This window comes from Stenotrophomonas sp. STEN054 (assembly GCF_056854535.1).
This window is the reverse complement of record NZ_JBXFWG010000023.1, coordinates 1-57,671: the sequence shown is the minus strand read 5'-3', so window position 1 is coordinate 57,671 and position 57,671 is coordinate 1. Positions and strand designations below refer to the sequence as shown.

Below are 57,671 nucleotides of genomic sequence, written 5' to 3'. Positions count from 1 at the left end.
AGCAGCACCGCCCTGACCACCGCGGGCCAGCACCCGGGGGCTGGCAGGCGGCCAGACAGGATTTGATCCGGATCAAAGCGTTAGCGCGGCGTGAGGCCGAGACTGGCCACATCCACCCCGCAACGAGAACACCCCCATGCGCAAGACCTCCCCCCTGCTCCTGGCCGCCCTGGCCGCCGCCGTCTCGCTGGCCGCCGCCCCGGCCATGGCCCAGTCAAAGGGCGACTGGACCATCTCGGCCGGCGTCCACCAGGTCGCCCCGAAGTCCAACAACGGCTCGTTGGCCGGTGGCACCCTGAAGGTGGACGTCGACAGTGACATCAAGCCGACCATCACCGGCGAATATTTCATTGCGGACAATCTGGGCATTGAAGTGCTGGCCGCCCTGCCGTTCAAGCACGACATCAGCATCGACGGGCTGGGCCGGGTCGGCAGCACCAAGCACCTGCCGCCGGTGGTCAGCCTGCAGTACCACTTCAACAGCGCGGGCAAGGTTTCGCCTTTCATCGGCGCCGGCCTGAACTACACCACCTTCTTCAGTGAGGACACCACCGGCGCACTGGCCGGCAGCAAGCTGAAGCTGCAGGATTCCTGGGGCCTGGCCGCGCATGCCGGCATGGACTTCGCCATTGGCGACAAGGGTGCCCTGCGCGTGGACCTGCGCTGGATCGACATCGACAGCAAGGTGAAGCTCAATGGCGAGAAGATCGGCACGGTGAACATCGATCCGCTCGCCTACGGCGTGTCTTACGTTTTCAAGTTCTGAGGCACCCGCAACCCTCGCAGCATGTTGCCCCGGTGTGTGTGCCGGGGCCTTTTTTCTCCCTCGCCGCGGTCATTGAAAGCCTCCACGCAGGGCGTGGAGCTACGGGTCTGCGGCAACTTCTACCCGGTTGCGGCCGGCTGCCTTGGCCCGGTACAGCGCCTTGTCGGCACGCTGCAACGCCTGCTCCAGCGTGTCGCCACCCTGGTCATGCCAGCGTGCCACGCCGATGCTCACACTCACCACGGGCGCTGCATCAGAAGCCACGTGCGTGATCGCCAGCGCCTGCACCTGCTGCCGCATCTGCTCGAACGGCGCCGTTTCCGGTTCACCCGGCGTCCAGTAACCCAGCGCTACGAATTCCTCGCCGCCATAGCGCGCCACCACCGAGCCGGTGCCCTGCAGCTGCGCAGCCAGGGTGAGGGCGACCGCATGCAGGACCGTGTCGCCCGCCGGATGACCGTGGTGATCGTTGTAACGCTTGAAATAGTCGATATCGATCATCGCGATCCGCAGCGCGCCGGGTGCGTGGGGCGTTTTCAGATAGCCCTGGAAGATCTCGCGGGCGCGGCGGGCAAAGGCCCGGCGATTGAGCAGACCGGTCAGCGCGTCATGGTTGGCCATGGCATCCAGCTGACGCTCGGCCCGCCAGGTGGCCCGCGCCTGTCGTTCGGAAATGTAGCTGCCCACAATGCCCGCCGTGTTGCTTGCAAGCACGAACATCACCCCCTGCAGCGCCCCTTGCCAGCCCAGGCTGAACTCGGCCAGGGCGAAGGCCGCGCTGACCACGGAGCCAGCCACCGCCGCGACCGCGAAGCGCAGGCCGCACAGGAAATAGTTGAGCAACAGGAACAGGCTGATCCCTTCGTACGGATAGTTCACCCCCGCGCGATGGGCGGTCCAGATCATCATGACCAGCGCCAGGCCTGCCACCAGCACGACGCAGGCCCCCAGCGTCTGCAGGCGACGGCGGAAGACCGGCACGAAGGTCAGCATCACCCCCATCAGCAGCGCCGGCAGCAGCAGGCCGGCGCGCCACCGGAATACGGCGGCATTCACGTCGGGTGGAAGCCAGCTACGGTCCAGCACGGCAAAAACCAGCGCCAGCAACGCCGCCAGGATGCAGGCGCAGCGCATGCGCCACAGCACCTGTGCGTTGAAGCTATCGGCAAAGTCCTGGTCGGCGGTGGCAGCCGCTTCGGCACGGCTGTTTTCAATGATCATCCATCCCTCCCCCTCAATCGGCCCCCACCCTACCCCGTCCACTGTCAATGCCGGATGGCGACTGGCCCCATCCCGTCAATCCAGTCCCTGCGCCTCCCGCTAGAATGGCCCCATGAAAGCCCTGCACTCCCTGATCCTCGCTGCCGCCCTCGCGCTGGCCCTGCTGACCCTGTCCGCCCCCGCCCATGCCTGGGGCGCGCAAGGCCATCGCCTGGTGGCCGAAGTTGCCGATACCCGTCTCAACCCGGCTGCGCGTGCCGAGGTCGACCACCTGCTGGCCACCGAGCCCGGCGCCACCCTGGCCAGCATCGCGCCGTGGGCCGACCAGCTGCGCGCCAAGGACCCCGGCCTGGGCCGTCGCTCCGCCGGCTGGCACTACGTCAACATCGCCGAGGACGGCTGCCAGTACGAGCCGGCCAAGCATTGCAAGAACGGTAACTGCATCGTCGAAGCACTGAAGGCGCAGAGCGCCATTCTCGGCGACCACAGCCTGACCGACGGCGAGCGTCTGCAGGCGCTGAAGTTCGTCGTGCACATGGTCGGTGACGTGCACCAGCCGATGCATGCCGGCTATGGCCACGACAAGGGCGGCAACGACTTCCAGCTGCAGTTCGGCAACCGCGGTACCAACCTGCATTCGCTGTGGGACAGCGGCATGCTCAACACCCGCAAGCTGGATGACGCCGGCTACCTGCCGGTGCTGCGCGCGTTGCCGGCGCCGAAGCTGGCCCGCCAGTCCAACCCGCAGCGCGACCCGCAGCGCTGGGCCGAAGCCAGCTGCCGCATCTCGGTGCAGCCGGGCGTGTACCCGGCCACGCACAGGATCGGCGATGAATACACCGAACGCTACCGCCCGGTGGCCGAAGCACAGCTGCGGCTGGCCGGCGAAAATCTGGCACAGCTGCTGAACCGCGTGCTCGGCACGCGCTGAGGAGGTTCCGATGTCGGCCCAGGTCAAATCCTTCTTCCACCGCGACAGCAATACCTTCAGCTACCTGGTCTTCGACCCGGACAGCGGTGAAGCGGCGCTGATCGACCCGGTCCTGGATTACGACCCGGACACCGACGCCAGCAGCGACGCGCCGGTGCGCCCGCTGCTGGAGGCCATCGAGCAGCAGGGCCTGCGCCTGCGCTGGCTGCTGGAAACCCACGCCCATGCCGACCACGTGTCGGCCGGGCGACGGCTGAAACAGCGCTTCCCGCAGGCGACCCTGGCCATCGGCGAGGGCATCCGCGATGTGCAGGCCACCTTCGCACCGCGCTACGGCCTGGAGCTGTCGGCGCAGGACGCACACTTCGACCATCTGTTCACCGACGGCGAAACCTTCGCGCTGGGCCAGTTGCTGGGCCGCATCATCGCCGTGCCCGGCCACACCAGCGACAGCATCGCCTACCTCATCGGCGATGCGCTGTTTACCGGCGACTCGCTGTTCATGCCCGATGGCGGCACCGCCCGCTGCGATTTCCCGGGCGGTGATGCCGCGCAGCTGTACCGCTCCATCCAGCGCCTGCTTGCCCTTCCCGATGCCACCCGCGTGTTCGTCTGCCACGACTACGGCCCGGGTGGCCGCGCGTTCGCCAACCAGACCACCATCGGCGAGCAGCGCGCGCACAACATCCACGTGCACGACGGCGTGGATGAAGCGGCATTCGTTAGCGTGCGCGAAGCGCGTGATGCCACCTTGGCCGAGCCGAAGCTGATGCGGCCGGCGGTGAAGGCCAACATCGTTGGCGGTGCCTGACGACCGTCCCGCCCTGTGTCCTCCGCCGGGCATGGCCCGGCGCTACCGGCCCTGCGTGCGTACCACGTGCTGGCCCTTCACGAAGGTGAACGCGTACTGCAGGGTGACCGCCACCGGTTCGATGCGGTCCGCGCCCTCGCAGCCACGGTCATCAGGCATCTTGCCCGGTGCGAAGTGGCAGACCGCTGCGGACGAGTACAGCCACTGCGCGACCGCGGCCTGCGCAGCCTGCAGCAGCGGCCCGTTCTCCGCCGCCAGGCCGGCGCTGCATTCACTGCGGTCGGTCAGCGGCTGGCTGCGTTCAACCCGCCCCTGCGCGTCGACCACCACCTGCAGGCAGATGGTGGTCGGTGCCAGCGAGGTGCGTGGGTCGTTCCCGCCCACCACCGGGTCGGGTGCGGTATGCAGCTGCGGCATCCGATAGCCCTCGCTGGCCGCCAGCGTGTAAGGCTGGATCTGCCCGCTACCGTCCCCATCCGCCGTGCGCAGGCGCTGGTGGCCGACGTTCTCGCTGCGGGTGTCGACCGTGGTCACGCGCTCCCGGGTGGCGCAGCCTGCCAGCAGCACCGCTGCAATACACAGCGGTGCGCCCTTCATCGCAGCCGTCACTGCGCCTGGCCGCCTGCAGATTCGGTGTTGTCCATGGCGAAGGTGATCGGGACGCGCAGCTTGCCGGCCACCGGCTTTCCATTTTTCATCGCCGGCGTATAGGTCCATTTACGCGCCGCTGCAATCGAGGCGGCTTCAAACACGCCGGGGTTGGTCGCACTTTCCACCTGCACATCGGTGACGGTGCCCTTGGCATCGACGGACACGATCAGCTTCACCACACCGGTCTGGCCCTTCTCGAAAGCCTCGGCCGGATAGCTGGGCGGTGACATCTTCTGTGCCTGGATCGGGCTGTCCAGGCCGGCCTTGGCGGCATCCGCCGCGGCGTACTGGTACGGCTCGGCGCTGACCGACGGCGTGCCCTTCACCGCACCCTGGCTGGCCCAGGCCAACGCAGCAACACCCATGCACAACCCCATCAGCAACACCTGGCCGGACACCTTCGGCAATGCCTTCCGCTTCGACTGCTTCAACATGGCGATACGCTCCTTCAACACGGGTTGGCTGCGCCAATGACATGCCATCGGTGCAACCGGGCGGACCAGCTGCGCCTTCAACAGCGTGCTGGCATAAAGACGGCGCTGCGTCGGCTGCGCGGCAACGGTGCGCGCATCGCAGGCCAGTTCCTGGTCGCGCAGGAAGCGGCGCGCGGCCCAGGGCAACAACGGGTGGAACCAGAACACGGAACGTGCCAGCAGCAATGCGCCATTGGCCCAGTGGTCGCCATTGCGGCGGTGGCTGCGTTCGTGGCGCAGGATCAGCGCCTGTTCGTCGGCATCGAACTGCTGGTCGAAGTGCGGGCCGACCACGATGCGCGGCTGCCACAGGCCGACCAGCGCGGGCAGGCCGGGGTCGGCGCTGGCCTTCCAGCTGCCATCGCCGCGCGCCTGCAGCGTGCCCAGTGCGCGCTCGAAGCGGCGTTGCGCGCGCAGTTCGCGCGCCAGGTGCAGGCCGGCGCCCAGCCCCCAGACCAGGGCCAGCAGCCACGGCCACATCGGCAGCTGCGCGGTGACACCTTCAACGGTGCCCGGCACCACCTTCAGCGGCAGCGTGGGCACATGCTGCAGCACCGGCAATGCCCGCAAGGCCGGCAGGGGCAGCAGCAGGGCCACCAGCAGCAGCGGCAGCAGCCACCAGCTGCGATAGGCCAGTTCCGCGCCGCCCAGCTTCACCAGCAGTGGCCGCGCGGCCGCCAGCAGCAGCACGCCCAGCGCCAGCCACAGGCTGGCCTGCCACAGTCCATCGAGCAGCTCATTCATCGTCCATCTCCTGGATCAGCTTCTTCAGTTCGGCAATGTCCTGCGCCGTCAGTTGCCCACGCTCGCTGAAGTGCGCCACCAGCGGCGCCACCCGGCCATCGAACACGCGGCCGATGAAGTCCTGGCTCTGCGTTTCCACCCAGGCCTGGCGCTGCAGCAGCGGCTGGTACAGGTAGCGGCGGCCATCGCGCTCTGCGGCGATCGCGCCCTTGGTCAGCAGGCGGTTGAGCAGGGTCTTGATGGTCGGCTCGGCCCATTCACGGTGGGCCAGTGCGGCCACCACCTCATCGGCACTGCGCGGCGCCTGCTGCCACAGCACCTCCATCACGACGGCTTCGGCTTCGCTGATCGGGGTCATGGTTTACATCCGTAATCGACAACCAGATTACGCGCGTAATCGAACGGGATGTCAAGCCCTCGACTGCCGGTTCATCCGGCCTGCCCCAGCATCGGCCCCTCTGCCCACGGAGCCCGCATGAAGCCGCTGCGCAAACGGGATTACCCGGTAGACCAGGCCCGGCGTTTCCTCGAGCCGGGCCCCATCGTACTGGTCAGCACGGCGGCCCACGGCCAACGCAACCTGATGACACTGGGCTGGCACATGGTGATGGGCTTCTCGCCCTCGCTGCTGGCCACCTACATCTGGAACGAGAACCACAGCTTTGCCCTGGCCCGTGACAGCCGGCAGTGCGTGATCAACGTGCCGGGCGTGGAGCTGCTGGACACCGTGGTGGACATCGGCAACTGCAGCGGCCGCGAGGTGGACAAGTTCGCGCGGTTTGGCCTGGATGCAGCGCCCGCCCGCGACGTCGCCGCACCGCTGGTCGGCCAATGCCATTCCAGCTTCGAGTGCCGGCTGCACGACGACAGCCAGGTGCAGGCCAACAACCTTTTCATCTGGGAAATCGTGCGCGCCCACGTCGCACCGCGACCGAAGCTGCCACGCACGTTCCACTACCGGGGCGATGGCCGGTTCATGGTTTCAGGGCAGGAAATCTCGCGTCGACGGCGGTTCAAGCCCGACATGCTGTAATGCCAGCACTCCCCTTGCCGCAGGACCGCCACGCATGACCGAACACCTGACCGACCTCGACGCCGCCGTTGACTGGCTGTTCGCGCGCGTGGACGGGCCGCTGCGGGTGGGGGCACCGCTGGCACTGGGCAAGCCGCACCGGCTGCTCAATGCGTTGTATGCGCGGGTGGAAGGGGATGCGTCGCGGCAGCTGCAGCTGTACACCGCACTGTCGCTGAACCCGCCCAAGGCACGCGGCGATGGCCTGGAGGCGCGCTTCATGGCGCCGTTCGTGCAGCGCCATTTCGGCGAGGATTTCCCGCGCCTGGCCTATGCCGATGCGGTCGCCCGCGATGCGCTGCCGCCGCATGTGGAGGTGGAGGAGTTCTACATGCAGTCCGGCGCACTGCTCGGTTCGCGGCAGGCGCAATCCAGCTATACCAGCCTGAATTACACGCACGCCGCCGACGCCGTGGCGCAGCGCGCACCGCAGGTGATCGTGCAGAAAGTAGCGATGCGCCCGGACGACCGCCGGCTTTCGCTGTCGTGCAACAACGACATCACCCAGGACACCCTGGATGCGATGGCCGCGCGTGGCCTGCCGCGCCCGCTGCTGGTGGCCGAGATCGACCCGCAGCTGCCCTACCTGGGCGGCACGGCCACGGTGGATGTGTCCTTCTTCGATCTGGTGATCACCCCGCCGCCGCCGTACCCGGCGCTGTTCGGCCTGCCGCGGCAGCCAGTGGCCGATGCGGACTACGCCATCGGCCTGTATGCGAGCACTCTGGTGCGCGACGGCGGCACGCTGCAGATCGGCATCGGTACGCTGGCCGATGCGCTCAGCCATGCGCTTGTGCTGCGCCATACCGACAACGCGCGCTACCGCCGCGTTTTGAATGCGCTGGATCCGCAGCTGGCCAGCCATCCGCTGGTGGAGGAAATCGGCGGCCTCGATCCGTTCGAGGTCGGTCTGTACGGTTGCAGCGAAATGCTCAACGAAGGCTTCCGCCGGCTGGTGCAGACCGGCGTCATCCGGCGCAAGGTGCACGACGATCTGGCGCTGATGCAGCGCATCGAGAACGGCAGCACGCTGTCCATCGACCACGCCACGCTGGAGGCAGAAGGCGAATACCTGCACGGCGCGTTCTACCTGGGTTCGCCCGAGTTCTACGAATGGCTGCGCACCCTGCCCGACGACGAGCGCAGCGCCATCGGCATGCGCCGCATCAGCGAGATCAACCAGCTGTACGGCGGCAACGAGACGCTGGAGCGCCTGCAGCGCCGGCATGCGCGCTTCTTCAATTCCTGCATGATGGCCACCGCGCTGGGTGCGGCGGTGTCCGATGCGCTGGACGACGGCCGCGTGGTGTCCGGCGTGGGCGGGCAGTACAACTTCGTGGCGATGGCGCATGCGCTGCCGGAAGCGCGCAGTGTGCTGATGTTCCGTGCCGCGCGCGACGACAAGGGCCAGCGTGCATCGAACGTGCGCTGGAACTACGGGCACACCACCATTCCGCGCCACCTGCGTGACATCTACCTCAACGAGTACGGCATTGCCGATCTGCGCGCGTTGACCGACGACGACTGCGTGCAGGCGATGACCGCGATCACCGAGGCACCGTTCCAGGCCGGCCTGCTGCAGCAGGCCTATGCATCGCGCAAGCTGCGCACCGGGCGACATCCCGATCCGCAGCGCGAACAGCGCAACACACCGCAGGCGCTGGCGGCGGCGCTGGCACCGTTCCGTGCCGATGGCACCCTGCCCGACTATCCGCTGGGCAGCGATTTCAACGAGATCGAGCAGGTGCTGGTGAAGGCACTGGGCTGGCTGAAGGCAAACACGCAGACGCGCGGCGAAAAGCTGCGCACGCTGTGGGCCGCGGTGCGCCAGCCCGCCGGCGATGGCGACGCGGTGTACCTGCAGCGCATGGGCCTGCAGGCACCGAAGGATCTCGGCGAGCGCGTCAACGCGCGCCTGCTTCGCCTGGCCCTCGCCCGCACCGCGTAAGCAGGGGTAGCGCCGGGCCATGCCCGGCGAATGGGGCGGCAGCGCTGACGCGGTATCCTGTGGCGATGAAAGACGATTCCCGTTTCCTGCATGAACTGCAGCAGCGCCAGGCTGCAGGCGAAGACCTGCGTTACCTCTGCTTCTGGGGCCACCAGCCGCCGCGCAGCGGCGTGTCCGCCTTCTGCTTCAGCCAGTGGTATGACGCCGGCTTCGACATCGATGGCGTGCACTACCGCACCGCCGAGCACTACATGATGGCCGGCAAAGCGCGCCTGTTCGGTGCCAACGAGCTGCTTGGGAAAATCATCGCCAGCGCCACGCCGGACAAGGCCAAGGCACTAGGCCGCCAGATCGAAGGCTTCGACGAAGCTCGCTGGGTACAGGCGCGCTACCAGCTGGTGGTGGACGGCAACAAGGCCAAGTTCGCCCAGAACCCGGAACTGGGGGCGTTCCTGCGCGCAACCGAAGGCTGGGTGCTGGTCGAAGCCAGCCCGGTGGATTTCATCTGGGGCATCGGCCTGGCCAAGGACCACGCGGACGCGCACAACCGGCGCAGTGGCGTGGGCTGAACCTGCTGGGGTTTGCACTGATGGACGTGCGCGCGGCGATGTAGCGGGCATCCACGCGTGGCGTGGATCTACTGCGGGCAGTTCAGAACATCGGCCAGGTACAGGCGCTTGATCGGGGGATGCTCCCGGTGTTCTGCCTGCCATAAATCATAGGCTGCCTGCATCGCCAACCACATTCGCGCGTTTCCCAGACCTGCCAGTTCCAGCCGGTACGCCAGTTCCGCAGAAACGCCTGCATGCCCGTTAATGATCGTCGACAGCTGTCCGCGGGAGTACCCCAGATGCTGCGCAAGCGCGCTGATGGACATGTTGATCGCAGGCAGGATGTCCTCGCGCAGCGACTGCCCCGGATGAGGCGGGTCATGCATCGGCATCGCAGGTGCTCCTAGTGGTAATCAAGGTAATCGACCAATTCAACATCGAGCCCCCGGAAGCGGAAGACCAGGCGCCAGCTCGCCGAAACGCTCACGGACCAATAGCCTTTGTAGTTTCCTTGCAATGGGTGCAGACGATTGCCTGGTAATCCCATATCGCCGGGGAGATTGGCTTGATCAAGCTGATGGAGCAGACGTCGCAGGCGGCCGACATGGTCCGCGCGGACACCTGACACGTCACCCCGGTCATAGAGTGCTCTCAGCCCCTTATGCCGGAAGCTGACGATCACGCCTGCCAACTGTAAGGCATCACCTTACATCCTGCAATTTGGATATGCGTCCTGTGCACGATCCCTCCTTCACCCGAACTGGGTTTGCCCGGCGAATGCCACGTAGGTCGTTGTTTTCGCAGAAAGCGCAGTACAGGCGGAAGAGGCCAACACGACATCATCGGTTCGCCGATGAGTCATTCCGGGAAAAGCAGTATTCCCACCCGGAAACGAGAAAGGCCGGCTTGCGCCGGCCTTTCCCTTTCCTGCTTTGCGCGGCTGCTTACAGCGCCTTGGCGGCGGCCACCACGTGGTCGGTGGTTATGCCGAAGTGCTTGTACAGCTTGTCCGCCGGGGCCGAGGCACCGAAGGTGTCGATACCGATCACCGCGCCGTCCAGGCCGACGAACTGGCGCCAGAACCCAGTGACGCCGGCTTCGATCGCCACGCGCTTGCGCACGGCGTTGGGCAGCACCGATTCACGGTAGGCCGCATCCTGGCGCAGGAACACGTCGGTGGACGGGATGGAGACCACGCGGGTCTTCAGGCCGGCGGCATCCAGCTGGGCCTTGGCTTCGGTGGCCAGCGAGACTTCCGAACCGGTGGCGATCAGGATCACGTCCGGGGTGCCGTCGGCATCGGCCAGCACGTAGCCACCGCGCTCGATCTGCGCGATCTGCTCGGCGCTGCGCGGCTGGTGCGGCAGGTTCTGGCGGCTGAACACCAGGCAGCTCGGGCCGTCCTGGCGGGTGATCGCGGCCTTCCAGCTCACCGCCGACTCGACGGCATCGCACGGGCGCCACACATCGTTGTTCGGGATGTAGCGCAGCGAGGCCAGGTGCTCCACCGGCTGGTGGGTCGGGCCGTCTTCGCCCAGGCCGATCGAGTCGTGGGTGTAGACGTGGATGGCGTGGGCCGGGATCAGCGCGCTCATGCGTACGCCGTTGCGGGCGTAATCGCTGAACACCAGGAAGGTGGCGTCGAACGGAATGAAACCACCGTGCAGGGCCAGGCCGTTGGCAATGGCGGTCATGCCGAACTCGCGCACGCCGTAGTACACGTAGTTGGCGTTGGCGTCATCGCTGGCGACCGACGTGCTGCCCTTCCACAGGGTCAGGTTCGAATGCGCCAGGTCAGCCGAGCCGCCGACGATTTCCGGCAGCAGCGGTGCAAAGGCTTCGATGGCCAGCTGCGAGGCCTTGCGCGAAGCGATCGTCGGGCCTTCAGCGGCCACCTTGGCGATGTAGGCATCGGCCTGGGCGACGAAGTCGGCCGGCAGCTCGCCATGCGAACGACGGGTCAGCTCGGCGGCTTCGGCCGGGTACTGCGCGGCGTACTTGTCGAACTGCTGCTCCCACTCGGCCTGGCGCAGGGTGCCAGTACCGCCGGCGCGCCAGCCGGCGTAGATCTCTTCCGGAATCTCGAACGGGCCGTAGTTCCAGTCCAGCGCCTTGCGGGTGGCGGCCAGCTCGTCCTTGCCCAGCGCGGCGCCGTGGCTCGATTCCTTGCCGGCCTTGTTCGGCGAACCGAAGCCGATGGTGGTGCGGCAGCAGATCAGGGTCGGCCTGTCGCTCTGCGACAGCGCGGCCTCGATGCCGGCCTTGATGCTTTCCGGGTCGTGGCCGTCGACATCGCGCACCACGTTCCAGCCATAGGCTTCGAAACGCTCGGGGGTGTTGTCGGTGAACCAGCCCGCGACGTTGCCGTCGATGGAGATGTGGTTGTTGTCCCAGAAGCAGACCAGCTTGTGCAGGCCCCAGGTGCCGGCCAGCGAAGCGGCTTCATGCGACACGCCTTCCATCAGGCAGCCATCGCCCATGAACACCCAGGTGCGGTGGTCGACGATTTCCAGCTCCGGGCGGTTGAAGCGCTGTGCCAGCAGCTTCTCGGCCAGGGCGAAGCCCACGGCATTGGCGAAACCCTGGCCCAGCGGGCCGGTGGTGGTTTCCACGCCCGGGGTCTCGTGGTATTCCGGGTGGCCGGCGGTGTGGCTGCCCAGCTGGCGGAACTGCTTGAGCTGCTCGATCGGCAGGTCGTAGCCGCTCAGGTGCAGCAGCGCGTACTGCAGCATCGAGCCGTGGCCGTTGGACAGCACGAAGCGGTCGCGGTTGAACCACTGCGGGTTGTTCGGATTGTGCCGGAGATAGTCGTTCCAGAGCACTTCGGCGATATCGGCCATGCCCATGGGCATGCCGGGGTGGCCGGAATTTGCGGTTTCAACCGCATCAGCGGCAAGGAAGCGGATGGCGTTGGCCAACTGGCGACGGGTAGGCTGCGTCATGGTTCTGTCGGAATCGGGAGGCGGCCGCGAAACTGCGGGCGCGCCATTGTCCCACAGACGCCCGGCAGGGTCAGGTCAACGGCGCCCGAAAACGAGACAGGGTCGGAGCCGTTTCCTGGCGGAAAGGAATCCGACCCCGTTCAGGGTTTGCCGGCCAGCGGCCGGCACTACCGGTCAGTTGTCCAGACGCGCCGCGGCGGCGGCCGCCTCGGCCGGGGTGTCCGCAGCCTCGCCCTTGGCCACCAGGGTGGTCAGGGCCAAATCACCGGTCACGTTCAGCGCGGTCCGGCACATGTCCAGGAAGTGATTCACGCCCAGGATCAGGCCGATGCCCAGCGGGTTCACGCCGACCATGGCGCAGATCATCGCCACCACCGGCAGCGAGCCCGACGGCACGCCGGCGGTACCGATGCCACCCAGGATGCAGACCGCCATCACCATGACCTGCTGGCCGATCGACAGGTCCACGCCGAAGAACTGGGCCAGGAAGATCACCGTCACGCCCTCGAACAGCGCGGTGCCGTTCTGGTTGGCAGTGGCGCCCACGGTCAGCACGAAACGCGACACGCGCTGCGGCAGGCCCATCTGATCGGCCACGCGCAGCGCGGTCGGCAGGGTGGCGTTGCTGGAGGCGGTGGAGAAGGCCATCACCGTCGCTTCCTGGGTGTCGCGGAAGAACGACAGCGGCGAACGGCCCGACAGCCACACGGCGGCGCCGTAGGTCACGACCATGTGCAGGCCCAGCGCCAGCACCACCACGCCCACATAGGCGCCGAGGCGGAGGATCAGCTCGAAGCCGAACAGCGCGGCCAGGTTGAACATGAAGCAGGCCACCGCGTACGGGGCCAGGCGGATGACCAGGTTGATAAGGGTCATCGAGATTTCGAACACGCCTTCGATGGCGCGACGCAGCGGGGCGACCTTCGCTTCGTCGGTCAGCACCATGCCGATGCCGAACATCAGCGCGAAGAACATCAGCGACAGGATCGCGCCGTTGTCCGATGCCGCCTGCAGCACGTTGCTCGGCACGATCGACAGCAGCATGTCCATGCCCTTGGGCGTGCCATGGATGCCGGCGACGATCTCCTTGCTGCGCTCGGCATTCTCCGACAGCATCAGCGCGGCCGTCTGCGGGTCGACGCCGGCGCCCGGCTTGAGCACGTTGACCAGCACCAGGCCGATGCCCACGGCAATGCCGGACAACAGAATGGTGTAGGCCAGGGTCTTCCAGCCGATGCGGCCGAGGGCGCGGATATCGCCCATCTCGGACACGCCCATGATCAGCGCCGAGAAGATCAGCGGCACGATCAGCATGAAGATCAGGTTGAGGAACAGGCCCGACGCCGGCGTGGTGATGTAGTCCATGACCCACTTGGCACCGGCCTGCACACCATCGACGCTGCCGCCCAGGGCATGCACGGTAAGTCCCAGAACCAAGCCGATCGCAAAGCCGATGCCCATCTTCCAGTGCAGGGGCAACTTCTTCCTGTCGGCAGCAGCTGCTGTCATACGCGGCATTCCTCGAAAAATGAATCTACTCTAACAAAGCGCGCAAGCCGCGCCGGTTCAGGGTCGCTGCGTGGGGTACAGCGGCGCCAGCCCAGTGTCCACGGCTTTCTGCGGCGCCGACCAGTGCGGTCCGTCACGGAAGCACTCGCGCAGGCGCGCACGCAGCACCGACGCTTCACCCTGCCCGCCCCAGCGCGCGGCCTGCAGGTCCAGCAGCACCTGGCGCTGGGCCGGATCGGCCAGGCGCTCGATCACCTGCTCCAGGCGTTCCACCCCGGCCATCGCACACAACTGCGCCTGCACCTGGTCGAATCCCTCGCCATCGAGTGCGCGGCGCAGCGCGGCCACGCTGCCACGCGATGTGCCGCCGTGGCGGGTGCCTGCGGTGATCGGTGCGTCGGCAGACGCTGCACGACGGCCACGGCGCCAGCCCCAGGCCAGGGTCAGCAGCCACAGCACGGCCAGGCCCACGGCGGCCGCGATCCAGGGCCACGGGCGCGCAACGGCCGCGCCGAGCGCCACTGCGGTCGCTGCGTCCGGCTGCGCGTCGTCGCCCGGCAGCGCAGCCTGGGTATCGAGGGGCTGGGGCGCCGGGGTGCCGCTGCGTCCGGCGGCCACCGTCAGGGTCAGGTCCGGCAGCGTGGCCTGCTCGGCGTTGCCGCTGTCCACGTTCCACCAGGTCACCTTCGGCCCCGGCACCACCAGCGTGCCGGCCTGGCGCGGCACGATCGAATAGCGACGGGTGATCTTCAGGCGCGGCGTGCTGCCGCTGAACGTCTCATCGTACTGGGCCGGTTCGGCAAAGACCTGCCCGGCATCGCCCACGTCGGGCACCGGCAGGTCAGTGAACTGGGCGCGGGTCGCGCCGTTGGCCACGGCCTCGACCACCACGGTGGCCGCCTCGCCGGCACGCGCACCATTCGGCGCCGTGGTGTAGCGCAGCTGCAGGCCGTGCAGCGGCAACCAGGGCTGCGGTGCCTGCGCCGGCTGCGCGCGCACCTGCAGGGTGCGCTCGGGGGCGACGGCATTCATGCGCCCGTCGCCACCCGCGCCGAAGAAATCATCGAAGAAGCCACCGGCCGTGCGCCCGTTGAAGCGTGCACCAGGAAGCCGCAATGGCCCGCTGCGTTCGGGAATCAGCAGGAAGCGGCGCTCCACCACGTTGTAGCGGCGGCCATTGATCTGGCGCACGTCAGTGCGGTCCTCGCCTACCCGCTGCAGCGAAGCACCCTCGGGCGTATCCAGCACCAGCTCGCCCGAGGCCAGCTGCGAGGCGAAGTACAGGCGCACCACCACGCCCACGCTCTGCTGCACGTAAGGCTGCGCGTCGTCTACTTCAGTCTCGACGAAGGCGGCGGCATTGCTCTGTGCGGTGGGCACCGTGCCGGTGCCCACCTGCAGCTGCAGCGGCTCGGTGCGCTGGCGGCCGACCTGCAGCGAGGGCACCAGCAGGGTGCCGCTGCGGCGCGGGGTCAGCGTCACCGAGTACACGTTGCGCTGCTGCATGCTGCCGTTGCTCCACTGCACCTGGCGGCTGCTGCCCTGCGCGCCGAGCACGAAGTCTGCATTCAACGGCGCGTAGTCCGGACTGCCCTGGTCGGTTTCCACCTGCAGGGTGACCGGTTCGCCCAGGGTGGTGCTGGCCGGGTCGAGCCACGCGCGCGTCTGCGCCAGCGCGGCCGACGGCAGCCACACCAGCAGCATCGCCAGCAGCACCGTCACCTGGAATGTCCTGCGCGGCACGCCGATCATCGCCCTTCCCTCTTTCTACGTTCGTTTTCCAGCTGGAACTTGGTGCGCAGCAACGCGCCCGGGTCATCGGGCACGCGGCGCATCCACGCCTCCACCGCCTGCTGTTCCTCACGCTGCTGCGGCGTGCGGCCGTCGCCACGCGTGGCCGGCTTGCCCTGCTCGCCAGGCCTGGATTGCTGCATGGCCTGCTGCATGCGCTGGCGCTGTTCGGCGTCGGCCTGCGCCTGTGCCTTCGCATCGGCGGCCTGCGGACCGGCATTCTGGCCGTCCTTCGTGTCGCCGGGCTTGCCCTGCTGCCGAGGCTGTTGATCCCCCTGCCCCTGCTTAGGATCCTGCTGGCCCTGTTGCCCCTGCTGACCCGGCTGCTGTTCCTGCTTCGGCTGCTGCGGCGGCTGGCCCTGCCCCTTGTCCTGGTTGGAGCGGTTGTTCTGGCCCTTGTTCGACGGCGGCTTGCGCTTGCGCGCGGCGTCCACCACCGCGCGGTTGGCCACGGCATCGGCCATGCCCGGATGCTTGGCCAGCGCGCGGTCATAAGCGGCGATGGCACCGTCGTAGTCGCCCTGCCGCGCCAGCGCGTTGCCGAGGTTGTACAGGCCGGCATCGCTGTCGATGCCCTCGAAGCGCGCGCGCGCGGTGTCGAAATCACCGTTGCGGTAGGCCTGCACGCCTTCTGCTATACGTTCGTGCTCGCGCTGGTCTGCGCGCTGCCAGAGCGTGCCGGTTTCTTTCGTCGGCGCACTGCGTGGCTGCGCGTGCAGGTTGCCGGCCAGCGGCAGCAGGCCCACCGCCAGCACCGCGGCCAGCACCGCGCGGCGGCGGAACGCCAGCAGGGCCAGCAGCATCAGCGGCGGCAGCAGCCAGTAGCCTTCATCCTGCCATTGACTGCCCTGCCCCGGGCGCTGCCGGGCGGTGCCATCGCTGGCATCCAGCACATCCAGTGCACGCAGGTCGCGGTCATCGGCGGCGATCCGGGCGTACTGGCCGCCACCGGCGGTAGCCACCGTGCGCAGGCTGCCTTCATCCAGCGCCGCCTGGGCGATCTGCCCGCTGCCATCGCGGTAAGCGGCACCGGTGGGCGTGCCGAGGCCCAGCACCGACACCTGCAGGCCGAGACTACGCGCCTGCGTCGCGGCGAGCGCGGCGGCGGCATCGGCCTGGTCGCTGATCAGCAGGATGCGCCCACGCAGCGTGCCGGTCTGCCGCAGCAGCTGGGTCGCCCAGTCGATGGCGCGGTCGGCATGCTGCCCATCGCGCGGCATCACCTCCGGCGACAGCGCATCCAGGTACAGCCCCACGTTGGCGGTGTCATCGGTCAACGGTGCGACGGTGTAGGCATCATCGGCATACACCACCAGACCCACCTGCCCGCCCTGCCGCGCACGCAGCAGCGCGCCTATCTTGGCCCGCGCCTGCAGCAACCGCGACGGCGGCAGATCGGTGGCGGTGATGCGACTGGACAGGTCGAGCACCACCACCAGCGGCGTGCCGGCCTGGTACATGGGCTGCGCCTGCTGGCGCCAGCTCGGGCCGGCAAGGGCCAGCACCGCCAGCGTCCAGCCAAGCAGGATGGCCCAGGGCAGGCGCGCACGGCGGCGGCCACCCGCGGCCAGCAGGTGCGACAGCAGGTGGGCGTCGACGGCCTGCCGCCACGCGTCACTGCGGCGTTGCCGGTACAGCGCGGCGGCGATGATCAGCGGCAGCGCGAGCAGCGCCCACAACCACTCGGGCCGCAGGAAATGCAGTGCGTTCCAATCGGGAAGCGCCGCGTGGAAAGTCTGCAGGAAGGTGGCGATCATCGGCGGCGCTCCGGCCACAGCCATGCCAGTGCACCCAGCAACAGCGCCAGGCCCAGCGGCCAGGCATAGCGTTCATTGCGCGGGCGCAGGCTCGGGCCCTTCGCCGCGATCGGTTCCAACCGGTCCAGCTCGGCGTAGATGCCGGCCAGCTCGTCGGTATCGCGGGCGCGGAAGAAACGGCCGCCGGTCATCTCGGCGATCTTTCGCAGGGTGGCTTCATCCACCGGGTCGCGGTCGCTGGCGATGGGGATGCCGAACAGACGCATGCTGCCGTCGCTGCCAAAGGCCACGGTGTGCACGCGCACGCCTTCGGCACGGGCCAGTTCGGCCGCGCGCAGCGGCTCCAGTACACCGGCATTGCTGACGCCGTCGGTCAGCAGGATCAGCACGCGCTGCCCTTCCGGCTGGCTGCGCAGGCGCTTGACCGCCAGTGCGATGGCATCGCCGATGGCGGTCTCGCGCCCGGCCAGGCCAACCACGCTGTCGCGCAGCTGGTCGCGCACGCTGGCCAGGTCGGCGGTGATCGGGGTGAGCGTGTACGCGCGGTCGCCGAACACCAGCAGGCCGACGCGATCACCGGCACGGCGGTCGAGAAAGTCGGCCAGCACGGCCTTGGCCGCGGTCAATCGCTCCACCGCCTGCGAGCCGAGCACCATATCCGGCTCGCTCATGCTGCCGGACACGTCCATCGCCAGCATCATCTGTCGGCCTTCCTGCGGCGGCGTGATCGCTTCGCCCAGCTGCTGCGGCCGCGCCATCGCCACGCACAGTGCGGCCCAGGCCAACCACAGGATGATCGTGCGCAGCCAGTACGCATCGACCCGCCCGCCGCCGGCGAGGGCCTGCAGCTCGGCGGCGGCATACGGAACGCGCAGGGCAGCACCCGGCTCGGCCCGGCGCTTCCACAGATGCATCAGCAGCGGCACCGGCAGCGCCAGCAGTGCCAGCGGCCAGGCCAGCTGCAGGTCCGGCCAGGGCCAGTAACTTGCCAGCAGGCTCATCGGCGACGCTCCTGCAGCAGCTGCAGGTAACGTTCGCGTGCCCAGCGGCGGACCTCGGCCACCTCGTCCGCGGCCACCTGCGGGCGGTACGCGCCCTCGGCCAGCAGGCGTCGCTCCGGCTCGGCCAGCTGCTCCTTCGGGTCGATCCGCTGCCACCAGGCCTGGTCATGCAGCGCTTCGCTGCCCGGCTGGGCCAGGCGCGCGGCGCGACGCAGCAGGCCGGCGACGGCGGCCAGTTCGGCCGCTGCGGTGGGCGCAGCCTGCAGTTCCCGGTCGAACTGCTGCAACCAGCGCTGGCGTCGACGGCGACGACGCTCGCCGATGAACACCACGATGCCCAGCACCAGCAGCACGGCGCCGATCAGCATCAGCCAGCCCGGCGCCGGTGGCCACCACGAGGGTGACGGCGGCAGTGCGACGTCGCGCAGTGGCAGGGCCGCGCTCACGCCGGCACCTCGGTCGGTGCAGGTGCCAGCCACGCGTCGCTGGGCGCATCGGTGGAGAGGATGTGCACATCCACCCTGCGTGCGGCCAGCTGCTGGCGCATGGCCTGCAGCGGTTCAACGAAGTGCGCGCGCCAGTGCGCCTGCACCTCGCTGCGGCGCAGGTCCAGGCCGATGCGCTGCTGCGCGGCCAGGAACTGCAGCGGTGCCGAAGGCGGCTGCAGTTCCAGCGGATCGACCAGCAGCAGCAGGCTCAGATCATGGTGCTGGGCCAGCGCACTCCAGCGCGCCGGGGCGATGCGCAGGGCCTGCTGGGGATCGGCCAGCACCAGCATGCGCGCACCGGGGCGCAGCACGCGGCCGGCGTGATCCAGCGCGCGCTCCAGGCCAAGGTCATCGGCGGGCGGTTGCGCATACCAGCGGGTCAGTGCGTCGAGCACGCGCAGCACGCCACGCGGGCCGCCGGCCGGAGCAATCGGCGGTTCACGATCACTGCCACGCAGCGCGCCGATACGGTCGCCGCGACGCTGCGCGGACCAGGCGGCTACGGCACCGGCGCGCGCGGCCTGGACTGACTTGAAGCGCACGCGCGTACCGAAATACAGCGCCGGAGAAGTATCGGCGACGATCAGGCTGACCCGCTCGCGCTCGGCCTGGAACAGCTTGGTGTGCGCGCGACCGGTGCGCGCGGTCACCCGCCAGTCGATGTGCCGGGCGTCATCGCCGGGTACGTATTCGCGCGACTCGGCATATTCCATGCCGCGTCCGCGCAGCGGTGACGGTGCCTGGCCGGCATTGCCCACACGCCCACGACGCGGCGGCGGCGGTCGCTGTGCCAGCCGGCGCAGCGCCACCAGCTCGGCCAGCTGCGGGCGCAGGCCATCGCCTTCGGCCACGCTGGCGCTGTGCGGCAGGGATGGATCGGACATGCGCAGGCTCAGGGCGCCGGCACGCGGGCCAGCAGTTCCTGCACCAGTCGCTCGCCATCCCAGCCTTCGGCCGTCGCTTCATAGCTGGGCAGCACGCGGTGGCGCAGCACGTCGGCGGCCACGGCACGCACGTCATCCGGGGTAACGAAGTCACGACCGGCCAGCCACGCACGTGCACGCGCGCAGCGCTCCAGCGCGATCGAGCCACGCGGGCTCGCGCCCCAGGCGATGCGGCGGCCGAGGCCGGCGTCGTAGCGCGACGGATCGCGCGAGGCCAGCACCAGTTCGATCAGGTAACGCTCCAGCGCCGGCGCCATGTGCAGGTCCAGCACTTCGCGGCGTGCGTCGAACACCACCTGCATCGGCAGCTTCTCCGGTGCCGGCACGGCGTTGTCCAGTGCACCGCGCGCACGGTCGCGGGCCAGGCGCAGGATCTCCGCTTCCGCGGCCTGGTCGGGGTAGCCGATGCGCACATGCATCAGGAACCGGTCCAGCTGCGCTTCCGGCAGCGGGAACGTGCCTTCCTGCTCGATCGGGTTCTGCGTGGCCATCACCAGGAACAGCGACGGCAGCGCATAGGTGTGGCGGCCGACGGTGACCTGGCGCTCGCCCATGGCTTCCAGCAGCGCCGACTGCACCTTGGCCGGGGCGCGGTTGATTTCATCAGCCAGCAGGATCGGGTGGAAGATCGGGCCGGGCACGAATTCGAAGCGTCCTTCCTGCGGGCGCCAGATCTCGGTACCGGTCAGGTCGGCCGGCAGCAGGTCCGGGGTGAACTGGACGCGGGCGAAATCGGCTTCCAGGCGCGAGGCCAGCGCACGGATGGCGGTGGTCTTGGCCAGGCCGGGGGCACCTTCGACCAGCAGGTGGCCGTCGGCCAGCAGGGCGATCAGCAGGCGCTCGACCAGCGCGGCCTGGCCGACGATCTCGGCCGACAGGGCATCACGCAGGCCGGTGAAGGCGGCATGCAGCTGCGAAGTGGTCGGCGCGGGCGGCGGCGCGGCGGATTCGGGCATCGGCGGTGGCAGGTTCATGGGGGCCTTTGACCGGCGCGGAACGGCACGGGTTCCCCACATCATCGCAGGCCGGTCCGCGGATTGGATCAAGGACGGATGAATGGCCATCGCCTCATGGCGTGGATCCACCACGAGAAAGGGCCGCACATGGCGGCCCCGTCTCGTGCAGCGTGTACGGGCGGGCTCAGCTCTTCTTGGCCACGCGCAGCACCTTCGGGGTCACGAACACCAGCAGTTCGGCCTTGTCCTTGTTGCGGCCGCGCTTCTTGAACAGATTGCCCAGGAACGGGACATCGCCCAGGAACGGCACCTTGCTGACGCTGCTGCGGTCGGTGAACTCGTACACACCACCGATCACCACGGTCTGGCCGTCTTCCACCAGCACGGCGGTGTTGACCTCGCGGCGGTTGATTTCCGGAATTTCACCGTAGCCGGCCAGGGTGATGTAGCGCTGCACTTCGTCCTTCTTGACCGCCATGTTCAGGAACACGCGGTTGTCGTCGGTGATGGTCGGGGTGACCTTCAGCTCCAGCACCACTTCCTTGAACTGCACGTTCGGGGTCTGTGCACCACCGGCCGCACCGCCGCCGCTGATGGTGACGTAGCCGATTTCCTTACCCTGCTTGATCAGGGCCTCGCGCTGGTTGGTGGTCACCACGCGCGGGTTGGAAATCACTTCACCACGCGATTCTTCCTGCATGGCCGACAGTTCGACGTCCAGCAGGTAGCCCGCGTTGAGGATGGACAGGGCGAGCGAGCCGGGGTTGCTGGTGGAGGCGACCGGCAGGTCCCAGTTCAGGCCACGCTTGATAGCCGAGGCAACCGGTATAGGAGCCGGCCCGACGCTGCCGCCCGCGATCCAGTCACGCACGGCGTTGGCATTGGTGGCTGCAGTGGTCACCTGGGATTCGCGCGTCTCACGGTTTGCTTCCAGATCACCGCTGAAGTACACATTGTCCCGACTGCCGCTGATGCCGAACTTGGCACCCAGCTCGCGGGCAAAGGTGTCGGTGGCGATGACGATGCGGCTCTCGATCAGCACCTGGTCGACCGGGCGGTCAATCACGTTGATCAGCTCACGCATGCGCGCGATCTTCTTCGGGATGTCGCTGATCATCAGGGTGTTGGTGCGCTCGTCGGCAACGATGCGGCCGCGCGAGGACAGGAAGCCACTCTCTTCCTGGCTGGAGCTGCTCCCGCCACCACTGCCACCACCACCACCACCCCCGATGCCCTTGGCCTCGGTCAGCGCTTTGAAGATCTGCGTGGCGCTGTGGTAGTTGATCTGCACGTAATCGGTCACCAGATCCTCGCGGTTCTCGATGGCGATGCGTGCGTCTTCCTTTTCCTGCTCGAACTTGGCCAGCTCGGCCTGCGGCGCGACCCAGATCACGCTGCCGTCGCGACGCTTGTCCATGCCCTTGGCGCGCAGCACGATGTCCAGCGCCTGGTCCCACGGCACGTTGACCAGGCGCAGAGTCACATTGCCCTGCACCGAATCGGACGCCACGACATTCAGGTTCGACTCTTCGGCAATCAACTGCAGCACGGTGCGCACCGGCACGTCCTGGAAGTTGAAGGTGACCGGCTTGCCGCTGTAGCCACGCTCCGGCACGCCCTTGGCAGCCTGGGTGACGCTGCCTGCGGTGACGGCACCGACGGCGGCCGGTGCCTTGCGGGCACTGATCTCGACCACGTACTCGTTGCCGCTCTGGTAGGCCAGCGATTCGACCGCGCCGCCGGTGCTCAGCACCAGCTGGGTGCCCGCGCCGGACGGCTTGGCGTCGATGCGCTGCACCGGCGTGGCGAAGTCGGTGACGTTCAGCGGCTTCTGCAGGTTGGCCGGCAGTCGGGCATTGCCAACGTCGACCACCACACTGTTGTCCTGCGTGCGCAGGTCAGGGATCGCGCCCTGGCCGTCGAACTGGACGATCAGACGGCCGCTGCCGTCATCGCCGCGCTTGAAATCGATCCGCTGCACCGACAGCGATGCCGGCGCGGAGGCCTGCGTCGCTACTGCGGTGCCTGCCGGTTTCTCGGCCGGTGCGGCGGCCAGCGCCGGGGCGCAGGCCAGCATCAGCGCGACTCCCAGCGCGCTGATGCGGTTCAAGGTAGAGCGCCGGATGGGTCGCAGCCCCTTGGCTTGGTGAAAAGTCATCGTGCTATCCCCAGTAAACGATCATTGATCATCGAGCGCGAGCGTGGCCGGACGTTCCAGCCAGCCCCCCGCACCGTCCGGCACAAGTTCGATCAGCTCCACGCGGTCTTCGTAGACCGCGGTGACCCGCCCGTCGCTCTGCCCAAGGTATCCACCCGGGCGCACCCGGTAGGTCACCTTGTCGGGCCCCATCACCAGGGCGACCGTGCCGCCTCCGGTACCGATGGTACCCACCATGTCCAGCGCATCCAGCGGGAAGCCTTCAAGCGGCTCCTTGCGCCGGTTCGGATCCGGACGGGTTCCACCAGCCCCCTGCTGCGGATTGGCCCAGGCATCGGTGAACGGATCGCGCATGCCCTGCGCGGAATACTCGAAGGTCTCGAACTGCTGCATCACCGGCAGCGGCTCCAGCGGCTGTGCCGGTCGTGCGCGCTCGCTTTCAACCCACTTTTCCAGGTTGGGGGCGTCGCCCGGCGTGCTGGTGATGCCGCGGCCGCAGCCGGCCAGCAACAACACCGCCATCGCCATGCCACCCCGTGCAATGAAGGAACGGATCACTTCTGTGCCTCCTTGCCGGGTTCAACCTGTTGTTCTGCGATCTCGGACTCATCCAGGTACCGGTAGGTCTTGACCGTACCGGACAGCTCCAGCGCGCCGGCGCGGATGCTGCCACCGGTCTTGTCGGCCGGCTTCAGATTGATGTCGTGCATGGTCAGGATGACCACGCGCGGCAGCGAGGCCACGCCACTGACGAACGCGCCGAACTGGTGGTAGCTGCCCACCATCTTCAGCTTGATCGGCTTCTCGGCGTAGAACTCCTTGATCTGTTCCTGTTCCGGCTCGAACAGCTGGTTGGTCAGGCCGCTGGACAGCGCGGTCTGCGAGATGTCGATGATCAGGTCCGGCATCTCGGTCTTGCTTGGCAGCTGCCGCAGCATCTGCTGCAGGACCTGCTCCATCTGTGCCAGCTGCTGCTTGAGCGGTTCCAGGTTCACCGCGCGTGCCTGCTCGGTGCTGAACTGTTGGCGCAGCGTGGCTTCCTGGCCTTCCAGGCCTTCCAGTTCCTCGCGCTTGCCGCTGATCAGCAGCATGTACGCCACGAACATGATGACCAGGGCGATCAGCGTGCAGAACACGATTTTCGCGTTCCGCGGCCAGTTGCCGATGTCGTTGAAGTCCAGGCTCTTGAGGTCGACTTTCCTGCTCATGCGCGGTCCCCCTGCAGCGGGGCGTGGAAGGCCTGCGGCGGCTGCGCCAGGCGGCTGCCCTCAGGCTTGGGCGGGGCTGCCGGCTGGGTGGCAGGCTGGACGGCCGGCGCTGTCGGCGCGGGCTGCGCAGCCGGGGCGTTGGCCGGGGCAGCAGCGGGTGCCGGAGGCTGGCCAGCTGGCGGGGCGGCCGCATCCTGGCCTGCCGACAACGGCGCGACAGCCGGAGCCGCTGCAGCGGGCGTCGCCACCGAGCCATCGGCATTCAGACCGGGGGTGGTGCTCTCGTCACTCTGTGCCGGCAGCTTCACCGTCACCTTGAACAGATACGGCAAGGCCTTGATGTCAGCCACCGGGCCACCGGCACGGATTTCCTTGTCCTTCTCCGGGTTGCTGGCCTCGATGATCGACAGCTCGGGATTGGTCATCCAGCCGGACACTTCCAGGTTGCGCATGTACGCCGAGACGCGTGCGTTGGACTGGGTGCGGCCTTCCAGGGTGAGCATGTCGCCGTCCTGGGTCAGGGCCGTCAGCACCACGCCATCCGGAATGGTGCGGACCAGGGCATCGAACAGATGGACCATCTGCGAACGCTTGGCCTGCAGCTGTTCGATGACGGCCTTGCGCGCCAGCAGGCGGCTCTTCTGCTCGTCGAGGCGCTTGATCTCCTCGTTCTGCTTCTTGACCTTGTCGATCTCGGTCTGAAGGTACGCGTTGCGCTCCTGCTGGCCGCTGACCTGCATGTCGTAGTAGAACCAGATCAGCAGGGACAGCAGCAGGCCACCGAGCGCGGCCATGCCCAGCATGACGCCGAACTCGCGCTGGCGCTGCTTGCGCCGTTCGGCGCGCCAGGGCAATAGATTGATGCGTGCCATCAGTCGAAGCTCCTCAGTGCCAGACCGGTAGCGATCATCAGCGCGGGGGCATCCTGGGCAAGCGCCTGCGCCTGCACCTTCGGGCCCAGGGTCATCTGTGCCAGCGGGTTGGCGACCACGGTCGGCACGCCCAGCTGCTCTTCGACCATCTCCGGCAGGCCAGCCAGCGCGGCGCAACCGCCGGCGAGCACGATGTGGTCGACCCGGTTGAATTCACTGCCCGCGTAGAAGAACTGCAGCAGGCGGCTGATCTGCTGGACCGTCGCTTCCTTGAAGGGCTCCAGCACTTCCACTTCGTAGCTTTCCGGCAGCCCGCCCTGGCGCTTGGCCAGACCGGCTTCCTCGTAGCTCAGGCCGTAGCGGCGCATGATCTCGTCGGTCAGCTGCTTGCCACCGAACACCTGTTCGCGGCTGTACAGGCTACGGCCGCCGCGCAGGACGTTCAGCGTGGTCATCGTGGCGCCGATGTCGACCAGGGCCACCACGCCTTCGTGGGACACCGGCAGCTCACTGGCCACCAGGGCGAAGGCGTTCTCGACCGCGAAGGCCTCCACGTCCATCACCTTGGCCTGCAGGCCGCCCAGCTCCAGCGCCGACTGGCGCAGCTCGACGTTTTCCGAGCGCGAGGCAGCCAGCAGCACCTGGACCATCTCCGGATTGTTCGGGATCGCCCCGATCACCTCGAAGTCCAGGTTCACTTCCTCGATCGGGTACGGAATGTAGTTGACCGCTTCCAGCTCGATCTGGGCTTCCATGTCGGCTTCGTCGAGGTCGGCCGGCATAGGGATCACCTTGGTGATCACCGCCGAACCGGCCACGGCGGCCGCGGCCAGCTTGGCCTTGCTGCCGGAACGGTTCATCGCCCGGCGGATGGCCTCACCCACGGCCTCCACTTCGACGATGTTCTTTTCAACCACCGCATTCGGCGGCAACGGTTCCACGGCGTAGTGTTCCACGCGGAAACGGTTGCCGCTGCGGGAAAGCTGCAACAGCTTTACCGCAGTCGAACTGATGTCGACGCCAATGAGCGGCGACTGACTTTTTGGGATGAGCCCCACGGTTTCTCCCCTGCCGACGGGCACTTGGACACACGATCTGCGTCCGCGCATTAATAACGTATTTTTAGCGAATGGCAACCGCCCTGCTGTGAAATCCCTCACAGGATGAACACGCAGCCCCTGGCAATTCCCCTTGCGTTCCCCGGTGCCGGCCCCAGCCGCCACCTTGCGTAATCTATACTCTGCGACCACGAAATTCGCAATCGGAATCTGACACCGATGACTCGTCTCCGCCGCTGGCTGCGCTGGATCTTTGTTGTTGCCCTGGTCCTGGCGCTGGTTGGTGCTGCCGCCGTGGGCGGCCTGTACTACGCCGTATCCTCCAAGCTTCCCGACGTGCAGACCCTGCGCGACGTGGAAATGCAGGAGCCGATGTACGTCTACGCCGCCGACGGCAAGCTGATGGCCGTCTTCGGTGAGACAAGGCGCACCCCCATCACCATGAAGGACGTGCCGGAGAACCTGAAGCGGGCTTTCCTGGCCACCGAGGACGCCCGCTTCTATGAGCATGGCGGCGTGGACTACAAGGGCATCGCCCGCGCGGTCTGGCTGCTGGCCACCACCAGCGACCGGCGCGTGCCGGGTGGTTCGACCATCACCCAGCAGGTCGCCCGCCAGTTCTTCCTCAGCTCCGAGTACAGCTACACGCGCAAGCTGGCCGAGATCCTGTTGGCCCGCAAGATCGAGTCCGAGCTGAGCAAGGACGAGATCTTCGAGCTGTACCTGAACAAGAGTTTCTTCGGCAACCGCGCCTACGGCGTGGCCGCCGCCGCCGAGTTCTACTACGGCAAGAAGCTGAACGAGCTGGACCTGGACGAGATGGCCTCGCTGGCCGGCATCCCCAAGTTCCCCTCCTCCGGCAACCCGATCTCCAACCCGGAACGTGCCCGCCAGCGCCGCGACAACTACGTGCTGCAGCGCATGGCTGATCTGAAGTTCGTCAGCCAGGCCGAGGCCGATGCGGCCAAGGCCGTGCCGATGCACGCCACTCCGCATGAGCCGCCGGTGGAGGTGTACGCCCCGTACGTGGCCGAGCTGGTGCGCCAGGAAATGATCGCCCGCTTCGGCGGTGACGTGGTCAACAAGGGTTACCACGTCACCACGACCATCGATGCCACCCTGCAGGAATCGGCCAACCTGGCCGTGCGTGACGGCCTGCTGCTGTACGACCACCGCCACGGCTGGCACGGGGTGGAAAAGCAGGTTCAGCTGGGCGCCGCTGATGATGCCGCGGCCCTGGCCGAGCATCTGCGCGGCATCGTCGGCCAGGCCGGCCTGTTGCCGGCCATCGTTGCCAGCACCGGCGCCGACGGCAGCGCCACCGTGGTCCTGGCCAACCGCAGCGAGATCGTGCTGCCGGCCGGTGCCGCCAAGTGGACCAACAAGACCCCGGGCAAGCTGGTCCAGCGCGGCGACATCGTGCGCGTGCGCGCCGGTGCGAAGGAAGGCGAGTGGCTGCTGGACCAGATTCCGCGCGGCCAGTCCGCCCTGGTCTCGCTGGACGCACACAGCGGTGCCCTGAAGGCCCTGGTCGGTGGCTTCAGCTTCTCCGGCAACAAGTTCAACCGTGCCACCCAGGCCCGCCGCCAGCCGGGTTCAAGCTTCAAGCCGTTCGTCTACGCGGCCGCCTTCGACAAGGGCTACAACCCGGCCTCGATCGTGCTCGACGCCCCGGTCGTGTTCCGCGACCGTCGCGGCAAGACCTGGGCCCCGCAGAACGACGGCGGCGGCTTCCGTGGCCCGATGCGCCTGCGCGAGGCGCTGGTGCAGTCGCGCAACCTGGTCTCGGTGCGCCTGCTTGATGGCATGGGCGTGGATTACGCGCGCAAGTACATCAGCGAGTTCGGCTTTGCCGAATCGGAACTGCCGCCGAACCTGTCGATGTCGCTGGGTACCGCCTCGCTTACCCCGCTGTCGGTGGCCCGCGGCTATGCCGTGTTCGCCAACGGCGGCTCGCGCGTGGACACCTGGCTGATCGACCAGGTGACCGACCGCGACGGCACCGTGGTGTTCAAGGAGAACCCGGCCCTGGCCTGCCGCGAGTGCGCCGGCAGCAGCGACCAGCCGGTGAACCAGGTGGTGGATGGCTTCAACTTCGGCGCCCCCGCGCCCAAGTCCGATGCCACCGCTGGCGCCACGCCGGCCACCGAGACCCCGGTCGCGCCGGTCAACCCGGACGCCCGCACCGCCCCGCGCGCGATCGACGCCCGTACGGCCTACCAGCTGGTGTCGATGATGCGCGACGTGGTCCAGCGCGGTACCGGTACCGCCGCCAAAGTGCTCGGCCGCGCCGACCTGGGTGGCAAGACCGGTTCGACCAACGACCACCGCGATGCCTGGTTCTCCGGCTTCGGCGGCCCGTATGTCACCACCGTCTGGGTGGGCCGCGATGACTTCCGCTCGCTGGGCTACCGCGAATACGGCGGCAAGGCCGCTCTTCCGATCTGGATCGACTACATGCGCACCGCCTTGAAGGACGTGCCGCTGGCCGAGAACGAACCGCCGGCTGGCATGGTCCAGGCCACGCTCAATGGCGCGGTGGAGTGGGTGAAGGTGGAAGACATGGACCGCCTGACCGACTACGACCTCAACCTGCAGAACACCCCGCAGGCCGACGCCGCCGCGTTCGATATCTTCTAAGGACGGCACGGGCGGGTGCCAACCGTTGGTTGGCACTCATGCAATGCGCCGGGCACGGCCCGGCCTACCATGCCTCCCGTCGCGCGCCCTCTCCCGTTAGCGTCGGGCCATGCCCGGCGAGCGCAGCGGCGCCGTTGCCCGCCCCCACGCAGATGTCACGTCACTGCGCTAACCTGTCCGCAGGTCGCATCAGGAGTTTTTGCATGCATCGGGCACGTCAGCATGCTGCCAGCCAGACCCGCGAGCGGCGCCACCGCCTCGCCCACGAAGCCGCCCGCCTCATGGCCGAAGGCGGCATCCGCGACTACCACCAGGCCAAGTTGAAGGCCGCCAGCCGCCTCGGCATCCACGACGATGCCTCCCTGCCCCGCAACGTCGAGATCGAGGAGGCCCTGCGCGAGTACCAGCGCCTGTTCTCCGGGCCCCAGCACGGCAACGAGCTGCAGCGCCGCCGCGAGGCCGCCGTACGCGCACTTGAATTCCTGCACGGCTTCGCCCCGCGCCTGGTCGGGCCGGTACTGGAAGGCACCGCCGACGCCAACAGCCCCGTGCAGCTGCACCTGCACAGCGACGACCCCGAAGCCGTGCACCGTTTCCTGGACGAACACGGCATCCCCGCCGAATCGCGCGTTCGCCGGCTGCGCCTGGACCGCGAGCGCAACCTGGACGTGTCGGTCTGGGTGTTCAGCGCCGAAGAACTGACCTTCGACCTGGCCGTACTGCCTTACGATGCCCTGCGCCAGGCGCCGCTGTCACCGGTGGACGAGAAGCCGATGCGGCGCGCGTCGATTGCGCAACTACGACAGCTGCTGGCGGAAGCAGAGATCACCCCCTACGTCGCGCCGAAGTCGTAGAGCCGAGCCCATGCTCGGCTTCACAACGGCATGCGCCTGAGCAGAGCATGCCGCTCGGAGTTACAGGAAGTGCATCGGGCCGACCCCATGCCGCTGGTGCCAGGCCTGGAACATCAATACCGTCCACAACAACGGATGCCAGCGGCGCTCGCCGGCCTGGAACTGCTGCCACAGACGTTCGATGATGGCGTCATCAAACAACCCATGCGCCTGCAAGGCCGGGGGCGACAGCAAGGCGTCCGCCCATGGCCGCAGCGGCCCGCGCAACCACGTGGCCACCGGCGGTCCGAAGCCCCGCTTGGGGCGATGCACCAGCGCCTCGGGCAGATAGCGCAACAGCACCTGCCTGGGCAGCCACTTGTGCTGGCCATCGCGGTACTTCATATGCCGCGGCAGCTGCCATGAAAGCGCCATGATCTCCGGGTCAAGCAAAGGCGCGTGCACCTGCAGGCCCGCATGGAGTGCTGCGCGGTGGGTCTTGGTGAGGATGCCTTCTGCCAGCTCCATGGACACCTCCAGCTGCTGCAGCTGCAATGCGTCGTCGGCATGGATCGACGCGGGGTACGGATCGTCGTAGGGCGTTCGAATCATGCTCGCCCCCTTGACCAATCGGCAAGCATCCCGCCACCGTACCGTACGCAGATGAAAGTGATGGCGGATATCGGCACTGGCGATGTTCGCCATCAGTGCTGGCCAGCCGCCCAGCCGGGGCCGCTCGCCGCAGCGTTGCGCACAGTGGCCTGCAATGCGCCGGATGGGCGATGGCAGCCAGCGTGCCAGCGCAGCATTTCTCAAGGCCTTGCCATGCGCGCCGTGCCCAAGCCAGAGTTCATCGCCGCCGTCACCAGCCAGAGCCAGCCCGCAACGTGGCCCCATCCACTGGCTGGCAAGCAGCGTCGGCACCTGCGATGCATCGGCGAACGGTTCGCTCCATGCGTCGGCCACCTGTGGCATCAGGTCCGCCACCATGCCGCCCGACAACAGCACCTGGTGATGGTTGACGCCAAGCACTCTGCCCACCGCCGCCGCCCACGGGCGTTCGTCGTGGGCATCATCGTGGAATCCGACGCACAAGGTATCGATGGGGGAGGCACAGTTGGATTGCAGCGCGGCAGCAACCAGCGAAGAGTCCACGCCTCCAGAAAGGAAACAGGCACGCGCGCCAGCCTCGCATGCTGCTGCCACTGCGCGGTGCAGGCCTGCATCCAGTCGAGCGATCGCCTCCTCGTCATTGGATGCAGAGCCTGCGCACGCAGATGAAGGCGGCAACACTGGCAGCAGCGCACGTTGATCGACACCGGCATGGTGCATGCGGTCTCCGCTGATCAGCATTCGCGCATCCATGCGCAGCACATTGCCTGCGCGCAGCTTGAAAATCCCGTCAAACACACAATACGGAGCAGGCACGTAGCCACGCTGCATGTACAGGGCAACGACATCCCGGTTGATGACCGGCTGGAACCGCGGATCTGCGGCCAACCTGTCCAGCGACGTGGCAAAGACAAAATCGCCCTGCACCCACCCGTAGTAGAGCGGGTGCTGGCCGGCCGCATCACGGACCAGCCAAAGTTCAAGCGCATGAATGTCGAACACGGCCAGCGCGTATGCGCCGCGCAGTTGCGGCAGCACCGCAGCAACGCCCTGCGCGCTGATCATCGCCCCAGCATCCTGCCCCCCCGGCGTCATCAGCAGACCATCCACCATCACCACATAGCGCCCACAGGGCGACAGGCCTGGCCGGCCAGTGTTGCCCCTGTCTCGCCGTTCCCCCTGCGCCATGCCAACAGTCGCCAGCGGATCCTGCCACCTTGATACCTCCGCAGAACCGGTAGCCCGGCGCACCAGCATGTTGATGGCACGTTGCTGCGGAGCCAGAGAGCGGGCGTAGGGCGTCCAGACGCCTGCAATACCATTCATGTGTTCGCGCCTCATCATCGCGGGAGCGGGACGGGCAGGGAGAGAAGCTGCCCGCCCCACCGCACCTTCAGAAGGTGTCGCCGTAGGTCACGGTGAGCTGTGAGGTACACAAGCGCTTGCCGCCCGCCGCGGCAGGCTGTGGCGCCAGAACCAATGCGGCAGGCAGAGGAGAAAGCACGCTCTTCACATGGAACTCCACGTTGACTTGGAGACCACAGCTTGGCGCCCGCGCGGGCGTGTCGCCTCATCGCAACCGTACAGCAGCTGTAACGGTCTCTTGTGCGGATGTGACGCTTTGTACGCTTGCAGGCACGCCTGAACACACCCCTGCCAGCGTTCAATAATGACGCTTTCAGCAGTCTCGCCACTGCGTACAGATGCCTACCATCGCCCTTCATCTGCAAACATCCTGATAAACATGCACCGTCTATTGCTTGTTGAGGACGACGATCGTCTGGCTGAGCTGATCACCCGTTATCTGCAAAGCCATGGCTTCGAGATCCATCGCGCGGCGAGTGGCGCGTGCGCACTCCGGCACGTCCAGGAACAGGCACCCGACGTGGTGCTGCTCGATCTGGGCCTGCCCGACGTGGACGGGCTGGATGTCTGCCGTGGCCTGCGTGCCAGCTACCGGGGTCTGCTGTGCATCTTCAGCGCACGCGCGGACGACCTCCATCAGGTAGTGGGCCTGGAACTGGGCGCGGATGATTACTTCACCAAACCGATCGAGCCCCCGGTGCTGCTGGCTCGACTGCGTGCACACCTGCGGAGAACAGCCGCCGGGGCCGAAAGTCGCCCTGACCTGCTCTCCTTTGGGCAGTTGCAGATCGATCCGGGCAGTCGCAGCGTGCGCCTTGGTGATGAGTCAATTGCGATGACCACTGCCGAATTCGACCTGCTGGTCCTGCTCGCCCGCAACGCGGGCCACATCATGCACCGCGATGCGCTGTTCAAGGGCCTGCGCGGCATAGGGTTCGATGGCATGGACCGATCAATCGACGCACGCATATCGCGGCTGCGCCGCAAGCTGGGTGATCTGGAAACCGAGCCAGTGCGCATCCGCACCGTCCGTGGCCGCGGCTACCTGTTCAACCCCACGGCGTGGCCGTGAAGTATCGCCGCCCGCGTGGCATCCTGCCGCTGTTTCTGCCCTACTGCATGGCCTTCCTTATCGCCCAGTTGCTGTTGCTGCTGGCGGGCACCCTGCTGTGGGAGCGGGTGCTGGACACCACCCCCGTATCGACCCTGCACTATCGTGTGCAGGGCAGCCACGCACTGTTGGCAGAACGTCTGCTGCAGGTACCCGATGCACAGCGTCCGGCAGTGCTTGCAGACCTGCAGCATCTTTTCGCCTACCCCCTGCATCTGCAACCGCTGGAAACCGTCGCCAGGCAATTGCCCGGCAAGGATGCAGACCGTCTGCGGGACGGCCAGATCGTCATCTCTGATGGCGGCGCGTACAGCCACCAGCGGCTGGCGGGCACTACCTCGGTGCTGACACTGGGCGATTTTGGCGACGTACCTGCCGACCCCAGCCCCCACGATGTGGAAGATGAGCTGTCCTGGATCGCATTGCTGAGCACGCTTGGCGCGGCCATCGCGCTCCCCTTGTATTTTCTCATCTACCGCTTCTGGCACGATGTCAGGATGCTCCACGAGGCCGTGCAGCACCTGCGCGCCAATACCTTCCAGCATGTCACGCCCGCCTTGCGCACCCGGCTGCTGCGGCCGTTGGGGCATGCGATGGCCGACCTGGGACAGCAGCTGCGGATCCTGCTGGATGGGCAGCGGCTGATGAGCCAGGCCATGGCGCATGAGCTGCGGACACCACTGGCCCGGTTGCGGTTCACCGCGCAGCTGATGGATGAGCACACGCAAGCGCTGCAGGGGGAGCAAGCCGCGCTGCTGCGGGAACTGCAGACCGATCTGCAGCTGCTGCAGGATCTGACGGCGGCAAGCGTGGAGTACATGCGGTTTGGGCGCATGCCCCTTGTAGAGCGCAGCCGCGTGGAGGTACGCGGCGTACTGGAAGCCGCGATCGCTGCATACGCTGGGGGAGTACCGGCAATCACGCTTGCCTGCAATGCGGCGTTGCAGGTCCATGCCAATGCCGCCGCGCTGGAGCTGGCCGCACGAAACCTGATCGCAAACGCCGTGCGCCACGCTCGCGGTCAGGTGCAGGTGATCGCCGCCGAGCACGATGGAGGCATGCGTTTGACAGTGGAAGACGACGGAGCCGGGGTGCACCCTTCGCAGCGGGAGCAGGTATTTGCACCTTACGTGCGATTGAGCGAGCAGCCAGGAGGCTTTGGCCTTGGATTGGCCATGGTGCGTGTAATCGCCGAGCGCCATGGCGGCCATGCACGCATGGGCGACAGCGCGCTGGGCGGTGCCGCCGTCGTGCTGTGGCTGCCCGACGCCACCGATGCTGGATAGTCAAAGCGTTGGTAGAGCCGCGCCCACGCTCGGCTGTATCAGCGGCTCTACAGCACCAGCTCAGAACATGTAGGTCGGGTCCACCGGCTTGTCCATCAACCGCGAGAGCCATGGCATCGGGGCCCGCTGGGGATACTCGGCCATCATCTTCTCGTGCATGACCTGCACGTCATGCATGGCCATGCCATACGTCGAAACATCGCGGAAATTCTCCGACCATGAACTCTGCAGCCGCTCAAGCTCACCGCCCAGTTTTGGTACGGGTCCATCGCGCATGCCCAGCACAGGCTGCAGGGCGGCTTCCAGTTCCGACGTGCGCTGGTGCGCCCGGCGCAGGCCCGCGATGTTTTCACCCACATGCCAGCACAGGTAGGGTTTGCATACCCCGGATACGGTGATGTAGTCAGCCACGTCTGCCAGCATGTGCGCCTGCAGCTGTCTGGACTCCCGGCTGAGGTAGACCTCACGCACCCGAATCGAGCGCCGCGCGGCGGCACGCAACTGCGTTGCCGTGGTGTACGGCGTACCCCGCGTCCCGCCGCCATCCATCGCCACCGCGACGTTGTGTGCTGCCTGCTCCCCCATCATCTGCACATGGAGCCTGGCCGCTTCCGGATGGACGCGCGGCACCGGCGGATCGCTCAGCTTCCAGATGATCCAGATGGAATAGATCAACCCCAGTACCAACAGCGCATACACCCAGGTCCACCCGTTGATGCTGCGCGCCACATAGTTGTACCGCGCGCGCCATACGTAGAAGCGCCGGTAGGTCATGAACCTGCTGAACCTGCTGTACATCGCCATCTCCCGTTGAAGTGCCCCGGCGCGAGGGGCCTGGTTCTGCGCGCCACGCCGGGGCTGCACGGCTTACCAGCCGATGCCCACACCCACGCCCATGCTGCGTTCACCACTGTTGGTGAAGGCACCATTGAGGCTGAAGGTGGCTGAGCCCTTGTCGTTCAACACGCGCTGATAGCCCACGGCCATGGCCGATTCGCCCTCGCTGTAGCCCACGCCCGCGCCCAGGCGGTTGTAGGTATTCAGGCCGGCGGTGTTCATGGCCATCGCGCTCTGTGCGCTGGTCATCGCCGCCATGCGGTTGAAGCGCTTGTCCATCTTGTCCAGGCGGCGGTCCACCTCGCGGGAAATGCCATCGCTGTACTCGTTGGCACGGGCCAGCATCTTTTCCAGCTCGGCGGTGTCCACCTGCGGCGTGGGCGATTCCGGCTTGGGCGCATCGGCCTGCGGCTGCGGTGCGGACTTCGGCGCGTTGCCTGCATCGGCCAGCGGCGGGTTGCCGCCGGTGGACGGCGGCGCGTCATCGGCAGCCGGCGTACCGGCGTCGGCCGAGGCCACGGTCATTGCACGCGACTGCGGCTGGCTGTCGATGCGGTTTTCCAGGCCATCCATGCGGCCGTTGAGCTGCTGCTGCATGGAATGCAGCTGGCCACCGTTGACTGCATCGCGGCTGCCGGCTGCGATGGCACCGTTGGCGACGTTGGACAGCACCATGCCGTTAGCACCGGCGAAGGTGAGCTGGTTCAGGCCGTCGTTGCGGACGGTGGGGCCGTCCTGGAAGACGGCGTTGAGCTGGGATTCGACGCGGTTGGTGCGGGTGGTGTTGGTGACGACGGCGGCGTCGAGGGTGGACAGGGCTTCGTTGAGGGTGGACTGCTGACCGCTCTGGATGTTGAAGGTGGGATTGATGATGTTGCCGTTGGCGTCGATATCGCCGCCGAGTGTGGCGAGAGCGCTGCGGAGCTGGCCTACGGTGGTGGCGTCGTTGGCGTTGCGGCCGTTGGCTACGTTTACGATGCGGCGCTGGAGGTTCGCGTGCCCCAAGGAAACAACATTCGATTCATCCGCGATCGACGAAGAGCCGAGAGCAAGGCTACCAATTGCACCATATTCCACACGCGAATATGCACCCACCGCAATGCCGTCTCTCGCATAAACATTCGATCCGACCATCGCTGCAAACCCTTGCTCGCCCGACCGACCAACGTTAGCTCCTCGCCCAAGAGCTACTGAGTTCCTCGCCTGTGCGGAGCTGTAGCTTCCCAATGCGGTGCCCCCCTCCGCTTGATCTGCGCTGAACGCGCCATCGCCGATTGCCACGCCCATTACTCCAGATCGAGCGGCTTGGCTATGTTCATCAGACCAAATCGAAATATAGCGAGACTGCTTCTCAATATTCAGAATTCGCGCATCACGAGAATGCAACTGCCGACCGTTGACCACATCGCGGCTTTCCGCAGAGATCACCCCATCAGCAACACCCGTCAAACGCGCGCCACCATAGTCGATCACATTGCCCTGCTCCGCCGCCATCAGCCCGCGCGACAGCAGCTCATCACGCTCACCGCGCAGTTCATCCAGGTCACCACGATTGCGGGCGATCTCCTGCCTCGCCTCAAACAGCTGGCTACCGGTCACCGCATCACGGCTGCCGGCAGCAATGCGTCCGTCGGCCAGGTTGGTCAGCACCGAGCCGTGGGCGCCTGCAAGCGCCAGCTGGTTCAGACCATCGGCACGCACAGACGGGCCATCCTGGAACGCCGAGCTCAGCTTGCCTTCCAGGCCGTCCACGCGGCTGTCCGTGGTGACCACGGCACTGTCAAGGGCCGACAGGGCATCGCCCACGTTGTTCTGGGTGCCGCCCTGCACGTTGTACCTGGGAGCAACAACGTTGCCACCGTCCAAATGCGCTCCCCCACCCAGCTGCCGCAATGCGCCGTCCAGCTGCGTGACCGTGGTGGCGTCATTGGCGTCCTGCCCCTTAGCTACGTTGATGATTCGTCGTTGCCTGTCATCGGACCCCACCGATACCGCATTGGTTACTCGAACAGTTGAACCATCACCTAGCGCGACGGAACCTTCTGCCCCTTCGAGGACAAGTGCTCTTGCTCCAAGCGCCATTCCATGGCGGCTGCGCACTTCCGAAGTAGCCCCCAATGCAAACCCGTACTCTGCATCAGCATGCACATATGAACTGCTGCCCAGAGCAACCGAATTCCCAGCTAATGCAGTAGCGTAGAAGCCAACTGCGGTGGCTCCCTCTGCAGCAACGCCGCCTGCTTTTGCTCCATCACCGATTGCCGTCGAGAACCCGCCTGCCATTGCATTCACGCTCTCATCGTCCGAAGAAATGGCAATGAATCGTTTGCCGCTCTCAAGACCCGCAATGCGCTCATTCGTCGCAAAGAGCTGGCCTCCATTCACGGCGTCCATACTCGCGGCGGAACTGATATCGCCCGCAGCCACATTCCTCAGCTTGCCGCCATCGATATCCACGCTCCCGTCCGAAGCAAACTTCACCACGCCCTCTAGATCGGGATCAAAGTCCTCAAACTCTGCGCGCAACGAATCCAGGTCGCGGCGGTTGTCGGCAATCCGTCCGGAATGCGCTGCCAGATCCCCGGAATGCACAGCCAGCAGCGCTTCACCCGCGTCAACCTTTTCATTGGTCGCGAACAGCTGCTTGCCTGTCACCGCGTCGGTGCTGGTCGCGTTCAACGCGCCATCTTCCATGTTCACGATCTTTCTCTTCAGACCAAGACCTGCGTTGCCCACCGAGACCTGGTCGCTGCCCGTGGTGACCGATTGGCGACCCAAGGCGACAGATCGGTCATGCCCCGCCTCCGCGCGGTCACCAAGGGCCAATGCACTTTCAGCACTGGCTTGCGCATTGTTGCCGACTGCCGTAGAAAACGTGCCCGTTGCGCGACTCTGTCGACCCATGGCGGTGGCCTGGTTCGCAGTGGCTTGCGCGTCGTACCCGAGTGCCGTCGCATGCGTCGCCTTTGCCACGGCCTTGCCGCCTATCGCAAGCGCGCCAGTTCCGGAAGCATCAGCGCGATCGGCATCAGCGATGCCCGCACCGGCCGCTATCGTACGTCCCAACGGGTCCAGCTTCTGATTTACGGCGAAGAGCTGCTGACCGGTAACTGCGTCGTGGCTGGTCGCACTGATCGTGCCGTTGCGTACGCCGTTGAGGTATCGAAGCTCGCCGTCCTTGTTGCTGATGGTGAGGGCGCCGCCTGTGTTGGCGGAACCGATGCGGATCGAGCCGTTCTGTGCTGTCTGATTGACGAGGCCATCTATTTTATCCAGGCGCTGGTGCGTGGCGAACAGCTGCTGCCCGGTCACCGCATCGGTACTGGTGCTGCTGAGCGTGCCGTTACGGATGCCATTGAGATAGCGCGCCTCGTTGTTGCGGTTGGCGAAGCTGATCTGGTCGCCCGAGTTCTGGGCTCCTACCCGCATGTTGCCAGTCGGCGACACCTCGGTGACGAGGCCACTTGCAGCCATCGCCCTCTCGGCAATGTTCCGGGCGTTCTGCGCGCTGCCGGCTGCACTGTCAGCTCGGGCTTTCGCGGCTGCGGCATCGTCCACGCCTCGCTGCGCTGTATCGCGGGCAACTTTCAGCTGCCGCCCATTCACCGCGTCGAAGCTGTCATCGTTCAGCCGCCCATCGGCAACGTTCACCACCCGGCGCCTTTTTTCCGCCGAGCCCACCGATACGGTGTTCGTTTCAGTGGCAACCGCGTCGCGGCCCAGCGCCACTGCGCCGACGGCGCTGACACGCGCGCCGTGGCCGATGGCGATGCCGTCACGCTCTGCGCGCGAGCCCCCACCCAGTGCAATCGCGCCGGTGTAGCCATCGCTGCCGGCGTAGGCATCGCCACCAATAGCGATGCGACTGTTGCCCGCACCACCATCAGTCTGCGCGCCACTGCCCACGGCAATCGAGTTTTCCTTGCGCGCCTTGGCGTTCTGGCCAACCGCGGTGGCACCGACGCCTTCGGCTTTGCTGTAGGTGCCGATCGCCGTCCCAAAGCCTCCCCCGGATGCGACTGCATAGTGACCGATGGCAATGCTGTTGTTGCCCCAGGCCTCGGAGAGGCTGCCCAGGGTCACACTGCGATCACCTTCGGCGCGGCTGCGAATACCGGCGGCCAGGCTGCTTTCTCCCGCGGCCTGTGCCTCGGGCCCAAGCGCCATCGATTCCCGTCCGGTGACCACGCTCCAGTTCGCGCGCTCGGTATTGGCGTAGACATCCATCCGATGCACCTTCAACACCCTGGGGGTGATGGGTGCTACTGCGCTGGGCGCCATGAACGCACTCAGGGTCTGCAACTGCCACCAGCGCACCTCGTCTTCATCAAGCTCGGCGGCACCCGCCGGCAGCGCCAGCAACAGCACCGCGGCCGCGGCCGCGCCGCGGCGCAGAGTGGATGCCGCCTTGCCGCGCGGCGAGGCCAGTTCGCTGGTCACCACCCAGCACTGCCGTGCGCTGGACCATAGACGTCGGTAGATCTTGTTCATTTCAATACTCCTTAACAGGAAGGACAAAGAAAGCCCGCCGCCGCGTTCGCACGGCGGGGCGCATCAGGGGGAGAGGGTCTGCACGTGTTCGCGATAGCCATCGCGGGTGAGCCGGTAGCGCAGCTGCACGGTGTGGCCTGCCTCTACGGTGAAAGGCAGTTGCAGCGAGCTGCCGGGGTAGAGGCTTCTGGACACCTCATGGGCGGTGCAGCGGCTGCCCATGCAATCAGCGATGCTGGTGACGCCCAGGCGCAACGTGCCATCGTTGTGCAGGGTGTTGCCCTGAACCCGCGGCTGCACGGTACCCTCGGGCGGCAGCACGTTTACCAATGCGCCCCAGACCAGGCTGACGCCCACGTTGGCGGACGCAGCTTCGGCGGTGCTGCCGCGATCTTCTTCGGGGCCGGCCACGCCTTCGAAATACACCCGGTAGGCGGTCTCCCGTTCCACCGGCTGCAGCGGGATGACCCGGATGAGACGGTTACCGCCACCGGACAGCGCGAACTTGCCGGGCGTGACAGCGATTGCCGCTTCATCCGGTGGAACGTCCACCTCGGTTTCGGCTGCGCCGGCAGGATCTTCGATGCGCCGCAGCGAGGCCTGGATGTACTGCGGCTGGGTGGACTGCGAGTACACGCGGATCTGCGTGCCGCGCTTGGTATCCACCGAGGTGCGCATGGGATGCACGGTCAGGTTGGCCTGTGCGGGCAGCGCCAGCAGCAGGCAGAACGGAAGCAGATAGAGACAGTGTCGTTTCATGGAAGTTCCTGCTGGGATCAGGGCACGCCCGTGGGCACGCGGAGCTCGACCTTGAGATCGCCGCGGTAATAGCCGGGTTGCTTTTCGGCGATGGGAACGCGCGGCATCTCCAGCCGCAGCGGTGTATGCACGCAGTACACCGGCTGGCTCATGCCGGGCAGCAGCACCAGTTTCAACTTGGCGCTGTCGATGCCGGTGAGCTGCTCCTCGATGCCGTTGCGCATCGGGATGGGCGCGCCGCTGTGATCAAGGGTGACCGTGTAATCCAGGCGCTCGCTGTCGCCACCGCCGCCGCTGTCGCGATGCCATGCACTGAAGCCCAACGGTCCCGGCGCACGCGCGCCGGAATCGCGCACGGTGACGCCGAGGTAGGCGGCGTTCGAACCAAGACCGTCGTACAGGCACATGTCGACTGTGGTGCCGCCGCCAACCGTGCGCGCAATGGGGTCGTAGCGCAGGTTCATGCCGACGTGCGGGGCGATCTCGTCGAACTGCGGGAAGTAGATGGCTACGGCGTTGCGGTCGGTGATGGTGAAGTCAAAACTGAAGGAGTAGGTCGCAATGACCGGCCCACCGATTTCGCTCTGGAGGTTCAACTGCAGCGCTGAAGTCCATTGACCTGCCGTCAACAGGTTCAGCTGTCCCTGCTCCAGTAGCAGTGCTGCTCCAGTTCCCACATCCGGATCGCCGAGGCATGACTCAAGTGCAGCAACGTCAATGGGAATCCGAGCTGATCGCCAGTCGCCGATACAACCTCGGGTTGCCATAGCGCGTTGCAACCAAGCGGTGGCGTTGATCCCAACAGCCATCCCACTTCTCCGTTCAGTGGCCACCAGCTTTATCGCAGTGGCTCCATCACTTATGTTCTCGCGGCCACGCGTTGCACACGCACCAAGGCGCCTATCCGTCTCCGAAACGCACGTCAGATGCAGCTGCCCATACTTCAATGACGGGTCGGTACTGAATCCCAGCACCGTCCGCGGCGCCCAAAGCTCCACATCCCCCGGCATCGCCGAACGATCCCAACTCAAGACGATGTCCCGATGCTCACTCACCGGATGCGTCTCCGGCGGCCGCTGCGCAAACGCCCGCGGCGCCATCACCACCAGCGCCGTGCTCAACATCACCCACATCAATCCACGCAGCGCGCGCTTCATGGCGTACCTCCTGTCGCAGCGGTCTGCTGGGTACCTGCAATCAACGCCTGTTCCTGCAGCAGCCGGGTCACCCGTGCCTGCTGGCGGATGTCAGCCGGTAGCTGCGCCACGGCCAGCGGCTCGCAGTTCACCGCACCCACCAGCATCACCACGCTGCGGCGCTCGCGTACCTGCAATGGGCACTGCAGCAGGCGGTCGTCCTGCAGCAGATACAGCATGCGTTCGCGGCGCGGGAAGTCGGCCACGAAGCCGCCGTTGCTGCCGGTGCCCGGCACGGGGGCATTGAGAATGCGGGCGCCACCCAGCGGCACGCCGGCCACGTCGCGTGCGTTGCCGATGAAGGTGTAGGTCACCTCGATCGGCACCGGCATGCGCAGCAGGCGGCCGGGTGCCAGGAACATTGGGCGCGCGCCACCCACACCGGTCACGCGGATGGCGGCATCACTGTCCAGTGCGCTGGCGTCCTGCACTTCGGCGCGGTGCTGCTGGTAGGCCGGCAGCGGCATCAGGCGGCGCTCGCCCAGGGCCAGGCGCTGGCGGCGCTGGCCACCCACCTGCAGTTCGGCGGCCACGCCCGTCAGTTCCAGATCGTCGGTGCCATCGACCTGCACGGCCAGCCCGGCGTCGGCCCCCAGGCCACCGCCCCAGTACAGGCCGCGGCGGCCCAGCGCCAGCCCGGAACTGTGCGTGGCGCTGTAGGTCAGTTCGCTGCCGCCACGCTGCTGGAACGTCGCCACGCTGGCACCGGTGTGGCCGTACTTGTTCTGGGTCTGCGCGCCCAGCGATGCGCTGTAGCGATCGCTGTTGTTGCCGCGCAGTTCAAACGTGGCATCGCGGTACTGCGCGTCCACTTCCTGGCGCACGGTCTGCGCCGCGCTGTAGTTCACATCCGGGCGGGCATGCTGCGGCTGGCGCACATCCACGGCGTAGCGCCGCTGCGTGCTGCCGATATCGCGGCGCTGCAGGCGGGTCAGGCTGAGGTTGATGAAGATGCCGCGGTCGCGGCTGTCGCGCAGGCTGCTCTGCGTGCCCTGCTGCCAGACGCCCAAGCGCGTGGAGACGCTGAACTCCTGCCAGCGCAGCACGCGGCTGTAGCTGGCCTGCCAGGTGCGGGTGAGGTTGGGTTCGCGGCTGTAGCGCGGTTCCCACGGCAGCAGCGGGTCGAGCGCGGCCATCGGGTCGTCGGGATCGGTGTTCAGCACGGTGCCGCGGCTCCAGGTCTGTCGGCGGGTGAAGGCCAGGTACGCGCTGCCACCGGCCACCGGCAGCGACATCGAGGCACTGAGCGAATCGGCGCAGGCCAGGCGGTCGCGGGTATCGTTTTCAAACTGGCAGGCGCGGCCGCGCAGGCGCTGCTGGTAGAGGTTCCAGGAAGCCTTGCGGCGGTAGGAGAGCTGGTGCTGCTGGCCATTGCTGCCATCGCTGCCGCGCATGCCGCTGAAGCTGGCACGCACGTCCATGGTTTTGAACATGTGGCGCAGGTCAACGCGCAGCTCGCCGTAGCTGAAGCCGCCCAGGTCGGCCACGCCGGCGGTGAGCGCTGCATCGCGACCCATCGGCACGCGCAGGCCCGCCATCGCGGCTGCTTCGCCATCGAACCGATCGCTGCGGCGCTCGTTGCGGCGGCCACCCTGCAGGAACCACTGCACGCTGCTGTTGGCCCAGTCGCCGCCCTTGTCGAACGGCGCGTCTTCGCTGCGCACCAGCACGCCGTCTTCGTAGATGCGCAGGGTGACGGTGTAGCTGCCGAACGGGAAACGCCGCGTGTCCAGATCGTTGATGCCAGCCTGCAGGTAGAAGCTCTGCAGCAGGCGCTCGCCGTCGAAGGCGTCCACGCGCGCATCGCGGGCCAGCAGCACGGTCAGCGGCGTGGTCTGGATGGCTGCCTCGGTATCCACGTAGGCCTGGGTGGTGCCAATGCGCAGGCCGGCAAAGCGGCCCATCGGCAGCATGCTGAAACTGAAGGTGCCGCCCTGCGGGCTGGACAGGTTGCGGCGGTCCATGCGCCCGGCCTGCAGGTAGTGCTGCGGGCCTAGGTCATGGCGGTAATAGGCGTTGTCGAACTGGAAATCGTGGCGCCGATGGCCACCGCGGTACTGCTGGCTGTTGAAGTTCCAATCCACTGCTACGTGGCCGCGCTGGAACAGGCCCAGCACGCCAGCGCCCTGCGCGGTCAGCGCCTGGTAGCCACGGCCGCCGCTCAGGTTGAGCGTCTGCTGGTGCAGGAAGGCATTTTCGGCATTGCTGCTGATCTGGTGGAAGCGCTCGACCGCAGGCTCGGCGGTGATCCATTGCTTGGCCACGAACAGGCGCACGGCACCCTCGCCTTCGTCGTACAGCGCGCGCACGGTGGACGGGTCCTCCGGCGGATCGAGGTAACCGCAACCGGCCTCGGCGCCGCCGAAGCGGCAGGCCAGATGACTGTTGCGCGGCAGCGGCTGCGACAGCGCGGGCAGCAAGGCGGCCTGCGCTTCGGGCGACAGATCAAGCGCCTGCAGCACGCGCGCGGGGTCTTCCAGCTGCACGTGTTCCAGGGTGACGCGCACTGGCGACAGCCCGGCACTGCGGCCGAACAGGCGGATGTCGAGTTGTTCGGTCTGGCCTTCAACCAGATCCTCGAAACCGACGGGAACGCCGCGTGCCGCGACCAGCGGCGTGGCCAACGACAAGGCGAGCGCTACCGCCAGCCGGGTGACGGCAGGTGCGGGAGCTTTCATGGGTGCGGTGCCTGGAGCGGCCGGCCCGGTGGTCGGGCCGGCGCGGGGTTTGACGCTGGGTGTTAGGGAGCCTGGACCATGACGATGTTGACGATGCCCTCGTACCTGCCGTCGACGGTGATCTTGTCGGCGCCACTGTGGGCAATACGCAGATCCATCGCGATGGACGCGCCGTCCAGTCCACCGGGGAAGAGCATGCTGGCGTCGTAGGTGCGTGCAGTGGTCGACAGGGCCTCACCGTTCAGGCTGACCGCCAGCGGCACCGGGGCAGCGCCGCCGCCTTGGCGCAGCAGGATCGGGTCGGCGCCCAGACGTACTCCGATATCGCTGGTGGGGGAATTGCTGTAGATGCGAACGCGCTCGGTCCAGTCCACCAGCTGACCGCTGACAGGGTTGTGGGCCATCCGCACCGAATCATCGAGGGCGGTGCCATCTGCTTTGAGTAGAGCCAGCGTGGGGTCTACGTTAGCCCAGACAGCGATATCGACTTCAGCAGCGTGCGCGGACAGCGAAGCGGTGGCCAGCGCTGCAGCCAGCGCGACCTTCTTCAGAATGGTATTCATCGGTTGTCTCTCTCGGACAATGAAAGGAAGGTGCTCCCCTCCCGGAGGAAGGAGGGTGGGAGGGGAGCATCGCCACGCCCGCCGTAGGTGGGGGGGAGTGACGGGGAGAATGGTAGGAATTCTCTGGCTTCCGAATCTATTCAACGATTCCTAAATATGGGCCTGTTAAGCGCAATTCTTGAAAGCAATCAAATATTTCGAGAGATACAACTTTCCTCAATCAAGAATGCAATTAAATGCATTGCAGAGCGGAGGGTGTAGCGACGAATCTGGTCAATTGCGACGTTCAAGCCGCACCGCGCGTACCGCAGTAGAGCCACGCCATGCGTGGATGCTTTTGCCGCTACCCAACGCGCGCAGCAATGCCGCCGGGCACGGCCCGGCGCTACGGGAATGCGTACAGGCCGCAGTAGAGCCACGCCATGCGTGGATGCTTTTTGCAGACACCCAACAAACGCAGAAAAGCCGCCGGGCACGGCCCGGCGCTACCGGCATGCGCACAGAGACGCAGTGGAGCCACGCCATGCGTGGATGCGCTTTGCAGATACCCAATAAACGCAGAAAGGCCGCCGGGCACGGCCCGGCGCTACCGGCATGCGCACAGAAACGCAGTAGAGCCACGCCATGCGTGGATGCGCTTTGCAGCTACCCGTCGCACGCGGCAAAGCCGCCGGTCACGGCCCGGCGCTACCGGCATGCGCACAGAGACGCAGTAGAGCCACGCCATGCGTGGATGCTTTTTGCAGATACCCAACAAACGCAGAAAGGCCGCCGGCCAAGGCCCGGCGCTACTGTCGAGCGGCATCATGCCCCGCCGCCGGACATTCCCCAAAAAACATCAGGCCGCCTTTCGGCGGCCTGATGCTTGGTCATTCAACAGCGGTTCTTCAGAAGAAGATCGCGTACAGGATCAACAACGGAATCGGCACGCCCAACATCCAGAGCAGAATCATTTTCATGGCAGATCTCCTTGCATGGGATACGGATTACAGGTCGCGGCGGCGGCCGCCCCAGGTGGCGCTGAGGCTGGCGAAGAACGCGCCGATCAGCAGGGTGATGAACAACCACAGCGCAGCGTAGGCCGTCGCCTTGCGGGCATCGTCTGCGGCCTGCTTGGCGGTGTTCTTGGCCTTCTCCAGCGCGGCACGCATGCGGGTCTGCACATCGGTTACGCGGGCCTGGGCTTCGGCCTGGCCCATGCCGGTCTCGCGGGCGATCAGGCTGGCCAGGTACTGCGTGTCGGCCGGATCCAGGCCATCACCCTGCAGGCTGTTGACGATGATGCGGTTCACTTCGGCACGCACCTCACGACGGTCCCCCGTCGGGCCATTGCCCGGCATCGGGCGCGGCGGCGGGGCCATGCGGGCATCACGCGGCCCGGCAGTTGCGGCAACCGGCGGCGGCGGTGCAGCCGGGTCCATCGGGGCATTGCCCGGGGCGGCGCCCGGTGCAGGCGGGGCCGGCGGCGCAACGGCTGCGTCCGGGCCAGGAGCAGTTGCATTACGGAAAAGCGAATCCACCCAATAGTTGAGGTCGCCTTCCGGCGCACCCGCAGCTGCCGCACCGGCACCGGCCGCGGCAACACCTGCGGTGGACGCTGCAGCACCTGCAGTGGCGCCTGCAACCTTGGCGCCGGCACCCAGCACACCACCGATGGCCGAGGTCAGCAGACCAGCGGTAAGCAGGGTGGCTACGGCCCACGACACGAAGCCATGTGCGGTATCGCGGAAGTAGGTCTCGTCACCGTGCAGTTGGGTCCACTTGGTACGCAGACGGCCGGCGATGTAGCCGCCCAGGCCGGAGGCGGCCAGTGCGGTAAAGGTCAGCCAGGCCACACTGGACCAGCCGAAGGTTTCCTTGCTGACGCCCTCGAATGACCACGGAGACACCGACGACAGGCCAAGGCCGACGCCAAGAATCAGCAGGATGAGGGAGAGTGCGGCGGCAGCGGCGGCACCGGCAAAGATGGCGCCCCAGGACACGGCGCTCTCGCTGGGCGGCGCCACGATGGGTGCGGTGACGACGGTGGCGACGTCAGGACCAAGCGGTCCGCGCTCGGGTGGGTCGAATCGGGTGTTCATGCGGTTGACGCTCCATGGCAGTGCTGCGGGTGCAGCTGGCCACAACGAGGCTGCGCGAGGGCTTGTGAAGCTGGTGAGACCTGTAAATCACGCGGTCTTGCCGCGTTGACGCCGACGGACATGGTCCGGCGCTGTCGGGCGTGCGGATCCACGCCATGCGTGGATGTTTTTTGCGCGGGCACCGAAATCGTGCGGACCAACGCTCCGCACTACCAGGGCACGGTTCCGGCGCCGAGCGTCAGTAGATCCACGCCATGCGTGGATGGTTTTGCGCGGGCCGAAATCGTGCGCACCAACGGTCCGCACCCACCAAAGCAGGGGCCGCCGGGCATGGCCCGGCGCTACCGGCTTGCGGTGGAATTGACGCGCACGGCAGTAGATCCACGCCATGCGTGGATGGTTTTGCGCGGGCCGAAATCGTGCGCACCAACGGTCCGCACCTACCAAAGCAGGAGCCGCCGGGCATGGCCCGGCGCTACCAGGCGTGGTGGACCCGCGCCGTGGGTATGGCCCGATGCCGAGCGGCAGTAGATCCACGCCATGCGTGGATGGTTTGCGCGGGCGCCGGAATCGTGCGCACCAACGGTCCGCACCTACCAAAGCAGGGGCCGCCGGGCATGGCCCGGCGCTACCGGCGTGGTGGACCCGCGCCGTGGGTATGGCCCGATGCCGAGCGGCAGTAGATCCACGCCATGCGTGGATGGTTTTGCGCGGGCGCCGAAATCGTGCGGACCAATGGTCCGCACCTACCAAAGCAGGAGCCGCCGGGCATGGCCCGGCGCTACCGGCTTGCGGTGGAATTGACGAGCACGGTAGTAGATCCACGCCATGCGTGGATGGTTTTGCGCGGGCGCCGAAATCGTGCGCACCAACGGTCCGCACCTACCAGGTTTGCTACAAAAAAACGCCCCGCGGATGCGGGGCGCTCTCAGCACAACCTACCGCAGGCGATCAGCCCTGGTAGTCGCGCACGTCGCTGCCGGTGTAGACCTGGCGCGGACGGCCGATCTTCATTTCCGGGTCGACCTGCTGTTCCAGCCAATGCGACACCCAGCCGGAGGTACGGCCCAGAGCGAACATGACGGTGAACATTTCGGTCGGGATCTGCAGCGCCTTGTAGATGATGCCGCTGTAGAAATCGACGTTCGGGTACAGCTTGCGGGCGACGAAGTACTCGTCCTGCAGCGCGGCCTGTTCCAGCTTCACGGCCACGTCCAGCAGCGGATCCTGCACGCCCAGCTGCTTGAGCACCTTGCCGGTCATCTCACCGATGACCTTGGCGCGCGGGTCGAAGTTCTTGTAGACGCGGTGGCCGAAGCCCATCAGACGGAAGCCGGAGGTCTTGTCCTTGGCCTTGACCACGGCGGACTCGACGTTGTCGGCGGTGCCGATCTCTTCCAGCATCTTCAGCACGGCTTCGTTGGCACCGCCGTGGGCCGGACCCCACAGCGCGGTGACGCCAGCGGCGACCGACGCGTACGGGTTGGCACCGGTCGAACCGACCAGGCGCACGGTCGAGGTCGAGGCGTTCTGCTCGTGGTCGGCGTGCAGGATGAACAGCAGGTCCAGCGCCTTGACCACGTCCGGGTTCAGATCGTACTGGCCATCGGCCGACTCGAAGGTCTGCTTCAGGAAGCGGCTGACGTAATCCAGCGAGGTGTCCGGCTTGTTGGCCGGCAGGCCCTTGCCGTGGCGGTAGATCAGCGCCGACAGGGTCGGCACCTTGGCGATCAGGCGAACGGCGGCCTGGCGGCGCTGTTCGGCGTCGGACAGGTCCAGCGAGGCGTGGTAGATGCCCGACAGCTGCGCGATGGCGGCGGTCAGGATGGCCATCGGGTGGGCATCCTTGGCGAAGCTGCCGATCAGGGTGTTGATCGAGTCATCGACGTTGGCTTCGGCAGCCAGCTCGTCGGTGAAGGCCTTCAGCTGCTCGGCGCTCGGGCGCTCGCCGTTGATCAGCAGGTAGGCCACTTCGACGTAGCTCGACTTTTCCGACAGCTGCTCGATGGGGTAGCCGCGGTACAGCAGCACGCCCTTGTCGCCGTCGATGTAGGTGATGGCAGACTTGCAGCTGGCCGTCGCGGTAAAGCCGGAATCGTAGGTGAAATACCCCGTTTCCTTGGTCAGCTTCGCGATGTCGACGCAGTCGTTGCCGAGGGTGGGTTTGATGACGGGCAGAACGACCGACTTATCGCCGGCGTTGAGCGTGACCTGATCAAGATCGGACACTGTGTGCGCTCCTTCATGGGAAGGCGCCTGCCCAAGCGCATTGGTCAGGCACGTGAATGACGTCCTCGGCCTGTGCCGGGGATCAGGTCATTATCGCACAGCAGCATTTGTCGGGTGCTAGACGGAAGTCGTAGACGACGGGCACGGGCAACCCTGCCTTCAAGCGGCCTTGATGGGCAAAGACGCCATCCCCTGAACGGTCTGTTCCGCCATTCCAAACGCCCGTTGGGCGGGCGCCGGACAAAAACAAACGGCCGCGCAAAGCGCGGCCGTCGGTTCGAAGCTGGATCGACGGATCAGCGCGCGTAGCGCTTCTGGAACTTGTCGATACGGCCCGAGGTGTCGATCACCTTGTGCTTGCCCGTGTAGAACGGGTGCGAAGCCGAGGAAATTTCGACCTTGACCAGCGGGTATTCATTACCGTCGGTCCAGGTGGTGGTTTCCTTGGTCGCCATGGTGGAGCGGGTCAGGATCTTGAAATCGGAAGTGACGTCTTCGAAGACGACGTCGCGGTAGTTCGGATGGATATCGGCCTTCATGGGCTCACACCGTAAATGGGCTGGTGGTCAAGAGCGGCATTATAAACACCGGTTGCCGCGCGGGGCAACCGGTGTCCGCACATCGGAATCAATTGGCGCCCAGCGCCTGCCGGACCAGGGCCTCGAAACGGGCCTGGTCGTAGGCCATCAGCAGGTCGCAGTTGTCCGGCTGGCCGGTCTGGCGGTTCCAGTCGACGATGGTGGCGCCGCGGCTGAACGTACCGTTCAGCTCCACGTTCAGCGGACGCGATTCCACCTGCAGCTGGCCTTCCGGGTTCAGCGCCCAGGCCATGGCCACCGCATCGGCGGTGTACCAGCGGCCACCCTTGGCGTCTTCGGACAGCGCGCGGGTCTTGCGCGAGATCAGCTCATAGAAGCGTGCGCGGTCGGAATCTGCCTGCAGCCACTGCTCCGCCTGCTCCAGCGGCAGGCCGTGGGCGACCGTGGCCTCCCAGTCGGACACCAGCAGGTGCTTGAACGAGGTGAACACCACATGCGCGGCTTCGGGGTCGAAGGCGATGTTGAATTCAGCGGCCGGGGTGATGTTGCCGTGGCAGGTGACGGCACCGCCCATCACCACGATGCGCTTGATGCGCTGGGGCAGGGTCGGATCCAGCTTCAGCGCCAGCGCGAGGTTGGTCAGCGGGCCAAGCATCACCAGCATCAGCTCGCCGGCGTACTGGTGCGACAGGCGCAGGATGGCCAGCGCGGCGTGCTCGGCCTCGGCCTGGCGGCTCGGCGGCGGCAGGTCGACATCGCCATAGCCGTCGCGGCCGTGCACGTGGGCAGCGTCCATCGAGGGGTGGATCAGCGGATCGGGGCTGCCAGCGAACACCGGCACGTCGGTGCGGCCGACGATGTCGCAGAGCTTGAGGGCGTTGCGGACGGTGTAGTCGAGGCCGACATTGCCGGCGGCGATGGTCAGGGCCACCACGTCGTGCCGTTCATCGGCGAAGGCCATCAGCAGGGCCAGTGCGTCGTCCACACCGGGGTCGGTGTCGATCAACAGCGGGATCTTGTGGGTCATCGTTGCCGTCTTCAGATCGGCAACGAAGTGTGGACCGGGTTGATGACCGTTGCAAGACCACCCTGTGCCGGGGGGGGGGATGAACATGAAACTGGTCGGCTGCGGCCTCTGAAGAGTCGAGCCCATGCTTGACTTACGCGCGCAGCGCGAAGGGCAGCCGAGCATGGGCTCGGCTCTACAGGTGGTGCGCGAACGGCCGCCGGGCATGGACCGGCGCTACTCGAGGGTCGGATCCCGTGCCCACCAGGCAAGGGCTCTGCCTCCTTGCGCCCGGGCCACGCGACTTGACGCGATCAACCCAAACACGCACCCACCCTCCGGTTGCACGCATTTTCGAGGTTTCAAACAATCCTCATTGAGACCACAAGGGCCGCTTGGAAATTGCGTGGCGTCCGGCAGGCGATCCGTCCGCACGTTCCATGGCGGGCGGTGCGTGGGGGCCTCGTGCCCACCGGCTTATCAGCATTGGTCACCGGTATTGCAACCACTCACCGCCCGCCACCTACGCCTGCGCGTTGGTGGCTTCCTGGCTTGTGCATGAGGATTGCCGACATGACTGCTTCCCACTATCCCCTGCTGTTCGCCACCCTGGGCGATGCCACCGCCAGCATCCCCGATGCCTTGGCGCGCACGCTGGAAGCGGCATTCGGCGGGCCAATGCATGGCCCTGGCCCGCATCGACCGCGCGGCGGCGGGCCTGACGTTGCTGCTGGAAATGCTGCACGCCGGTGAACGCCTGCGCGTGGATGGTGAAGAGGTGCAGAACGTCGGCGATGACGTGCGCGAAGGCCTGCTGCTCGCCTGCCGGGGGTTGTCTGAATATGTGGGCACGCAGTTGACGGCGGCGTAGCCCGATGCCCAGCAGATCCACGCCATGCGTGGATGATCGGTCGCGTCGTGGATGGGGTCAGAGGCCTTTGCGCAGCAAAGGGATCCGACCCCGGTGCGCGAACGGCCGCCGGGCATGGCCCGGCGCTACCGATTCGTCGTGCGCCCGGCGCCTTACGCCGAGGCGTAACGGACGGCGGTGCCGATCCAGCGGTTGACCACGCGGTCGGCCAGCGCGGGTTGCTGCGCCAGCAGGCGTTCGGCCAGATCGTGCACGCCCGGCAGCAGGCCGGCGTCGCGCGCGAGGTCGGCAATGCGGAAACCGGCCAGGCCGGTCTGGCGGGTACCCAGCAGTTCGCCGGGGCCGCGCAGTTCCAGATCCTTCTCGGCGATGACAAATCCATCGTTGGTTTCGCGCATGGTCTGCAGGCGCTCGCGTGCCATCTGCGAGAGCGGCGCCTGGTACAGCAGCACGCAGCGCGATACCGCCGAGCCACGCCCCACCCGACCGCGCAGCTGGTGCAGCTGGGCCAGGCCGAGACGCTCGGCGTTCTCGATCACCATCAGCGAGGCATTGGGTACGTCCACGCCTACTTCGATGACCGTGGTGGCCACCAGCAGGTCGATCTCGCCGGCCTTGAACGCGACCATCGTCGCCAGTTTTTCCGCGGCTTTCAGGCGGCCATGCACCAGGCCCACGCGCACGCCGGGCAGCAGTGCCTGCAGCGATTCGTAGGTGGCCTGCGCCGGGGTGGCATCCAGCTCTTCGCTTTCCTCGATGAGCGTGCAGACCCAGTACACCTGGCGCCCTTCCTGGCAAGCCAACGCGATGCGTTCGATCAGTTCGGGACGACGATCGTTGTTCAGCGCCACGGTCTGCACCGGGGTGCGGCCGGGTGGCAGTTCGTCGATGGCCGATACATCCAGGTCCGCGTATTCGGACATCGCCAGCGTGCGCGGGATGGGCGTGGCGGTCATCACCAGCTGGTGCGGCACGCTGTGCGCGCCCGCGCCCTTGTCACGCAGGGCCAGCCGCTGGTGCACGCCGAAGCGGTGCTGCTCATCGACGATGGCCAGGGCCAGGTCCTGGAACACCACCGCGTCCTGCATCAGCGCGTGGGTGCCGACCACCACCTGCGCTTCGCCGTTGGCGACCTGCTCGATTACCTTGGCGCGCGCCTTGCCGGTGACCTTGCCGGCCAGCCAGCAGACGCGCACGCCCAGCGGCTCCAGCCAGCCGCGCAGATTGTTGAGGTGCTGTTCGGCCAGCAGTTCGGTGGGTGCGGCCAACGCTACCTGCTTGCCCTGCTCCACCGCCAGCATGGCAGCCAGCGCGGCCACCACGGTCTTGCCGGAACCGACGTCACCCTGCACCAGCCGCAGCATCGGGCTGGGGCGTGCGAGGTCTTCGCGGATCTGCTTGAACACGCGTGCCTGCGCGCCGGTCAGCGCGAACGGCAGCTGCTTCAGCAGGGCCTTGGCCAGCTTGCCCGGACCTGCCAGCGGCGGCGCGTGATGCGCCTGCAACGCGATGCGCTGGCGGCGCAGGCTGAGGTGATGGGCCAGCAGTTCTTCCATCGCCAGACGCCGCTGCGCCGGATGGGTGCCTGCGGCCAGCGCGGCCAGATCGGCATCCGGTGGCGGCTGGTGCACGGTCAGCAGCGCGCTGCGCAGCGAGGGCAAACCCAGGCCACCGAGCCAGCCCGTGGGCAGCAGTTCCAGCGTACTTTCCTCGGGCAGGCGGTCCAGGGCCTGGCCGATGAGCTTGCGCAGGGTCATCGGGCCGACGCCTTCCACGGTGGGATATACCGGGTCGAGGCGGTCGCCGAGTTCGGGATCGTCGTTGCGGCCCAGCACCTGGTAGCTGGGGTGGACGATTTCCAGGCCGAGGTGGCCGGGCTTGGGCGTGCCGAAGCAGCGCAGCCGGTTGCCCACCGCGAACTGGCCGACCTGCTGCTGGCGAAAGTGGAAGAAGCGCAGCACCAGGGTGCCCCGCCCTTCGTCTTCCACCGCCACCTTCAGCATGGGCCGGTACCGCATGCCGCGTTCGACCGCGGTGACCCGCACTTCCACCTGCGCAGGCACGCCCGGGCGCAGGTCTTCGATGCGGGTCAGCCGGGTGCGGTCTTCATAGCGCAGCGGCAGGTGCAGCCACAGATCCTGCAGGGTGGCCAGGCCCCGCGCCTGCAGTTTGGCGGCCACGGCCGGGCCCACGCCGGCCAGCATCGCCAGGGATGCTTCGCCGGACGGTGACAGTACCGGGGTGACCGCCGCCTTGCGTGCCACGGGTGGGTCAGTCGATGACCATCACCGCGTCGACCTCGAAGTTGGCGCCCTTCGGCAGGCCGGAGACTTCGATGGTGGAACGGGCCGGGAACGGGGCCTGGAAGTAGTCCTGCATGACGGCGTTGACCTTGGCGAATTCGGCCAGGTCGGTCAGGTACAGGCCCAGGCGCACGACCTTGTCCAGCGAACCACCAGCGGCTTCGGCCACGGCCTTGAGGTTGTCGAAGGCGCGGCGGGCCTGCGCTTCCACGTCACCCACGCCGACGATGTCGCCGGTGGCCGGGTCCAGCGGAATCTGGCCGGAGAAGTACACGGTGTTGCCGGCGCGCACGGCCTGCGAGTACGGGCCGATGGCGGCAGGCGCGTTTTCGGTGTTGATGATCTGGCGGGACATGGTCGCTCCGGTGCGTTGGGGGAAAACAGAGCGGTGATTGTAGCAACCCGGTAGCGGGGGGGGGGGGGGGGGGGCGCGCGGCGGGGTCGGGGTGCCCGCCACGGCGGGCCCCCCCCCACCCCGCGTGTGCGCCCGCCCCGCACCCGCCCCCGCCCCCCCCCCCCCCCGACCCATCCCATGACACGCTCCACGCTGCCAGCCGCAACGCGCCTACCCACGCCCGGACACCCCGCATGCCGCCCCTGCTGAAAATCCGAACCGAGCGCGGGCAGATGTCGGCCATCGAACGCCGCATTGCCGATTTCATCCTCGACAACGCCCATCTGCTGCGCGACTACTCCTCGCAGCAGCTGGCCAGCGCGCTGGGCATCAGCCAGTCCAGCGTGGTCAAGTTCAGCCAGAAGCTGGGCTTCAAGGGCTACCCGGACCTGAAGTACTCCATCGGCCAGGACGTGGCCCGCGCCGGTGCCGACCCGCAGCAGGCGCCGGACGAACCGGACAGCGCCGATCACTACCTGCGCCTGGGCGATGCCCTGCGCCGCAGCAAGGCCCAGGCCGAGGAAGAGACCCGCCAGGCCAACCCGCGCGAGGAGATCGAACGCATCGTGCAGCTGCTGGACGGTGCGCCCAAGCTGTTCGTGTTCGGGCTGGGCGATGACGGCCTGTTCGCCCGCGAGTTCGCCATGCGGCTGTCCCTGCTCGGCCTGCTGGTGGTGCCGCACACCGATCCGGTGCTGCTGCTGGCCAACCTGTCGGCCGCACGCCCGCGCGACGCGCTGCTGGTGTTTTCCGAATACGGCAGCCTGCCGCAGCTTTCGCAGCTGTCGCGGCAGTTCCAGAACATGGGCGGCAAGGTGGTGTCGATCACCCGCCACACCGCCAATCCGCTGCGCGCGCACGCCGATGCCTCGCTGGGCGTCTGCGCCTACGACCGCACGCCGCAGGTGGCGCAGCTGCTGTACCGTAGCGCCATGCATGCCCTGCTCGACTTCCTGTTCGTGCTGCTCTGCCACGCCAATCCAGATCGCCAGCGGCAACTCGCGGTGAACCTGGAGCGGATCGACCACCTGCTGGATTCCTGACCGGAGCGCCTGCTGATGAAGCCGCTGTCCCGCCTTGTCACCGCCGCGCTGCTGCTGGCCGCGTCGCTGTCCCTCCACGCAGCGCCACTGGATGGCGCGCGGCAATTGATCGTGGTGACCAGCGAGGGCTGGGACAGCACACAGGGCCAGCTGCAGGCCTTCGTCCGCGACGGCAAGGGCTGGCGCGCGCAGGGTACGGCGTTCCCGGTGTCGCTGGGCCGCAGCGGCAGCGCCTGGGGCCTGGGCCTGCACCCGGCGCAGGGCAACGGCCCGCAGAAGCAGGAAGGTGATGGCCGCAGCCCGGCTGGCGTGTTCGCGCTGGGCGGTGCGTTCGGTTACGCCGGCACGCGCCCGGGTACCGCGATGGCCTACCAGCCGATGCTCGACAGCAGCTACTGCATGGATGTGCCGGCCTCGCCGTTCTACAACCGGATCGTCGATGCGGCCAAGGTCGGCCGCGCCGCCGTCGAAGGCTCCACCGAACCGATGCGGCTGGACCTGCACGACAAGGGCGACGTGCGCTACCAGGAAGGCTTCGTGATCGCGCACAACCCGCAGAACCAGCCCGGCAAGGGCAGCTGCATCTTCGCCCACCTGTGGCGCCAGCCCGGTGAGGTCACTGCTGGCTGTACGGCCATGCCGCAGGCGCGCATGCAGGCGCTGCTGGATTGGCTGCGGCCGCAGGACACGCCGCGCTTCGTACTGCTGCCGCGCACCGAGTACACGCGCCTGCAGGCGCAGTGGCAGCTGCCCGCACTGACCGGAGCACGGCGGTGAACGCCCAGGACGAACCGCAGCTGCAGCGCGCGGTCAGCCGCTGGCAGATCGTCGGCCTGTCGATCAACGATGTGATCGGCAGCGGCATCTACCTGCTGCCCGCCGCCACCGTCGCCCTGCTCGGCCCCTTCAGCCTGTGGGGCGTGGTCGCCGCCGGCATCGTCGTCGCGCTGCTGGTGCTGTGCTACGCGCAGGCCGCCAGCTACTTCGATGAGCCCGGCGGCAGTTACCTGTATGCGCGCGAGGCGTTCGGCCGCTTCGCCGGCTTCGAGATCGGCTGGATGATCTGGCTGACCCGCATCAGTTCGGCCGCCGCGCTCAGCAATGCGCTGGCCGATGCAGTCGCGCGCTTCTGGCCGTGGGCCGGCGCCGGCATGGGCCGCATCGCGGTGATCGTGGTATCGCTGGGCTTCCTCACCGGGGTCAACATCCTCGGCGTGCGCTCGGCGGCGCGTACCGGCATCGTGCTGGTCATCGGCAAGATGCTGCCCCTGCTGCTGTTCGTGGCCATCGGCGCGTTCTACATCGACCCGCAGCTGGCGTTCTCCGGCCAGCGCCCGGACCCGCACGACCTGCAGCGCATGGGCGAGGCCGCGCTCCTGCTGCTGTACGCCTACGCCGGTTTCGAGAACATCCCGGCCGCAGCCGGTGAATACCGCAACCCGCGACGCGACATCCCGTTCGCGCTGATCACCATGATCGTCACCGTCACCGTCATCTACGGCGCGGTGCAGCTGGTGGCGCAGGGCACGCTGGCCGGCCTGGCCAGTTCGGCCACGCCGCTGGCCGATGCCGCGGCCGGTTTCGGTGGCGAAGCCCTGGCACTGATCCTCACCGTCGGCGCGACCATCTCCATTCTCGGCACCAACAGCAACACGATGATGATGGGTCCGCGCTTCCTGTTCGCCCTGGCCCGCGATGGCTACGGCCCGAAGGTGCTGGCGCAGGTGCATCCGCGCTTCCGCACGCCGGCCGCGGCGATCTTCTGCCAGGGGCTGATCGCACTGGGGCTGGCCTTGTCCGGTTCGTTCGTGCAGCTGGCCCTGCTGTCGATGACCACACGCCTGTTCGCCTACATCGGCACGGCCGCGGCAGTGCTGGTGTTGGCCAAGCGCTACGCCGACCGGCCGGGCGCGCTGAAGCTGCCCGGTGGCCCGCTCATTCCGGTGCTGGCGCTGCTGCTGTGCGTGGCGCTGTTCGCCAGTGCCAGCTGGCAGAACATCGCCGCCGCGCTGGTCGCCTTCGTCATCGGTGCGGTGATCTACAAGTTGCCGCGCCAACCAGACCTGTAGCGCCGAGCGATGCTCGACGCTACAAACCTGATCTTCACGTAACCGGCCCGGGCCGTTAACCGGCGAATGTGCACGATCAAGCCTCGCCCTCACACGGAGCCTGACCGATGCCCGACTACCAGATTCCCGGCCGCGTGCCGGATGACAGCACCCCGCGCGATACCTTCACTGACTACTGGCGCGATCGCTATACCGCCGAGCCCTATTACGACGATACCCTGCTCTTTGACGACTACGAACCTGCCTATCGCATCGGCCACGCCGCGCGTGCGCAGGAAACGCGCGCTGACCAGATCATTCGCGCCTACGAGCAGGTCGAGGCCGAGCTGCAGGGCCGCTGGGCCAGCGAACGCGGTAAGAGCCGCCTGGAATGGGAGCAGGCCCGCGCCGCTGTGCGTCGTGGCTGGGATGACGCCCACGTGGCCGATCCCCGTCTCGTTCGCGGCAGCTGATTACTGCCTCGGTTGATCGTGTAGAGCCGAGCCCATGCTCGGCTGCTTCGGCCCTCGAACTCGGAGCATCCACGCATGGCGTGGATCTACCGGCACCGCCAGGCTGTAGAGCCGAGCCCCTACTCGGCTGCTTCGGCGCTCGGATTCGGAGCATCCACGCATGGCGTGGATCTACTGGCACCGCCAGGCTGTAGAGCCGAGCCCATGCTCGGCTGCTTCGGCGCTCGGATTCGGAGCATCCACGCATGGCGTGGATCTACCGGCACCGCCACGCTGTAGAGCCGAGCCCATGCTCGGCTGCTTCGGCGCTCGGATTCAGAGCATCCACGCATGGCGTGGATCTACCGGCGCCGCCACGCTGTAGAGCCGAGCCCATGCTCGGCTGCTTCGGCGCTCGGATTCAGAGCATCCACGCATGGCGTGGATCTACCGGCACCGCCACGCTGTAGAGCCGAGCCCAT

Annotated in this window: 46 protein-coding genes and 1 pseudogene; 15 read left to right on the top strand and 32 right to left on the bottom strand. The window is 67.0% G+C overall.

Annotation, left to right across the window (positions count from 1 at the left end; genetic code table 11):
- Positions 1-136: 136 nt before the first annotated feature.
- Positions 137-766 (top strand): OmpW/AlkL family protein, encoded by a 630-nt coding sequence (locus AC1VXD_RS11245; protein WP_482992098.1) that lies wholly within the window; start codon positions 137-139, stop codon positions 764-766.
- 99 nt (positions 767-865) lie between these two features.
- On the opposite strand, the gene AC1VXD_RS11240 is transcribed toward AC1VXD_RS11245, so the two are convergent.
- Positions 866-2,029 carry a GGDEF domain-containing protein gene (locus tag AC1VXD_RS11240; protein WP_482992097.1) on the bottom strand — a complete coding sequence of 388 codons (1,164 nt, stop codon included), beginning with the start codon at positions 2,027-2,029 and terminating at the stop codon, positions 866-868.
- Between the two features lie 70 nt (positions 2,030-2,099).
- On the opposite strand from AC1VXD_RS11240, the gene AC1VXD_RS11235 reads away from it, so the two are divergent.
- The gene (locus AC1VXD_RS11235) at positions 2,100-2,918 is read left to right on the top strand and encodes a S1/P1 nuclease (protein ID WP_482992096.1); all 819 of its coding nucleotides are present in this window, start codon (positions 2,100-2,102) and stop codon (positions 2,916-2,918) included.
- Between the two features lie 10 nt (positions 2,919-2,928).
- Entirely contained in the window at positions 2,929-3,729 is an 801-nt protein-coding gene (locus AC1VXD_RS11230; RefSeq protein ID WP_482992095.1) for an MBL fold metallo-hydrolase, read from the top strand.
- A 42-nt stretch (positions 3,730-3,771) separates the two neighbouring features.
- Here AC1VXD_RS11230 and AC1VXD_RS11225 read toward each other — a convergent pair whose 3' ends face one another.
- The 3 genes from AC1VXD_RS11225 to AC1VXD_RS11215 are packed head-to-tail and all read right to left on the bottom strand — an operon-like array spanning position 3,772 to position 5,955.
- Positions 3,772-4,326, bottom strand: coding sequence for a hypothetical protein (locus AC1VXD_RS11225; protein WP_482992103.1), 555 nt, complete (start codon positions 4,324-4,326; stop codon positions 3,772-3,774).
- A gap of 8 nt (positions 4,327-4,334) precedes the next feature.
- A complete protein-coding gene (locus AC1VXD_RS11220) occupies positions 4,335-5,597 on the bottom strand; it encodes a M56 family metallopeptidase (protein WP_482992094.1) in 1,263 nt (420 codons plus the stop codon).
- Positions 5,590-5,955 (bottom strand): BlaI/MecI/CopY family transcriptional regulator, encoded by a 366-nt coding sequence (locus AC1VXD_RS11215; RefSeq protein WP_079223013.1) that lies wholly within the window; start codon positions 5,953-5,955, stop codon positions 5,590-5,592. The genes AC1VXD_RS11220 and AC1VXD_RS11215 overlap by 8 nt, the downstream gene beginning before the upstream one ends.
- 117 nt (positions 5,956-6,072) lie before the next feature.
- Between AC1VXD_RS11215 and AC1VXD_RS11210 the strand changes: the two genes are divergently transcribed.
- The 3 genes from AC1VXD_RS11210 (at position 6,073) to AC1VXD_RS11200 (ending at position 9,186) form a co-directional block, all read left to right on the top strand.
- Positions 6,073-6,630 (top strand): flavin reductase family protein, encoded by a 558-nt coding sequence (locus AC1VXD_RS11210; RefSeq protein WP_482992093.1) that lies wholly within the window; start codon positions 6,073-6,075, stop codon positions 6,628-6,630.
- A gap of 34 nt (positions 6,631-6,664) precedes the next feature.
- Positions 6,665-8,617, top strand: a complete 1,953-nt coding sequence (locus AC1VXD_RS11205; RefSeq protein ID WP_482992092.1) for an acetyl-CoA hydrolase/transferase C-terminal domain-containing protein — start codon at positions 6,665-6,667, stop codon at positions 8,615-8,617.
- 65 nt (positions 8,618-8,682) lie between these two features.
- Entirely contained in the window at positions 8,683-9,186 is a 504-nt protein-coding gene (locus AC1VXD_RS11200) for an NADAR family protein (protein WP_482992091.1), read from the top strand.
- A gap of 68 nt (positions 9,187-9,254) precedes the next feature.
- On the opposite strand, the gene AC1VXD_RS11195 is transcribed toward AC1VXD_RS11200, so the two are convergent.
- The 15 genes from AC1VXD_RS11195 to AC1VXD_RS11125 form a co-directional block, all read right to left on the bottom strand.
- Positions 9,255-9,560 carry a HigA family addiction module antitoxin gene (locus AC1VXD_RS11195; protein WP_482992090.1) on the bottom strand — a complete coding sequence of 102 codons (306 nt, stop codon included), beginning with the start codon at positions 9,558-9,560 and terminating at the stop codon, positions 9,255-9,257.
- Between the two features lie 11 nt (positions 9,561-9,571).
- Complete coding sequence (locus tag AC1VXD_RS11190) at positions 9,572-9,850, bottom strand: type II toxin-antitoxin system RelE/ParE family toxin (RefSeq protein WP_482992089.1); 279 nt, start codon at positions 9,848-9,850, stop codon at positions 9,572-9,574.
- A gap of 262 nt (positions 9,851-10,112) precedes the next feature.
- Positions 10,113-12,110, bottom strand: coding sequence for a transketolase (gene tkt, locus AC1VXD_RS11185; protein ID WP_482992088.1), 1,998 nt, complete (start codon positions 12,108-12,110; stop codon positions 10,113-10,115).
- Between the two features lie 174 nt (positions 12,111-12,284).
- A complete protein-coding gene (locus AC1VXD_RS11180; RefSeq protein ID WP_482992087.1) occupies positions 12,285-13,619 on the bottom strand; it encodes a dicarboxylate/amino acid:cation symporter in 1,335 nt (444 codons plus the stop codon).
- A 57-nt stretch (positions 13,620-13,676) separates the two neighbouring features.
- The gene (locus tag AC1VXD_RS11175; RefSeq protein WP_482992086.1) at positions 13,677-15,371 is read right to left on the bottom strand and encodes a BatD family protein; all 1,695 of its coding nucleotides are present in this window, start codon (positions 15,369-15,371) and stop codon (positions 13,677-13,679) included.
- Positions 15,368-17,167, bottom strand: a complete 1,800-nt coding sequence (locus tag AC1VXD_RS11170; protein ID WP_482992102.1) for a VWA domain-containing protein — start codon at positions 17,165-17,167, stop codon at positions 15,368-15,370. Before AC1VXD_RS11170 ends, AC1VXD_RS11175 begins: the two co-directional genes overlap by 4 nt.
- Positions 17,164-18,168: a vWA domain-containing protein gene (locus AC1VXD_RS11165; protein WP_482992085.1), complete on the bottom strand. Its 1,005-nt coding sequence runs from the start codon at positions 18,166-18,168 to the stop codon at positions 17,164-17,166. The genes AC1VXD_RS11170 and AC1VXD_RS11165 overlap by 4 nt, the downstream gene beginning before the upstream one ends.
- Positions 18,165-18,614 (bottom strand): DUF4381 family protein, encoded by a 450-nt coding sequence (locus AC1VXD_RS11160; RefSeq protein WP_482992084.1) that lies wholly within the window; start codon positions 18,612-18,614, stop codon positions 18,165-18,167. Before AC1VXD_RS11160 ends, AC1VXD_RS11165 begins: the two co-directional genes overlap by 4 nt.
- The gene (locus AC1VXD_RS11155; protein WP_482992083.1) at positions 18,611-19,540 is read right to left on the bottom strand and encodes a DUF58 domain-containing protein; all 930 of its coding nucleotides are present in this window, start codon (positions 19,538-19,540) and stop codon (positions 18,611-18,613) included. Before AC1VXD_RS11155 ends, AC1VXD_RS11160 begins: the two co-directional genes overlap by 4 nt.
- A gap of 8 nt (positions 19,541-19,548) precedes the next feature.
- The gene (locus AC1VXD_RS11150; protein ID WP_482992082.1) at positions 19,549-20,574 is read right to left on the bottom strand and encodes an AAA family ATPase; all 1,026 of its coding nucleotides are present in this window, start codon (positions 20,572-20,574) and stop codon (positions 19,549-19,551) included.
- Positions 20,575-20,740: 166 nt separating this feature from the next.
- Positions 20,741-22,714 carry a type IV pilus secretin PilQ gene (locus AC1VXD_RS11145; protein WP_482992081.1) on the bottom strand — a complete coding sequence of 658 codons (1,974 nt, stop codon included), beginning with the start codon at positions 22,712-22,714 and terminating at the stop codon, positions 20,741-20,743.
- Positions 22,715-22,735: 21 nt separating this feature from the next.
- Positions 22,736-23,242: a pilus assembly protein PilP gene (locus AC1VXD_RS11140; RefSeq protein ID WP_108770744.1), complete on the bottom strand. Its 507-nt coding sequence runs from the start codon at positions 23,240-23,242 to the stop codon at positions 22,736-22,738.
- Positions 23,243-23,268: 26 nt separating this feature from the next.
- The gene (locus AC1VXD_RS11135; RefSeq protein ID WP_482992080.1) at positions 23,269-23,922 is read right to left on the bottom strand and encodes a type IV pilus inner membrane component PilO; all 654 of its coding nucleotides are present in this window, start codon (positions 23,920-23,922) and stop codon (positions 23,269-23,271) included.
- The gene (locus tag AC1VXD_RS11130) at positions 23,919-24,794 is read right to left on the bottom strand and encodes a PilN domain-containing protein (RefSeq protein ID WP_482992079.1); all 876 of its coding nucleotides are present in this window, start codon (positions 24,792-24,794) and stop codon (positions 23,919-23,921) included. The genes AC1VXD_RS11135 and AC1VXD_RS11130 overlap by 4 nt, the downstream gene beginning before the upstream one ends.
- Complete coding sequence (locus tag AC1VXD_RS11125) at positions 24,794-25,852, bottom strand: pilus assembly protein PilM (protein ID WP_482992078.1); 1,059 nt, start codon at positions 25,850-25,852, stop codon at positions 24,794-24,796. Before AC1VXD_RS11125 ends, AC1VXD_RS11130 begins: the two co-directional genes overlap by 1 nt.
- 219 nt (positions 25,853-26,071) lie before the next feature.
- Between AC1VXD_RS11125 and AC1VXD_RS11120 the strand changes: the two genes are divergently transcribed.
- Together AC1VXD_RS11120 and AC1VXD_RS11115 are read left to right on the top strand one after the other, a co-directional pair.
- On the top strand, positions 26,072-28,492 hold the full coding sequence (locus AC1VXD_RS11120; RefSeq protein WP_482992077.1) for a penicillin-binding protein 1A: 2,421 nt from the start codon (positions 26,072-26,074) through the stop codon (positions 28,490-28,492).
- Between the two features lie 203 nt (positions 28,493-28,695).
- Positions 28,696-29,346, top strand: a complete 651-nt coding sequence (locus AC1VXD_RS11115; RefSeq protein WP_482992076.1) for a hypothetical protein — start codon at positions 28,696-28,698, stop codon at positions 29,344-29,346.
- A gap of 60 nt (positions 29,347-29,406) precedes the next feature.
- Here AC1VXD_RS11115 and AC1VXD_RS11110 read toward each other — a convergent pair whose 3' ends face one another.
- Entirely contained in the window at positions 29,407-31,263 is a 1,857-nt protein-coding gene (locus AC1VXD_RS11110; protein WP_482992075.1) for an asparagine synthetase B family protein, read from the bottom strand.
- Positions 31,264-31,681: 418 nt separating this feature from the next.
- On the opposite strand from AC1VXD_RS11110, the gene AC1VXD_RS11105 reads away from it, so the two are divergent.
- Together AC1VXD_RS11105 and AC1VXD_RS11100 are read left to right on the top strand one after the other, a co-directional pair.
- A complete protein-coding gene (locus AC1VXD_RS11105) occupies positions 31,682-32,374 on the top strand; it encodes a response regulator (protein ID WP_482992101.1) in 693 nt (230 codons plus the stop codon).
- Positions 32,371-33,699 (top strand): ATP-binding protein, encoded by a 1,329-nt coding sequence (locus AC1VXD_RS11100; RefSeq protein WP_482992074.1) that lies wholly within the window; start codon positions 32,371-32,373, stop codon positions 33,697-33,699. The genes AC1VXD_RS11105 and AC1VXD_RS11100 overlap by 4 nt, the downstream gene beginning before the upstream one ends.
- A 60-nt stretch (positions 33,700-33,759) precedes the next feature.
- On the opposite strand, the gene AC1VXD_RS11095 is transcribed toward AC1VXD_RS11100, so the two are convergent.
- The 10 genes from AC1VXD_RS11095 to AC1VXD_RS11050 all read right to left on the bottom strand — a co-directional run bounded on the left by AC1VXD_RS11095 (position 33,760) and on the right by AC1VXD_RS11050 (position 50,099).
- Positions 33,760-34,473: a hypothetical protein gene (locus tag AC1VXD_RS11095; RefSeq protein ID WP_482992073.1), complete on the bottom strand. Its 714-nt coding sequence runs from the start codon at positions 34,471-34,473 to the stop codon at positions 33,760-33,762.
- A gap of 93 nt (positions 34,474-34,566) precedes the next feature.
- Complete coding sequence (locus tag AC1VXD_RS11090) at positions 34,567-39,027, bottom strand: ESPR-type extended signal peptide-containing protein (protein WP_482992072.1); 4,461 nt, start codon at positions 39,025-39,027, stop codon at positions 34,567-34,569.
- 63 nt (positions 39,028-39,090) lie between these two features.
- Positions 39,091-39,786 (bottom strand): pilus assembly protein, encoded by a 696-nt coding sequence (locus AC1VXD_RS11085; RefSeq protein WP_482992071.1) that lies wholly within the window; start codon positions 39,784-39,786, stop codon positions 39,091-39,093.
- A 17-nt stretch (positions 39,787-39,803) separates the two neighbouring features.
- Positions 39,804-40,943 carry a CfaE/CblD family pilus tip adhesin gene (locus AC1VXD_RS11080; RefSeq protein ID WP_482992070.1) on the bottom strand — a complete coding sequence of 380 codons (1,140 nt, stop codon included), beginning with the start codon at positions 40,941-40,943 and terminating at the stop codon, positions 39,804-39,806.
- Positions 40,940-43,660, bottom strand: a complete 2,721-nt coding sequence (locus AC1VXD_RS11075; RefSeq protein WP_482992069.1) for a TcfC E-set like domain-containing protein — start codon at positions 43,658-43,660, stop codon at positions 40,940-40,942. Before AC1VXD_RS11075 ends, AC1VXD_RS11080 begins: the two co-directional genes overlap by 4 nt.
- A gap of 62 nt (positions 43,661-43,722) precedes the next feature.
- Positions 43,723-44,223, bottom strand: coding sequence for a CS1 type fimbrial major subunit (locus AC1VXD_RS11070; protein ID WP_482992068.1), 501 nt, complete (start codon positions 44,221-44,223; stop codon positions 43,723-43,725).
- A 986-nt stretch (positions 44,224-45,209) separates the two neighbouring features.
- On the bottom strand, positions 45,210-46,304 hold the full coding sequence (locus AC1VXD_RS11065) for a hypothetical protein (protein ID WP_482992067.1): 1,095 nt from the start codon (positions 46,302-46,304) through the stop codon (positions 45,210-45,212).
- Between the two features lie 951 nt (positions 46,305-47,255).
- Positions 47,256-48,533, bottom strand: a complete 1,278-nt coding sequence (locus tag AC1VXD_RS11060; RefSeq protein WP_108750971.1) for a citrate synthase — start codon at positions 48,531-48,533, stop codon at positions 47,256-47,258.
- Positions 48,534-48,829: 296 nt separating this feature from the next.
- Positions 48,830-49,072, bottom strand: coding sequence for a type B 50S ribosomal protein L31 (locus AC1VXD_RS11055; protein WP_079223041.1), 243 nt, complete (start codon positions 49,070-49,072; stop codon positions 48,830-48,832).
- 88 nt (positions 49,073-49,160) lie between these two features.
- Positions 49,161-50,099, bottom strand: a complete 939-nt coding sequence (locus tag AC1VXD_RS11050; protein WP_108769863.1) for a nucleoside hydrolase — start codon at positions 50,097-50,099, stop codon at positions 49,161-49,163.
- Positions 50,100-50,651: 552 nt separating this feature from the next.
- On the opposite strand from AC1VXD_RS11050, the pseudogene AC1VXD_RS11045 reads away from it, so the two are divergent.
- Positions 50,652-50,949: pseudogene (locus AC1VXD_RS11045) on the top strand (hypothetical protein).
- Between the two features lie 152 nt (positions 50,950-51,101).
- Here the strand turns inward: AC1VXD_RS11045 and recG are convergent.
- On the bottom strand, positions 51,102-53,213 hold the full coding sequence (recG, locus tag AC1VXD_RS11040) for an ATP-dependent DNA helicase RecG (RefSeq protein ID WP_482992066.1): 2,112 nt from the start codon (positions 53,211-53,213) through the stop codon (positions 51,102-51,104).
- A gap of 7 nt (positions 53,214-53,220) precedes the next feature.
- A complete protein-coding gene (locus AC1VXD_RS11035) occupies positions 53,221-53,607 on the bottom strand; it encodes a RidA family protein (protein WP_145479312.1) in 387 nt (128 codons plus the stop codon).
- 233 nt (positions 53,608-53,840) lie between these two features.
- On the opposite strand from AC1VXD_RS11035, the gene AC1VXD_RS11030 reads away from it, so the two are divergent.
- From AC1VXD_RS11030 to AC1VXD_RS11015, 4 genes are all read left to right on the top strand, one after another.
- Positions 53,841-54,689 (top strand): MurR/RpiR family transcriptional regulator, encoded by an 849-nt coding sequence (locus AC1VXD_RS11030; protein ID WP_482992065.1) that lies wholly within the window; start codon positions 53,841-53,843, stop codon positions 54,687-54,689.
- Between the two features lie 15 nt (positions 54,690-54,704).
- A complete protein-coding gene (locus AC1VXD_RS11025; RefSeq protein ID WP_482992064.1) occupies positions 54,705-55,466 on the top strand; it encodes a L,D-transpeptidase family protein in 762 nt (253 codons plus the stop codon).
- On the top strand, positions 55,463-56,758 hold the full coding sequence (locus AC1VXD_RS11020; protein ID WP_482992063.1) for an APC family permease: 1,296 nt from the start codon (positions 55,463-55,465) through the stop codon (positions 56,756-56,758). Before AC1VXD_RS11025 ends, AC1VXD_RS11020 begins: the two co-directional genes overlap by 4 nt.
- Positions 56,759-56,865: 107 nt before the next feature.
- Positions 56,866-57,210, top strand: a complete 345-nt coding sequence (locus tag AC1VXD_RS11015) for a hypothetical protein (protein WP_482992062.1) — start codon at positions 56,866-56,868, stop codon at positions 57,208-57,210.
- The last annotated feature ends 461 nt before the right edge of the window (positions 57,211-57,671 follow it).

What these genes read in the sequence shown, in the direction of transcription:
- AC1VXD_RS11245 (WP_482992098.1), top strand. Translation starts at nt 137, where the DNA reads ATGCGCAAGACCTCCCCCCTGCTCCTGGCCGCCCTGGCCGCCGCCGTC.
- AC1VXD_RS11235 (WP_482992096.1), top strand. Translation starts at nt 2,100, where the DNA reads ATGAAAGCCCTGCACTCCCTGATCCTCGCTGCCGCCCTCGCGCTGGCC.
- AC1VXD_RS11230 (WP_482992095.1), top strand. Translation starts at nt 2,929, where the DNA reads ATGTCGGCCCAGGTCAAATCCTTCTTCCACCGCGACAGCAATACCTTC.
- AC1VXD_RS11225 (WP_482992103.1), bottom strand. Translation starts at nt 4,326, where the DNA reads ATGAAGGGCGCACCGCTGTGTATTGCAGCGGTGCTGCTGGCAGGCTGC.
- AC1VXD_RS11220 (WP_482992094.1), bottom strand. Translation starts at nt 5,597, where the DNA reads ATGAATGAGCTGCTCGATGGACTGTGGCAGGCCAGCCTGTGGCTGGCG.
- AC1VXD_RS11215 (WP_079223013.1), bottom strand. Translation starts at nt 5,955, where the DNA reads ATGACCCCGATCAGCGAAGCCGAAGCCGTCGTGATGGAGGTGCTGTGG.
- AC1VXD_RS11210 (WP_482992093.1), top strand. Translation starts at nt 6,073, where the DNA reads ATGAAGCCGCTGCGCAAACGGGATTACCCGGTAGACCAGGCCCGGCGT.
- AC1VXD_RS11205 (WP_482992092.1), top strand. Translation starts at nt 6,665, where the DNA reads ATGACCGAACACCTGACCGACCTCGACGCCGCCGTTGACTGGCTGTTC.
- AC1VXD_RS11200 (WP_482992091.1), top strand. Translation starts at nt 8,683, where the DNA reads ATGAAAGACGATTCCCGTTTCCTGCATGAACTGCAGCAGCGCCAGGCT.
- AC1VXD_RS11195 (WP_482992090.1), bottom strand. Translation starts at nt 9,560, where the DNA reads ATGCCGATGCATGACCCGCCTCATCCGGGGCAGTCGCTGCGCGAGGAC.
- tkt (WP_482992088.1), bottom strand. Translation starts at nt 12,110, where the DNA reads ATGACGCAGCCTACCCGTCGCCAGTTGGCCAACGCCATCCGCTTCCTT.
- AC1VXD_RS11180 (WP_482992087.1), bottom strand. Translation starts at nt 13,619, where the DNA reads ATGACAGCAGCTGCTGCCGACAGGAAGAAGTTGCCCCTGCACTGGAAG.
- AC1VXD_RS11175 (WP_482992086.1), bottom strand. Translation starts at nt 15,371, where the DNA reads ATGATCGGCGTGCCGCGCAGGACATTCCAGGTGACGGTGCTGCTGGCG.
- AC1VXD_RS11170 (WP_482992102.1), bottom strand. Translation starts at nt 17,167, where the DNA reads ATGATCGCCACCTTCCTGCAGACTTTCCACGCGGCGCTTCCCGATTGG.
- AC1VXD_RS11165 (WP_482992085.1), bottom strand. Translation starts at nt 18,168, where the DNA reads ATGAGCCTGCTGGCAAGTTACTGGCCCTGGCCGGACCTGCAGCTGGCC.
- AC1VXD_RS11155 (WP_482992083.1), bottom strand. Translation starts at nt 19,540, where the DNA reads ATGTCCGATCCATCCCTGCCGCACAGCGCCAGCGTGGCCGAAGGCGAT.
- AC1VXD_RS11150 (WP_482992082.1), bottom strand. Translation starts at nt 20,574, where the DNA reads ATGAACCTGCCACCGCCGATGCCCGAATCCGCCGCGCCGCCGCCCGCG.
- AC1VXD_RS11145 (WP_482992081.1), bottom strand. Translation starts at nt 22,714, where the DNA reads ATGACTTTTCACCAAGCCAAGGGGCTGCGACCCATCCGGCGCTCTACC.
- AC1VXD_RS11140 (WP_108770744.1), bottom strand. Translation starts at nt 23,242, where the DNA reads ATGGCGATGGCGGTGTTGTTGCTGGCCGGCTGCGGCCGCGGCATCACC.
- AC1VXD_RS11135 (WP_482992080.1), bottom strand. Translation starts at nt 23,922, where the DNA reads ATGAGCAGGAAAGTCGACCTCAAGAGCCTGGACTTCAACGACATCGGC.
- AC1VXD_RS11130 (WP_482992079.1), bottom strand. Translation starts at nt 24,794, where the DNA reads ATGGCACGCATCAATCTATTGCCCTGGCGCGCCGAACGGCGCAAGCAG.
- AC1VXD_RS11120 (WP_482992077.1), top strand. Translation starts at nt 26,072, where the DNA reads ATGACTCGTCTCCGCCGCTGGCTGCGCTGGATCTTTGTTGTTGCCCTG.
- AC1VXD_RS11115 (WP_482992076.1), top strand. Translation starts at nt 28,696, where the DNA reads ATGCATCGGGCACGTCAGCATGCTGCCAGCCAGACCCGCGAGCGGCGC.
- AC1VXD_RS11110 (WP_482992075.1), bottom strand. Translation starts at nt 31,263, where the DNA reads ATGAATGGTATTGCAGGCGTCTGGACGCCCTACGCCCGCTCTCTGGCT.
- AC1VXD_RS11105 (WP_482992101.1), top strand. Translation starts at nt 31,682, where the DNA reads ATGCACCGTCTATTGCTTGTTGAGGACGACGATCGTCTGGCTGAGCTG.
- AC1VXD_RS11095 (WP_482992073.1), bottom strand. Translation starts at nt 34,473, where the DNA reads ATGACCTACCGGCGCTTCTACGTATGGCGCGCGCGGTACAACTATGTG.
- AC1VXD_RS11090 (WP_482992072.1), bottom strand. Translation starts at nt 39,027, where the DNA reads ATGAACAAGATCTACCGACGTCTATGGTCCAGCGCACGGCAGTGCTGG.
- AC1VXD_RS11085 (WP_482992071.1), bottom strand. Translation starts at nt 39,786, where the DNA reads ATGAAACGACACTGTCTCTATCTGCTTCCGTTCTGCCTGCTGCTGGCG.
- AC1VXD_RS11080 (WP_482992070.1), bottom strand. Translation starts at nt 40,943, where the DNA reads ATGAAGCGCGCGCTGCGTGGATTGATGTGGGTGATGTTGAGCACGGCG.
- AC1VXD_RS11075 (WP_482992069.1), bottom strand. Translation starts at nt 43,660, where the DNA reads ATGAAAGCTCCCGCACCTGCCGTCACCCGGCTGGCGGTAGCGCTCGCC.
- AC1VXD_RS11070 (WP_482992068.1), bottom strand. Translation starts at nt 44,223, where the DNA reads ATGAATACCATTCTGAAGAAGGTCGCGCTGGCTGCAGCGCTGGCCACC.
- AC1VXD_RS11065 (WP_482992067.1), bottom strand. Translation starts at nt 46,304, where the DNA reads ATGAACACCCGATTCGACCCACCCGAGCGCGGACCGCTTGGTCCTGAC.
- AC1VXD_RS11055 (WP_079223041.1), bottom strand. Translation starts at nt 49,072, where the DNA reads ATGAAGGCCGATATCCATCCGAACTACCGCGACGTCGTCTTCGAAGAC.
- AC1VXD_RS11050 (WP_108769863.1), bottom strand. Translation starts at nt 50,099, where the DNA reads ATGACCCACAAGATCCCGCTGTTGATCGACACCGACCCCGGTGTGGAC.
- AC1VXD_RS11035 (WP_145479312.1), bottom strand. Translation starts at nt 53,607, where the DNA reads ATGTCCCGCCAGATCATCAACACCGAAAACGCGCCTGCCGCCATCGGC.
- AC1VXD_RS11030 (WP_482992065.1), top strand. Translation starts at nt 53,841, where the DNA reads ATGCCGCCCCTGCTGAAAATCCGAACCGAGCGCGGGCAGATGTCGGCC.
- AC1VXD_RS11025 (WP_482992064.1), top strand. Translation starts at nt 54,705, where the DNA reads ATGAAGCCGCTGTCCCGCCTTGTCACCGCCGCGCTGCTGCTGGCCGCG.
- AC1VXD_RS11015 (WP_482992062.1), top strand. Translation starts at nt 56,866, where the DNA reads ATGCCCGACTACCAGATTCCCGGCCGCGTGCCGGATGACAGCACCCCG.